48 protein-coding genes and 1 tRNA gene (2 of these 49 running past the window's edge) are annotated in these 57,671 nt (G+C 38.6%); 23 read left to right on the forward strand and 26 right to left on the reverse strand.

Annotation, left to right across the window (positions count from 1 at the left end; all coding sequences use genetic code 11):
* A protein-coding gene (locus HDE70_RS06840; protein ID WP_183868893.1) for a hypothetical protein crosses the window boundary here: on the forward strand, positions 1-401 show its 3' portion. 229 nt of this gene lie to the left of the window's left edge; the window shows 401 of its 630 coding nt (coding positions 230-630); its start codon lies off the left edge, out of view; its stop codon occupies positions 399-401.
* Between the two features lie 69 nt (positions 402-470).
* On the opposite strand, the gene HDE70_RS06845 is transcribed toward HDE70_RS06840, so the two are convergent.
* The 4 genes from HDE70_RS06845 to HDE70_RS06860 all read right to left on the reverse strand — a co-directional run bounded on the left by HDE70_RS06845 (position 471) and on the right by HDE70_RS06860 (position 8,112).
* Positions 471-1,976: a RagB/SusD family nutrient uptake outer membrane protein gene (locus tag HDE70_RS06845; RefSeq protein ID WP_183868891.1), complete on the reverse strand. Its 1,506-nt coding sequence runs from the start codon at positions 1,974-1,976 to the stop codon at positions 471-473.
* A 19-nt stretch (positions 1,977-1,995) separates the two neighbouring features.
* Positions 1,996-5,082, reverse strand: coding sequence for a SusC/RagA family TonB-linked outer membrane protein (locus HDE70_RS06850; protein ID WP_183888957.1), 3,087 nt, complete (start codon positions 5,080-5,082; stop codon positions 1,996-1,998).
* A gap of 416 nt (positions 5,083-5,498) precedes the next feature.
* Complete coding sequence (locus HDE70_RS06855; protein ID WP_260160050.1) at positions 5,499-6,137, reverse strand: response regulator transcription factor; 639 nt, start codon at positions 6,135-6,137, stop codon at positions 5,499-5,501.
* A complete protein-coding gene (locus HDE70_RS06860; protein WP_183888959.1) occupies positions 6,124-8,112 on the reverse strand; it encodes a sensor histidine kinase in 1,989 nt (662 codons plus the stop codon). Before HDE70_RS06860 ends, HDE70_RS06855 begins: the two co-directional genes overlap by 14 nt.
* 237 nt (positions 8,113-8,349) lie before the next feature.
* On the opposite strand from HDE70_RS06860, the gene HDE70_RS06865 reads away from it, so the two are divergent.
* Together HDE70_RS06865 and HDE70_RS06870 are read left to right on the forward strand one after the other, a co-directional pair.
* The gene (locus tag HDE70_RS06865) at positions 8,350-8,808 is read left to right on the forward strand and encodes a hypothetical protein (RefSeq protein ID WP_183888961.1); all 459 of its coding nucleotides are present in this window, start codon (positions 8,350-8,352) and stop codon (positions 8,806-8,808) included.
* A 24-nt stretch (positions 8,809-8,832) separates the two neighbouring features.
* Positions 8,833-9,378: a hypothetical protein gene (locus HDE70_RS06870; protein WP_260160052.1), complete on the forward strand. Its 546-nt coding sequence runs from the start codon at positions 8,833-8,835 to the stop codon at positions 9,376-9,378.
* A gap of 119 nt (positions 9,379-9,497) precedes the next feature.
* On the opposite strand, the gene HDE70_RS06875 is transcribed toward HDE70_RS06870, so the two are convergent.
* The 4 genes from HDE70_RS06875 to HDE70_RS06890 are packed head-to-tail and all read right to left on the reverse strand — an operon-like array spanning position 9,498 to position 13,699.
* On the reverse strand, positions 9,498-10,931 hold the full coding sequence (locus tag HDE70_RS06875; RefSeq protein WP_183888963.1) for a TolC family protein: 1,434 nt from the start codon (positions 10,929-10,931) through the stop codon (positions 9,498-9,500).
* Between the two features lie 8 nt (positions 10,932-10,939).
* Positions 10,940-12,295 (reverse strand): HlyD family secretion protein, encoded by a 1,356-nt coding sequence (locus HDE70_RS06880; protein ID WP_183888966.1) that lies wholly within the window; start codon positions 12,293-12,295, stop codon positions 10,940-10,942.
* A complete protein-coding gene (locus HDE70_RS06885) occupies positions 12,288-13,295 on the reverse strand; it encodes an ABC transporter ATP-binding protein (protein WP_183888968.1) in 1,008 nt (335 codons plus the stop codon). The genes HDE70_RS06880 and HDE70_RS06885 overlap by 8 nt, the downstream gene beginning before the upstream one ends.
* Positions 13,296-13,348: 53 nt before the next feature.
* A complete protein-coding gene (locus HDE70_RS06890; RefSeq protein WP_183888970.1) occupies positions 13,349-13,699 on the reverse strand; it encodes a hypothetical protein in 351 nt (116 codons plus the stop codon).
* 194 nt (positions 13,700-13,893) lie between these two features.
* Between HDE70_RS06890 and HDE70_RS06895 the strand changes: the two genes are divergently transcribed.
* Positions 13,894-15,285, forward strand: a complete 1,392-nt coding sequence (locus HDE70_RS06895; protein WP_183888972.1) for a DASH family cryptochrome — start codon at positions 13,894-13,896, stop codon at positions 15,283-15,285.
* Between the two features lie 93 nt (positions 15,286-15,378).
* Here HDE70_RS06895 and HDE70_RS06900 read toward each other — a convergent pair whose 3' ends face one another.
* A complete protein-coding gene (locus tag HDE70_RS06900) occupies positions 15,379-15,972 on the reverse strand; it encodes a hypothetical protein (protein WP_183868874.1) in 594 nt (197 codons plus the stop codon).
* 173 nt (positions 15,973-16,145) lie between these two features.
* On the opposite strand from HDE70_RS06900, the gene HDE70_RS06905 reads away from it, so the two are divergent.
* Positions 16,146-17,027 carry an AraC family transcriptional regulator gene (locus tag HDE70_RS06905; protein ID WP_183868872.1) on the forward strand — a complete coding sequence of 294 codons (882 nt, stop codon included), beginning with the start codon at positions 16,146-16,148 and terminating at the stop codon, positions 17,025-17,027.
* Between the two features lie 115 nt (positions 17,028-17,142).
* Here HDE70_RS06905 and HDE70_RS06910 read toward each other — a convergent pair whose 3' ends face one another.
* From HDE70_RS06910 to HDE70_RS06925, 4 genes are all read right to left on the reverse strand, one after another.
* Entirely contained in the window at positions 17,143-18,870 is a 1,728-nt protein-coding gene (locus HDE70_RS06910) for a RagB/SusD family nutrient uptake outer membrane protein (RefSeq protein ID WP_183888975.1), read from the reverse strand.
* Positions 18,871-18,879: 9 nt separating this feature from the next.
* Entirely contained in the window at positions 18,880-21,882 is a 3,003-nt protein-coding gene (locus tag HDE70_RS06915; RefSeq protein WP_183888977.1) for a SusC/RagA family TonB-linked outer membrane protein, read from the reverse strand.
* Between the two features lie 170 nt (positions 21,883-22,052).
* Positions 22,053-23,651, reverse strand: a complete 1,599-nt coding sequence (locus HDE70_RS06920; protein WP_183888979.1) for a DUF6377 domain-containing protein — start codon at positions 23,649-23,651, stop codon at positions 22,053-22,055.
* A gap of 232 nt (positions 23,652-23,883) precedes the next feature.
* Positions 23,884-24,372, reverse strand: a complete 489-nt coding sequence (locus HDE70_RS06925; RefSeq protein ID WP_183868864.1) for a hypothetical protein — start codon at positions 24,370-24,372, stop codon at positions 23,884-23,886.
* Between the two features lie 449 nt (positions 24,373-24,821).
* On the opposite strand from HDE70_RS06925, the gene HDE70_RS06930 reads away from it, so the two are divergent.
* The 6 genes from HDE70_RS06930 to HDE70_RS06955 all read left to right on the forward strand — a co-directional run bounded on the left by HDE70_RS06930 (position 24,822) and on the right by HDE70_RS06955 (position 33,608).
* Entirely contained in the window at positions 24,822-25,556 is a 735-nt protein-coding gene (locus HDE70_RS06930; RefSeq protein WP_183868863.1) for an ImuA family protein, read from the forward strand.
* Between the two features lie 2 nt (positions 25,557-25,558).
* The gene (locus HDE70_RS06935) at positions 25,559-27,067 is read left to right on the forward strand and encodes a Y-family DNA polymerase (RefSeq protein ID WP_183888981.1); all 1,509 of its coding nucleotides are present in this window, start codon (positions 25,559-25,561) and stop codon (positions 27,065-27,067) included.
* Positions 27,068-27,079: 12 nt separating this feature from the next.
* A complete protein-coding gene (locus HDE70_RS06940; RefSeq protein WP_183888983.1) occupies positions 27,080-30,310 on the forward strand; it encodes an error-prone DNA polymerase in 3,231 nt (1,076 codons plus the stop codon).
* Between the two features lie 57 nt (positions 30,311-30,367).
* Complete coding sequence (locus tag HDE70_RS06945) at positions 30,368-31,156, forward strand: carbon-nitrogen hydrolase family protein (protein WP_183888985.1); 789 nt, start codon at positions 30,368-30,370, stop codon at positions 31,154-31,156.
* A gap of 246 nt (positions 31,157-31,402) precedes the next feature.
* Complete coding sequence (locus tag HDE70_RS06950) at positions 31,403-32,482, forward strand: GAF domain-containing protein (protein ID WP_183868855.1); 1,080 nt, start codon at positions 31,403-31,405, stop codon at positions 32,480-32,482.
* 28 nt (positions 32,483-32,510) lie between these two features.
* Positions 32,511-33,608 (forward strand): GAF domain-containing protein, encoded by a 1,098-nt coding sequence (locus tag HDE70_RS06955; protein ID WP_183888986.1) that lies wholly within the window; start codon positions 32,511-32,513, stop codon positions 33,606-33,608.
* A 1-nt stretch (position 33,609) separates the two neighbouring features.
* Here the strand turns inward: HDE70_RS06955 and HDE70_RS06960 are convergent, their stop codons facing one another.
* The 4 genes from HDE70_RS06960 to HDE70_RS06975 all read right to left on the reverse strand — a co-directional run bounded on the left by HDE70_RS06960 (position 33,610) and on the right by HDE70_RS06975 (position 36,720).
* A complete protein-coding gene (locus HDE70_RS06960; protein ID WP_183888988.1) occupies positions 33,610-34,293 on the reverse strand; it encodes a hypothetical protein in 684 nt (227 codons plus the stop codon).
* A 51-nt stretch (positions 34,294-34,344) separates the two neighbouring features.
* Positions 34,345-35,154, reverse strand: a complete 810-nt coding sequence (locus HDE70_RS06965) for a helix-turn-helix domain-containing protein (RefSeq protein ID WP_183888990.1) — start codon at positions 35,152-35,154, stop codon at positions 34,345-34,347.
* 363 nt (positions 35,155-35,517) lie between these two features.
* Positions 35,518-36,384: an NAD(P)-dependent oxidoreductase gene (locus HDE70_RS06970; protein WP_183888992.1), complete on the reverse strand. Its 867-nt coding sequence runs from the start codon at positions 36,382-36,384 to the stop codon at positions 35,518-35,520.
* A gap of 189 nt (positions 36,385-36,573) precedes the next feature.
* Positions 36,574-36,720, reverse strand: coding sequence for a hypothetical protein (locus HDE70_RS06975; RefSeq protein ID WP_183888994.1), 147 nt, complete (start codon positions 36,718-36,720; stop codon positions 36,574-36,576).
* A 379-nt stretch (positions 36,721-37,099) separates the two neighbouring features.
* On the opposite strand from HDE70_RS06975, the gene HDE70_RS06980 reads away from it, so the two are divergent.
* The 3 genes from HDE70_RS06980 to HDE70_RS06990 all read left to right on the forward strand — a co-directional run bounded on the left by HDE70_RS06980 (position 37,100) and on the right by HDE70_RS06990 (position 38,702).
* Positions 37,100-37,393: a hypothetical protein gene (locus HDE70_RS06980; RefSeq protein ID WP_183888996.1), complete on the forward strand. Its 294-nt coding sequence runs from the start codon at positions 37,100-37,102 to the stop codon at positions 37,391-37,393.
* Positions 37,394-37,725: 332 nt separating this feature from the next.
* A complete protein-coding gene (locus tag HDE70_RS06985; RefSeq protein ID WP_183888998.1) occupies positions 37,726-37,896 on the forward strand; it encodes a hypothetical protein in 171 nt (56 codons plus the stop codon).
* Positions 37,897-38,279: 383 nt separating this feature from the next.
* Positions 38,280-38,702: a hypothetical protein gene (locus HDE70_RS06990; protein WP_183889000.1), complete on the forward strand. Its 423-nt coding sequence runs from the start codon at positions 38,280-38,282 to the stop codon at positions 38,700-38,702.
* Positions 38,703-38,785: 83 nt separating this feature from the next.
* On the opposite strand, the gene HDE70_RS06995 is transcribed toward HDE70_RS06990, so the two are convergent.
* Complete coding sequence (locus HDE70_RS06995; protein ID WP_183889002.1) at positions 38,786-39,529, reverse strand: SDR family oxidoreductase; 744 nt, start codon at positions 39,527-39,529, stop codon at positions 38,786-38,788.
* 104 nt (positions 39,530-39,633) lie between these two features.
* On the opposite strand from HDE70_RS06995, the gene HDE70_RS07000 reads away from it, so the two are divergent.
* On the forward strand, positions 39,634-39,984 hold the full coding sequence (locus HDE70_RS07000) for a winged helix-turn-helix transcriptional regulator (protein ID WP_183869825.1): 351 nt from the start codon (positions 39,634-39,636) through the stop codon (positions 39,982-39,984).
* 49 nt (positions 39,985-40,033) lie between these two features.
* On the opposite strand, the gene HDE70_RS07005 is transcribed toward HDE70_RS07000, so the two are convergent.
* Together HDE70_RS07005 and HDE70_RS07010 are read right to left on the reverse strand one after the other, a co-directional pair.
* Positions 40,034-42,259: an ATP-binding protein gene (locus HDE70_RS07005; protein WP_183889004.1), complete on the reverse strand. Its 2,226-nt coding sequence runs from the start codon at positions 42,257-42,259 to the stop codon at positions 40,034-40,036.
* A 995-nt stretch (positions 42,260-43,254) separates the two neighbouring features.
* Positions 43,255-44,433, reverse strand: a complete 1,179-nt coding sequence (locus HDE70_RS07010; RefSeq protein WP_183889006.1) for a glycoside hydrolase family 76 protein — start codon at positions 44,431-44,433, stop codon at positions 43,255-43,257.
* Positions 44,434-44,814: 381 nt separating this feature from the next.
* Here HDE70_RS07010 and HDE70_RS07015 point away from each other — a divergent pair, with 381 nt between their 5' ends.
* The 4 genes from HDE70_RS07015 to HDE70_RS07030 all read left to right on the forward strand — a co-directional run bounded on the left by HDE70_RS07015 (position 44,815) and on the right by HDE70_RS07030 (position 47,662).
* The gene (locus HDE70_RS07015; protein ID WP_183889009.1) at positions 44,815-45,387 is read left to right on the forward strand and encodes a hypothetical protein; all 573 of its coding nucleotides are present in this window, start codon (positions 44,815-44,817) and stop codon (positions 45,385-45,387) included.
* A 107-nt stretch (positions 45,388-45,494) separates the two neighbouring features.
* Positions 45,495-45,899, forward strand: coding sequence for a hypothetical protein (locus HDE70_RS07020; RefSeq protein ID WP_183889011.1), 405 nt, complete (start codon positions 45,495-45,497; stop codon positions 45,897-45,899).
* Positions 45,900-45,992: 93 nt separating this feature from the next.
* The gene (locus HDE70_RS07025) at positions 45,993-46,391 is read left to right on the forward strand and encodes a hypothetical protein (RefSeq protein ID WP_183889013.1); all 399 of its coding nucleotides are present in this window, start codon (positions 45,993-45,995) and stop codon (positions 46,389-46,391) included.
* Positions 46,391-47,662: a hypothetical protein gene (locus HDE70_RS07030; protein ID WP_183889015.1), complete on the forward strand. Its 1,272-nt coding sequence runs from the start codon at positions 46,391-46,393 to the stop codon at positions 47,660-47,662. The genes HDE70_RS07025 and HDE70_RS07030 overlap by 1 nt, the downstream gene beginning before the upstream one ends.
* A 416-nt stretch (positions 47,663-48,078) precedes the next feature.
* On the opposite strand, the gene HDE70_RS07035 is transcribed toward HDE70_RS07030, so the two are convergent.
* From HDE70_RS07035 to HDE70_RS07060, 6 genes are all read right to left on the reverse strand, one after another.
* Complete coding sequence (locus HDE70_RS07035; RefSeq protein WP_183889017.1) at positions 48,079-49,695, reverse strand: AAA family ATPase; 1,617 nt, start codon at positions 49,693-49,695, stop codon at positions 48,079-48,081.
* A 461-nt stretch (positions 49,696-50,156) separates the two neighbouring features.
* A tRNA-Ser gene (locus HDE70_RS07040) sits at positions 50,157-50,246 on the reverse strand.
* A gap of 109 nt (positions 50,247-50,355) precedes the next feature.
* Positions 50,356-51,321, reverse strand: a complete 966-nt coding sequence (locus tag HDE70_RS07045) for a YihY/virulence factor BrkB family protein (protein WP_183889019.1) — start codon at positions 51,319-51,321, stop codon at positions 50,356-50,358.
* On the reverse strand, positions 51,322-51,729 hold the full coding sequence (locus HDE70_RS07050; RefSeq protein ID WP_183889021.1) for an acyl-CoA thioesterase: 408 nt from the start codon (positions 51,727-51,729) through the stop codon (positions 51,322-51,324). It abuts the gene before it with no gap.
* A 5-nt stretch (positions 51,730-51,734) separates the two neighbouring features.
* Positions 51,735-52,790 carry an endolytic transglycosylase MltG gene (gene mltG, locus HDE70_RS07055; protein ID WP_183889023.1) on the reverse strand — a complete coding sequence of 352 codons (1,056 nt, stop codon included), beginning with the start codon at positions 52,788-52,790 and terminating at the stop codon, positions 51,735-51,737.
* Between the two features lie 26 nt (positions 52,791-52,816).
* Complete coding sequence (locus HDE70_RS07060; RefSeq protein ID WP_111633141.1) at positions 52,817-53,584, reverse strand: PASTA domain-containing protein; 768 nt, start codon at positions 53,582-53,584, stop codon at positions 52,817-52,819.
* Positions 53,585-53,781: 197 nt separating this feature from the next.
* Between HDE70_RS07060 and HDE70_RS07065 the strand changes: the two genes are divergently transcribed.
* The 4 genes from HDE70_RS07065 to HDE70_RS07080 all read left to right on the forward strand — a co-directional run.
* A complete protein-coding gene (locus HDE70_RS07065) occupies positions 53,782-54,768 on the forward strand; it encodes a D-alanine--D-alanine ligase (RefSeq protein WP_183889025.1) in 987 nt (328 codons plus the stop codon).
* Positions 54,769-54,778: 10 nt separating this feature from the next.
* Entirely contained in the window at positions 54,779-55,393 is a 615-nt protein-coding gene (locus HDE70_RS07070) for a Crp/Fnr family transcriptional regulator (RefSeq protein ID WP_183889027.1), read from the forward strand.
* Positions 55,394-55,437: 44 nt separating this feature from the next.
* On the forward strand, positions 55,438-55,863 hold the full coding sequence (locus HDE70_RS07075) for a DUF983 domain-containing protein (RefSeq protein ID WP_183889029.1): 426 nt from the start codon (positions 55,438-55,440) through the stop codon (positions 55,861-55,863).
* Between the two features lie 226 nt (positions 55,864-56,089).
* A protein-coding gene (locus tag HDE70_RS07080; protein ID WP_183889031.1) for a peptidase domain-containing ABC transporter crosses the window boundary here: on the forward strand, positions 56,090-57,671 show its 5' portion. Its footprint extends 605 nt past the window's final position; only the first 1,582 of its 2,187 coding nucleotides appear in the window; the start codon lies at positions 56,090-56,092; its stop codon lies off the right edge, out of view.

The following is a 57,671-nucleotide window of genomic DNA, read 5'->3' on the forward strand; positions in this document are numbered from 1 at the left end:
CTTTAGCTGTATCTTCCACCAAAATAATTGAACCACAATATCCCAACGGAAAAAAAGGAAAACATAGTGAATACCAAATTCCAAATTTTTTTATTGAAAAGGGGATTTTAAGAATGTGGAGTGAAATTAAAGGAGGAAATATTACTTGCGATTTCAAATATCACAAAGGAAATTTTGAATTAATTCACGTAGATAAGTTTATTCAAAATACAGACAAAGGGTATATTGATGAATATACAATATTTACGCAAACTACATTTAACTTAATTACCGGGCTTAGAACCGAAGTTGATGACGTGTCAGGTTCAGGGAAAATATTAGATAGAAGGAAAAAGATAATTTTAATCAGACCCTTACCGAGAATACAGGATTTCAAATTTTCCGATAAAAAAAGATATTAAAATCCGCAGGCCAAAGTTATAGCTTATGCTCCCAAAAGTCAGCTCAACTTTTGGGAGCAGTGTATCTGACTATTTGTTGATATTGAGATTGGTATTTAACTCAGACTGAGGTATGTTGAACAAATAATATGGACTGTTTGGAATAAAGGCTGTTCCATCCGGGAACTTTAAAGTGGTGTGCTGTTTTGCAGCCACTAGCTTACTTGTGCCATCAGGAGTAATTACAGTGACTTTAATAGGCTGGCCATTCGCATCGTTATATGGAAGCCTCTGAACAGCCGACTGGGTCCTTAAAATATCTGATAAGGCAAATCCTTCTCCCCATAACTCTTTTCTCCTTTCGATCAGAATAGCATCTATTACCTCCTGCTGACTTTTACCAGTGAGGTTATACGGATTGGAATTTCTTGCCTTGCGCAGTTCGTTCAGATATTGCACCGCGCTGGTTAGATCCGCATTTCTTGCATAGCCCTCTGCCTGGATCAGGGTCATTTCAGAGGAGCGCATTAAAACAATATCACCTGTCTGGTCTGCCCGGAATTTAAATTTAGCATAACGCAGATAACCTTCCCGGCTTGGCAGCCCATCCCAGGAAAATAATTTTGTTCTGATGTCATTTTCGTCAAACAAGGTTTTAAAGTTAGGATCTGCCATGAAACTATAATAATAGGAAGAAGGAGAACTTACATCCAGAAAGTTAAAGGTATAACTGGCGGTATTCTGATCTGGTTTTTGTCCGTGTCCCCAGATCCATTCACTGTTGGTCAGCTCATTAAATCCGCTATAGTAATCAGACGTGCTCATATAGGCATATTTTTTTCTCGCCAGTCCCGCTTTTTCAGCTGCAAGAGCCCATTTACCGATGTTTAGATATGTTCTGGCCTGTAAACCATGTACCACATCAAGATTGATCTTGTATTTGGTTGCATCAGGTCTGTTATAGGCACCAAGAAGAGTTTCTGCCTGTGTAAGGTCTGATGTGATCAACTGGTAAATATCCTGTAAAGTGGATTTTGGTTTTCCTTCAGTATCGGCTGCGGTTGGAGTAGTATAAATAGGTACCGCTTTAGCCTGAGGATCTTTCAGATAGGAAAACTGATAGTATGTTGCCAGGTTTAAATAGCTGTTTGCTCTTAAAGCAAGAGCCTGACCTTTGATCTGGGCTTTCTTTTCTGCTGATCCGCTTGCCGCATCAATTTTGGTAATGATATTATTGCAGTTGTCAATCACTTTGTACAAAATTGTCCATATCGCATTTAATCTGGTTTGGTTATTGGCCCCTGTAAAAGGGTAGGCATCTCTGTAACCATATTTATTGGTAATGATAGCTACATCATCGCCCATCGCATCACTTGTTCTCAATATGGTCGTATAACCTGGATTTGCATAAGAAAAATATGTATCATTCATATAGGACCAGGTGCCATTAAGAACAGTCTCAATATTGTCTGCACTGGTATAAATTAAACTTTCAGGAACAGCATCTGTCGGAGCCGTAGTAAGCTCTTTTTTACAGCTGGCCAGAGCTAGTAAAAGTACAAAGACTAATAGAGGGGTAATTATATTGAGTTTCATGTTGTAAAATTAAGATCTGTTAAAAAGTTAAATTTATACCTGCCGAGAACGTACGGATGGCTGGATATCTGTAATAAGTAGCTCCCTGAACAGTTTGTTCAGGATCCATTCCTTTATGACCATAAAAGGTGAGCAGGTTTTCACCTGTCAGGAAAAATTTCAAATTGCTAATCCCTGCTTTTTCTGATACAGATTTAGGTAAACGATAGCCGAGGCTTACATTTTTTAAACGGGCATAGGTAGCACTATACAGGAAACGGGTAGAAGCCTGTGTCCATCCAAGGTTGTCTGTAGTTAAACGGGGAACATCTGTATTGGGATTTTCAGGCGTCCAGTGATTCAGCATTTCTGCCGACCATGATGCTCCCGGATTACTCCCGTTCTGCATTAATGAAATGTAGTCATTGTCCAGTATTTTGCCTCCGATACTATAAGAAAGCAGAGCCGAAAGTTCAAACTGTTTGTAGCTGAAGGTGTTTGTAATCCCGCCAGTAAGGGTGGGCAGGGAGCTATCCTGTACGTATTGTGTAGCTTTGCTATAATCATTCGTTGTTACTTTCTGTCCACTACTATTGGTTGTATACCAGAGCGGGTTACCATTAGCCGGGTCTACACCAGCCCACTCCCTTAAATAAAAGTCATAAATAGAGCCGCCAACACGCAGTAATTTATTTCCTGAAATAAGGTTATCCTGTGGCAAATCAGTGATTTTGTTTTTATAGTGAGTCGCATTTAAGCTGACTGACCACCTGAAATCAGGCGTGATTACCGGAATCGCATTGATCTGTAATTCGACCCCTGTATTTTTTAACGCACCAATATTCGCATCTATATAGGTAAATCCCGTTGAAGTTGCTTTTGGTCTTCTGAAAAGCAGATCTTTTGATCTTCTGTTAAAAAATTCAAAAGTACCGCTGATCCGGTCTTTAAAAATCCCAAAATCCACACCTGCATTAAAATTAAGATTGGTTTCCCATTTTAAATTTGGTGTTGCAAGGCGACTGGTAACCAACCCATTCTCGCCTAAGTTGTTATTCACATTATAAAGTGCTTCGTAAGCATAATAAACACCAATATTGTCATTTCCCTGCGCACCATAACTGGTTCTGAAAGTTAAATTACTCAGCCACGGTGTGTCCTTAAGAAAGTCTTCCTTTGATGCTCTCCATGAACCGCCAAGCGACCAGAATGTACCCCACCGGCTTTGAGGGGAGAATCTTGAAGATCCGTCAGATCTTACTGAAGCAGATACCAGGTATTTACTTTTGTAATCATATTCGGCCCTGCCAAAAAAACTCAGTAAGGTATAGTCTAAAGCATATCCGCCAAAACTATTCAGCTGTGAAGCTGCATCAGGCTCATATAATCCGGGAAGGACAAAACCCTGCCTGCTTCCGGACATAATCCGGGAGTTATATTTATAGATTTCCTGACCGCCCAGAACACTAAAGTGATGATCCTGATTAAAGGTCTTTTCATAAGTCAGGATATTATTCCAGGTGTAAGAATAAGTACGCCTGATCTGCCTGTCAATCGAACCCTTGATTTCTGCACTTTCACCCAATAAGGGATTGGTATAATCATTTTCATTCGTATTGGTATAATCACCGCTGTAAGTAGTTTTGAACTTTAATTCAGGCACGATCGTAGCTTCAAGGAAAGTCCTTGCAGATACGTTATCCTTAAATATTTCATTTTTGTCCAATCCAACAGTAGCAGCCAGATTACTTCTCGGAATTGCTGCATTGGGGCGGTAAGGACCAAAGTCAAATACCTTATTTCCTCCGCCGTCAAATTTATATGAACCATCGCCATTGCGTTCATAAACAGGATAGAAGCTTGGTATAACCCTGGAAAAATTAATTACATTGGCCGTATTGCTATCCTCAGATACAGGGTAATCCTGTTTTGAGTTTGATGCAGAAATATTCAGCCCGGCCTTTAGCCATTTTTTTGCCTGTGTTGTCAGGTTAACTCTCGCATTATAGCGTTTAAAGCCGGATCCTAAAGCAATTCCGCGATCGTTCAGGTAACCACCTGAAATATAATACTGGCTTTTTTCGCTGCCGCCGCTAAAACTCAGGTCGCCCTGTGTCCTTAGCGCAGTCTGTTCAACTGCTTTTTGCCAGTTGTCATTCCATAAAGGTACTGCTCCCGGTACTATTTTACCGTTCTGTCCTACAGGTTGAGGATATTTTGAACCATAAGGATTAATACCAAGATCTGTAAGTATATTTTCACTTGCAGTTGTACGCGCCTGCGCATCAGATAAACCATTGGTAAGCTGTTTGTTTTTCAGGGCAAGCCAATAACTTTCAAAATACTGGTCTGTACTCATTTGTTTATAGTCTTTTACCGCCCTGTTTGATATCCCTTCAGTAAAATTTGCGCTGATTTGTGTATCCGGAGAACTTTTTCCACTTTTGGTCGTAATAATAATCACTCCATTCGCGCCTCTGGATCCGTAAAGCGCACTGGAAGCCGCATCTTTCAGTATACTCACAGAAGAAATATCATTTATATTAATAGAGCTGATATCTCCTGAAAAAGGATTGCCATCCACTACATATAAAGGATCACTGGACGCATTGATAGAGCCAATACCCCTGATCCGGATCGTTGCCGTAGTTCCAGGCTGACCACTTTGGGATGTAGCCTGTACACCAGGTGCTATTCCCTGCAATGCACTACTGATATTGGAGACCTGCCTGTTTTCGAGCTGCTCACTTTTGATCTGTGAAACAGACCCAACGTAACTGGAGCGTTTGGCTGTACCATAGGCTATAACGACCACCTCATTTAATGAATTAGGGCTATTAGATAAAGTAACATTAAGAATATTCCCTATTGCAGGAAGTTCTTTTGTTTCATAACCTAAAAAGTTAAATATCAGCGTTTCCTGATCAGACGGAATATTCAGGCGATAACCTCCGGATTGATCAGTGGTTGTTCCGGAGTTTTTTCCTTTAATACGGATACTTACCCCCGAAAGAGGCAGACCGGTTTCGTTTTCAATTACTTTTCCAGCTATACTCCTTGTTTGCTGGGCATAACTGAACTGATGACTGAATAAAAATAGGAATAAGATGGACAGGCTTATTTTCATAAGAATATAGTTGTTGATTTTATGGGCCAGCGGCCCGGTTTGTGTTGTTAAATTAAAGGCATAGGAATTCCATCAGCACCAGAACAGATGCCGTTTAAAGGATTATATTAAAATTAAAGGAGGTTTAGCAGGTACATCAACTACTTGTACAACAAGCAATTTTTTTGAGTGCAATTGCAGAAAATGAGATAGGGGATGACGTCAAAAAATGTAGAGAATTCTTCATATAAATTAGTGTTAAATAGAGTATATATAAATCTTGTGAGCTATGATTGAGCAAATATATTAAAATACTACTATTTTAGTAGACTAATGTTTATTATCTTTAAAATTTGTTAAAAAGAACCTGATTTTTTTCAAAAGAAATATTTATTGTGTAATAATTGACTCAGGACTAATTGCTTTCTCAGTTTGCATCATATCAACATTCGCTCCTGGACAGCTTTTAATAGTTCTATGGCATTTTTTACACCAAATTTTTGCATCATATTATGGCGATGTGTTTCTACAGTTGCTGGACTTAAAAATAGAGTTTCTGCAATGTTGGATGTTGTTTTACCATCAGCTATCAATTGTAAAATTTGTTTTTCGCGTTTGGTAATTTTAGGCTGTTTCTTTAACTCGCCTACAGTTGGTTTTAAAATAATTTGTTGTACCGCTTTAGTAAAAGCCAACCCGCCGTTTAATGCGTCGGTAATGCACTGTTTAATTTCGTCAACAGGTGAGGTTTTAAGTATATACCCAGATGCACCATTTTGCAACATACTTAGTATTAGCGAACGTTCAGCATGGTTGCTTAAAACGATTACACATATTTTGGAATTAATTGATTTTATTTTTAAACAAAGCTCCATCCCATTGGTATCGGGCAGCGAAATATCCAGCAATACGACATCCACCTCGTTAACCTCTAAATAAGGCAGACTAGGTAAACCGTGGTCAAAAGTTTGGAGAACGGTAAGATCGGGATGATTTTTTAGCAAAGCTTTAACGCCTTCAGTTACAATCGGGTGGTCATCAACAATAATAATTTTAATCATATCAGTCTGCTTCAAGCTCTATATTTATAGTTGTTCCCTCATTTATTTCAGAAGAGATCTCTAAAATGCCACCCAAATACTGTACCCTGTTTTTGATGTTGGCCAGGCCCATTCCACTTTTTAAGTTATTGGCATCAACGTCAAACCCTTTACCATTGTCTTCTGCGGTAATATAAAAACGATTTTGACGTTGACTGCACTGCAAAACAATTTCTGTAGCATTTGCATGTTTAAGTATGTTAGTTAAGATTTCCTGCACAATTCGGTATATAATGGCTTGCTTTGGAAAAGGTATATCCGGGTTAATGTTGAGTGCTTCAAAATCTATTTCAAGATCAGGTCTCATCATACTATCACAAAATTCTTTTAAGGCAGTTTCCAAGCCAAAATTAATCAAGGTTTGGGGCATCATATTCCTTGCAATATTTCTCAATTCGGTGGCTGAGCTATCCAATTGACTGATAATTTTTTGTAGCTCAAAGCTATGGTTTTCCATCTCGTTGCCGCTCGCAAAACTTGATAAGTTTATTTTAACCCCAGCCAGCATTCCACCAAGTCCGTCGTGCAGATCAGTAGCCATTCGGTTTCGCTCTTTTTCTTCTGCATCTAACATGGCTTTGCTTAACGCTAGCTGCTGTTGTCGTTCTATTTCTAACAACTTCTGGCTGGCTAGATGGCGCTGGTTTTTAAGTAACAGCCAAATGGTTATAAATAAAATCAACAAAAATAAACCTATTATGCCTAAAAACCACGCCAATTGTTTATTGTTTTTCGCCGTTAACTCCGCATTTTTCTTTTGTATTTTTAACCTGGCTATTTGTTGTTGATTATCAGCTTCCCTGTACTTTTTTTCCATCTCAATAATATCGTTTTGGAATTTTGCCTCGTATAAACTATCGCTGAGATGAATGTACTTCTCAGACCATTTCAAAGCCTGACTAGTAAGACCTCCGTTAGTATACACCTTAGCCAGATCTTTGTAGTACATTTTCTTATCGGTGCTTAATATATACGGACTCTTAATTAAATCTTCCAATTGAGCACCAGCTTTTTTGAAGTCTTTTTTCAAGCTAAGGGTCTCATACCTGCCATACATTAGACGGTTTACCGAATGAACAGATCGCGGATCATTTAAACCCAGGGCAATTCCGTGTTCAAAATGTTCTAAACCTTTATCATATTGTTTAACCCTGTTGTAATAAATGCCTTGTACATAATCGAACTTATAAAATAGGTTAGATGCCGGATGCGGTTTTATGATTTCATATGCTCTATCTAAATTAATTTTTGCATTTGTTAATTGCTTTCGGTAAATGTCATTTTCGGCCGCGGCTACATAGGTTTCAACTAATATTTCCAGCCTGACAGGATTGTCAGTTGAAGCATGTTCAATATTTTTGATTGCTATATTTAAGTATTGAGCAGCCAGATCCCGTTGATTGGCATTCATAAAACCTATTCCTACAGATTTATTTACATTGCCAATTAAAAATAAGTTACCCGACTTTTTAGCATAAGGAAGTGCCTTGCCAATAAAATTTTTTGTGGCCTCATTTTCTTTGCCCTGTATTTGCTGAGAGGTACTGTAAGCATGCCAAATCAGACCTCGAATCATAAAAGCATCTTTACTAGTAAGCGCAGACATTTTTTTTTCAGCCTCCATTAATTTATTTTGTATTAATGGCATATTACCTGTTGTCAAAAGGCTCAAGCTTTCAAAGTACGGTACTGCGGCTTCTAAAAATAAGTTTTTCCCAGCCAGTTGTTTACCCGCAGCCAAATACCGTTTTATTTTTACCGTGTCGGCAATTAGCCTGCAATAGCTGGATAGCTGTAAATAACCAAATGCTTTAGCACTATCGTTTTTTAATTGGGCAACTTTCTTCTCATAGCGGACAATGTAAGCTGCGTCATCATCAAGGGAAAGTGTTGTTTGTGCACTGGCTATAAAGCACCAACAAAATACTAAAGTTAGTAACCATCTTTTCATAAACGTTTTTAATAATAAAGCAGGCAGGTTAGCTGGCAAATAGTTTATACACAGCAAACTTAAAATTTGATTAAAAGATGAGTCGCCCGGGTTACATAAAGGTAAAAACTACCCGCATAAAATTGGGGCTTTGTGTTAAAATACAGGAATACCATTAGAAAAAAATCCATTTATTCATTTATTGTATGAAGCATTAAGAATTAGTCTCTTTGGATTTACAAATTAAAAAATATCACGATGAGAAAATTTGGAATTATATGTTTAGCTATTATGTTATTTGGTATAGCATCTGCAAATGCACAAGGCATTTTAGATAAAATAGACCGTACGATTAATAAGGCTGATAGAGCGGGCAACACTGCAGATAGAGCAGGCAAGACAGGAGGTAAGTTCAGCAAGTTGTTTGGTAAAAAGAAAGGTGCGGAAGACGCTGGTGCTGAAACTAAAACTATTGTAAATATTAGCGGCGTTGATTTCGCTACCCTAAAAAGCATTAATGAGAAGATAGAGGGTACTAAGAGGGTAGCTAATTCAAAAATGAAATTCAGCACATCAGGCTCTACAATTAGTTTTCAGCACAGTGGTACAACTGCTGATTTGCTGAAAGCATTACAAAAAAACAACCCTGAGGTATTTAGCGAAAAAAATATTGAAGCCTTGGAAGATGGGCAAATATCAGTCCAGGTAAAGAAGTAGGTTGAAGGCCGAAAACGAACAATTATGAAAAAAATAAAATTAAACAGACGATTATCCATAACATTTTCACTACTGGTATTTATTTGCTTATCATCTTGTAGTAAACAAAATGCAGACAGAAGTGATGGCTCAGAAAAATACTTAACCTGCAAATTAAACGGCAAGGACTATAGTTTTAACACATCCGTTAATGCCAATGATAAACCCGCTGAAGACGAAGTTCATTTTGTCGTGATTGGCGGTTGGGAAAAGGAAGATAGGATAACTGGATTTGGTATTGACATGGTAATTCCCGAAGGAGTGAAAGAAAAAACCTATTCAGTAGCAGGTACATCTGCCCCGGAACTTAAGGGACAGTTTTATATACAAAATTATAAAGATGGAAAGCATATGGGCACTACAGTATATGAAGGCGGTAGAAGCCCGGGTACTCAATTTACGCTTACCATCACAAGCTTAACTGATTGGGGGGTAAAAGGCACTTTTTCAGGGAAGTTAGAACTGAGAGATGGCAATGAATTTATCACCGTAACTGAAGGAAAGTTTTCTGCTCCTTATAATGGAAATTAGCACAGCTCATGATAGCCACATCTATTATCCAGCCTATTGCATAGTTGTTTATACGCTTAATTACTAATGTACTTAAGCGTATAAACAATTGCTATATCATCAGCCTATATGGATTCCAGCTATAAATGAAACAACATCCTGCTACCCGCTTTATAATAAAGCTCTGCCAATGTTTTCTGATAACCTGAAATCATTTCTTCCCGTTTGATTTTCATGTCAATCAATTTAGATTCACGGCTATTGATCAGAAACAAGGTACTTTCACCCAGATCAAACTTAGAAGATTCACCATTCAACAATACTTCCTGGTTTGAAATGCTTCTCACCTGGACCGCAAGCTGTTCACCGTAGGCATTTAAATGATTGTAACTGGTCAGTACCGAATTCCTGATTTCACGATTGGATTGCTGCATATCATATGCTAATTCTTGCTGCTTGATCTTCACCTCTTTTAATTTGCCCCGCTCTGCACGAAGGAAAAGAGGGAGTGCAAATTCGAATCCGAGCTTATAATTACCCATCTTGAAATCGTAATTATCAGGAACGTAGCTGTTAAAACTTCTGCGTGCAGATAATAACGATCCGCTTACATTAAGTTTAGGTTTCAGCATTTCTTTTCTGTAAGAGCGCTCCACTGCGAGCTGTTCTCCTTTGATACGCAACTTGATCAGTTCAGGATGGCTCCCCGCTGCAAATTCCAGCAAAGTATCTAATACTTGCCTTTGAGGTTTATCCTGCAATTGTATGGACTGAAGCGGGCGGGCCTTCTCCGGCAATTCCAGTGGCTGCGCTTCATCACTCCATAAATGGTTAGATAAAGTAAGCCTCGCATTTAGCAGGTCTATTTTCATCTTTTCATACTGAATCATTCGGTCCTGCACAGTAATAGCTGCTTCAACCGAATCAATGCTAGCCTTATCGCCCAAACTTGTTTGCCTGCTGATTGCCTTAAATCTTGTCTGTGCAAGCTCCAGTCCTTCATTGATCAGTTGAAACTGATTATAAAAGAAATACCAGTTCCAGTAGTCCTTAACAATACTATACCAAATGGCATTGATCTGCTTTACACGTTCGGCTTCTGCATAGCTGACCATAATTTTTGCCTGCCTTAATGTATTTCTTCTGCTGTCTATCAACAAACCCTGCCCCAAAGGAATACTGAGGCCAATACCCGCCAAACCAGCTGTAGAAGTAGATGTTTCCGGGTTTACATAATCACCAACATTACGGTCGTATCCTATTTTAAGGTCCGCACCAGCAAGCCAAAGCGGTACTTTCAGTTCGCTCACCCAGCGATTATAATAGTTCTTATTGCCAAACATCTTCCTGTCGAAACCAGCCCTGATTCCAGGATCGAAATAGCCAAGCGATTGCATTACATTTGCGCGTGCAGATTCACTAAGCAGCGCTGCCTGTTTAACTATAGGGTGATTACGAAATACCATTACCTCCAGATCCTGTAACATAAATACATTGGCAGTATCAGTTTGCGATTGTGCAAAGGAGCTTAGCAAACCGGATAATGATATAATTAAGATGAATAACAACTTCATAAATGTCTCTATTTAACCTGATTACTTTTTGGTTCTCTCTCCAGACTTGGAGGAAAACCATTTAATTGTCGCCATATCTCGTACCAAACTGGTACAGAATTTAAAATGACCCTGCCAAATACCCCTGATCCCTGTCTAAGCTGAACCGGCCATGGCTCATCAGCCTGAGGAACCGGGACCATCTGCTTAACCAGTACACGGTAAGTACCATTTGCACTAATCATTCTATCTATTGAAAATACCCTGCCGGCAAATGTGCCCACAGCTACCGACGGCCAGCCAGAAAACTGTACCGAAGGCCATCCTACAAATTGTAAACGAACTTCACTACCTTCTTGCATTAGCGGCACATCCATTGCATTCACGTAAATTTCTGCCGCTACCAAAGGATTTTCAGGTTGCAATGTAGCTACCGATTCCCCTTCTTTAATCATCTCACCAATCCCGGCTTTCATGGTTTTAATCACGTAACCATCCTGAGGCGCACGGACGACATACAAACCTCTGCGAAAATCAATACTTGCAATCTCGTTGCGTAATTTTGCGATATCGCCCTGGGCGCTGGCCTCTCCCGATAGTGCAGTTCCCATATCAGATTGCGCCTTAGCCAGAGATTCCTGGTATTTAGCTCTGATGTTATCCAATTCGATCTGTGCATTAAGCATTGACTGTTTCGAACTGTTCAGCTTATTCTCCTGTGCAATAAGCTTCGCATTATCGTTCTGTACATTCAGACGACGGGTCTCGATATCAGTCAGAGAAAACAGGCCATCTTTAAACCCTTGTTCGTAACGCGCTAAACGGGATTGACTGACGCGATAGAACTGACGCAGTGCCTGTAGGTCGGCACTATCGCTTTGAACATAGTTCATGCTCTGTTTCACTTTATTTTCTGCGGCTACCAGCTGAAAGTTTAATCCGCGGCCAAGAGCGCCGATCTGATCTTCAGTAGCGCGCATTTTTTGTCTTGCAGCAGCTTCGCTTCCTTGCTTTGCTTTTAGCTGCTCCTTCAATCTAAGCGGAAGCTCAGTATCAAAGTAAGATTGACTAATCTCTGATATCAGCAATATGGTATCACCTTGCCGCACCTTTTGCCCTTCACTAACATGCCAGCGTTCTATTCGGCCTCCAATTTGATTTTGAATGGTCTGAGGCCTATCCTGGGGTCTTAAAGCGGTAACAGTACCCTTACCCGGAATAGTTTGCCGCCATGGCAGAAATAAAATACCAAGCGAAAGTAAAAATGCAACCAGCATGATCCTTTCCAAGACCAGTACCTTACGCATGCGCAGTAAAGACTGACTGGTCTTATCTCCAAGGTTTTCCCAATTGGCCTGGTGGTTTACCTGACGATGATTACCCATGGTTTACCTCCTGTCCGTCTTCCAGTTCCATATCGGTTACTACAGCCAGCTTTTCTGCACTGGTTACCATATCGAATATAGTACTCATACTGGTCATTAGTTTTTCTACCGCATAGCTGATCTGAACAACAATCACTTCGGCCGCCACAAACTGACCGAAGGTCATTTGCCTGTCGATGACAAAATAAGAGCCCATCAAAAGCAGGGCGCCCATCAGTACCGCCCGTATGACTATAGAACTGGTAAAAAATTTACGTAAAATCCTGAAGTGACCGGTACGCGCTTTCAGGTAGCTGGAAGTGATATCATCTGTCTTTTCCATTGCCTCCCTCATTCTGCTTTTGTTGCCACGATAATGATCCAGGTTTGCCGCTATATCTTCCAGGTAAGCTACCACCTCGTATTTATACCCGGATTCCTCTATACTGGTTCGCACGGCGTCTTTATAGTAAAGTGCAACGACAATAGCCAGTACCAGTGTAATAAAGATTCCGAAGGCCATATACACCGGGTGGTAAAATGAGAGTAAAATAGCACTGAAAAAAATCAGCACTGCTGAGGATATCATTTCTACGACTAATTTGGCAAGTCCCTTTTGGATCGTCAGAATATCAAAGAAACGGTTTACCAGTTCCGGTGGATATTCTCCGGATAATTCAGACTTTTTGATTCGTGGCAAACGGTAAGCAAACTCCAGAGCGGTTCTTGCGAATATCTTTTGCTCAACAAGTTCAACAAGGGTTAGCTGACCAATGAGCAGCAGACCACCGATTAATATTCCAATCAGCACTACCCCGATTAAAATATAGGTAGAACTATACATTGAACCATTGCTCAGCAAATTGAAGATTGCTGTTGTACCTAAGGGTAGGGTCAGTCCGAGCAACCCGATCAATACCGCGTAAAAAAATATGTAATTAATGGTAGATCGCTCAAAATGGAGTATTCCAACCAGGCGTTGCCAGGGCCTAAGCGCCGGCACATCATGTTTTTTGTTCATGATAGGCTTTAAAATTTAAGTGTCAGGGAAAATAGAAAGTAGTTACCCGTATTTTATACGCGTAGAAAGCATGCCGCATTTTCAGGCGGTTCAGTAAGTATTGCGATATGGGGCTCTGAGAGTTTGGCCAATAGATAGACCTTATTGTGGGCTTCCGTAGCTATGTAAATTTTTGACCAAAGCTGATCCGTTTCCGGCGATTCCAAATACCACATTTTTTTTGCGGATCTATCAGATTTCTCCTTCTTTGTATTCTTTTCTTCACCAGTTAGGGACTCATCTTCCATTGCCAGATAAAAAGCTGACCATTTACCAATGGAAACTGTTGCTTTAAGGCCAAAACCCAAAAACAACACCATACTGAATAAGAAAATCACAATTTTATGTCTAAAAACGGTTACCATCTGGCCGCAAATATATTATTGCAGAGATTACGCTAAACGAATTTCTTGATTTCGCGAAGCATTTGACGAAATCGTGACCACAACATTAGAACCCGATTAGAAAAGTGCGTTAAATACATTTATCACGCTATATCTTGAGATGGTTTATGTGGAATACCGAGAGAACATTATCCTGATTATAGTGTTAAGTATAGATGGCAAAACGGGGCTTAGTCTGGTTTAAAAACGATTTGAGGTTACACGATAATGAGGTGTTATTGAAGGCTCAAAAGGAATGTAGCGAATTGGTTTTCTGCTATTGCATTGAGGAAAAAGACTATCAACAGTCAGTTAATGGTTCTCGTAGAGCCGATATTATCCGGTTCAAATTTATGCAGCAATCCGTTATTAACCTGAGGGGAAATCTGCAGCATTTGGGCGGGCATTTAATTATCGGCGAAAAGTCGGCAATGATCACAATACCGCAGCTTGTTAAAGAATTTGAGGTTACTGATATTTATGCAGAACAGGAGTACGCACCCTTTGAACTGGATTTAGTTTCGGAAATTATGGATAGATTACCGGAAATTGAATTTCATTTCCTGTGGGGTAAGACACTATACCACAAAGATGATATTCCCTTTGAAATTTCTAAGATCCCCCTTACAAGCAAGGCTTATAGAATACCGGTTGCTAAAAAATCAAGCCCAAGAGAAACTATAAGCACACCAACCAGTTTAAATAGTGTAAAGAATATAAAAAATATAGAATTCCCTTCTTGCTCAGCTTATGGATTTAGTAAAAGCGAGTATGAGCAATCACACCCTTTTCTCGTAGGCGGGGAAGACGCAGCACTGGAACGATTGGAATATTACACCTTTAAATCTGAACTTCTCACAGGATACAGGTGGAGCAGGAATAAATCAGATGGATTGGATTATAGTTCAAAATTTTCCCCCTATCTGGCCCTGGGCTGTATTTCTCCCCGGCAAATATATAGCAGGGTAAAAGAATATGAAGAAAAGGTCAGGAAAAATCAAAGTACCTGGTGGCTGATTTTTGAATTGGTTTGGAGGGATTACTTTACATTTAAGGGAATGCGGATTGGGCCTTCAATTTTTTCAACTCAGGGTTTTAAAAATAAAAAGATTGTCTGGGAAAATGATCCCGGGAAATTTGAACGGTGGTGCCAGGGCAATACTGGTATTCCATTTATCGACGCACATATGCTCCAGCTAAATCAAACAGGGTATATGAGTAATCGCGGAAGGGTAAACTGTGCGAGCTACCTGGTGCATGATCTAAAAATAAACTGGACCTGGGGTGCCGCTTATTTCGAATCAAAACTAATCGATTACGATGTAAGCTCAAATTGGATGAACTGGCATATGCAGGCCTTTGAAATCTGGTATACCAATCCGGTACATCAATCCAATAAATATAAGGCGCAGGATTTTATCAGGCTGTGGATCCCGGAACTATCCAAACTGAACAACATCGAGGTATTAATTCCCTGGGAATTTGAGACCATTAATTACATTAAGCCAATTGAGGTATACCCAAAGTGGAATAGGGCAATCAATTTGATAAAAAAAATACCAATTTAACGGCAAAGTGGAACTAATAGTAATAAATAAACCATTTAATTTAAATGGTTTATTTATTACAAGCAGATAAGTCCAGGAAAAAAAATATTCGATTTATCTAACATCTATAGTGCTGTTAAACGCCTGATCTTTAGATGTTATAACAAAAGTTAATTTACTAGAAAGGGCTTTGCCAATATTAAACTTTCTAACCAATTTTGCCGAATCGTTATAAGTATTCGTGTAAAGCTGATTGTTGAATTCATCGAAAATCGTAATTTCAACCGGAGCCTTATTGGTATAATCTAAATTAAGGGTTACCACTCCATCTTTCTTTGTCAACACTGGTTTAAAGGTTTCTTTATTTGGGGCTGTAGAAAGCGAGGCTTTATTATTTTCAATGTTAATTTGATATTCAACCGATTTTAAATCCGTTTCTAATTTCATTATATAATTCCCATCAGGAAAATCAGTTAAGTCGTAAGTTTTGCTGGACCCGCTTAATTCATGACCTTTTTTCTCATATAGGATTTCATCATTCAGGCCATAAAAGGTTACTTTCATGTCTTGCGTCTGATTTATAGAAAGACGAATGGTTTTTCTTTCTACGCTGTTAACTTTTAATGAAAGGTCATCATTACTTGCATATGTATTTACACTAGTAAAAAGGATGGTAGCTATCAGGCCAATTTTGAGTAGATTTTTCATATCATTAATTTTAGAAGAGTTAGTAATTATTTGATGATGCTAAGTTATTGACAATGAGTTAGTATAATTGACTGCATATTTTCCGATAGTTATGCTATATTAACATTAACATGTATTTTTTCTTGTTAAAACTCATAATAAAGTATATTTTTGATTTGTTCAACTGAAAAAATATGAAAGCAATAAAACCTGGATACGAGGTAGTTGAGTCTTCTTTTGGAAGCTCTTTTTATTATTCTAAGTATTTAATGAATTCTAATAACAAAGCTCATGTATGGCATTACCACCAGGAAATCGAAATGGTTTTTGTAAATGGCGGAGCTGGAAAAAGACAAATTGGAAGCCATATATCTTACTATACCGATGGAGACTTAATATTAATTGGAAGCAATCTCCCGCATTGTGGCTTTACTGATTACAATACCGGGAACAAGAATGAAACAGTCATTCAGATGAAACCAGATTTTCTTGGAACAGGATTTCTGGGTTTACAAGAAACAAAATGTATACAAGAACTTTTTGATAAGGCCAGGGGAGGAATAGCTTTTGGAAATGAAACCAAAAAAGCAGTTGGCAAACAGATAGAGAAAATGGAAGGTTTATTACCTTTTGAAAGGCTATTAGCACTATTGGCCGTTTTAAAAGAACTTCAAAACGCTACCGATTATAGAATTTTAAATGCTTCCGGGTTTTCACTCGAAACACAGGTTCAGGATAACGATAGAATTAATATGGTCCTCAATTATGTTAAAGATAATTTCAAGACACCAATAAGTTTAGAAAATGTAGCTGCGATGGCAAGCATGACCGTGCCTTCTTTCTGTAGATATTTTAAGAAAATGACTAAAAAAACGTTTACTGCTTTTGTTAATGAGTACCGTGTTGTACATGCTTCAAAACTTTTAGCTGAAAAACCAACTAGTATCGCAAATATTTGTTATGAAAGTGGATTTAATAATTTCAGTCATTTCAACAAGTTATTTAAAGAATTTACTGGTAAAAATGCTTCACAATATAGAAAAGAACTAAATTCAGTAATTTATGAAACTGTTTAGTTTTCTTCGGTATTGATTTTTACATATACCACCATTTTACAATTTTTTTTACATAATAGGTTATCACGAAATGTAATAACCTATTTCACAATGCATCTTGCTGGAATTAGTGATTCTAATACCCAGGATTTTGTTTGAGCTGAGGGTTAACATTGAGAATATCTCTGCCAATAGGGAATATTTCTGTATGCTTATCTGCATCTGGTTTTTTATCCCACCAGGTCCCTGTGCTAAAAACTCCCCATCTGATCAGATCCGTTCTCCTGCGGTTCTCTCCGAAAAATTCCCTTCCCCATTCATCAAGCATCTCCTGATCAGTAAGCTGGCTGCCATCTGAGCGGTACAAACTAGGAGAACCTGCCGGAAAATTACGTTTCCTCACTTGATTCAGCAATCCTGCTGCGCCAGCTTTGTCACCTTTTCGGTATAAACATTCTGCCAGGGTATAATAAACCTCTGAAAGTCTTACCTCCGCATAGGCAGAAGTAATCCGATTAGGGTCCGGAGTTGGATAAAGGGGGTACTTCACAAAAAAGACTCCGGAATTATGGTCAGCATGATTCATATTAGACTGTTTATCTGTTATTTTCGTTCCAGGTTTTGCATCAAGAAACATACCCACCTGATCGCGGATAAACAGCGCGTACGGGCCTTTATTTCCACGTACCGTATCTTCTTTGGATACGCCATTGACATTACGTGTAAAAGGTAAATAACCATATAAAAACATACCTTCCCTTGTACTATTGCCTAGATTGCGGTACTTTTTCAGGCGCACGTCGTCTGGATAACGCTGGAATTTAACAAACGGCTTACCCAGTTCAAAACTATATTCTACGCTATCTACATCCCGTCCCGGTTGCATGGCATAACGGGGATTGGCCTGGCCAAAGTCGGTAAAACCACAGTACAATGGAGCTGCATCATAGGTCAGCGAATTAAAATACATACCGCCATCATACTGCCAATGGGTTCGTGCCAGTGTGCCCGGGAAACCATAAATCACTTCAGATGGCATCAATGCATTTGTATAGTCGAAAGGCGCATCCCATCTGTTATCAAGTGCATAACTACCATATTTACCGCTAATGATATCCCGGCATACCGCTTCGCATTCCGCAAACTTATCAGTACCAGTATAGACTTTTGCATTCAGATATAACCTTGCCAATAATGACGCCGCACCGGCTTTAGTCCATCGTCCGATGCCCTGATTGCTCAACTGAGCGCGTATAGGCAAGCCAGGTAAAGCCTCAGTTAGTTCTTTTTCAATATAGGCAAAGGTTTCCTGAGGTGTAGATTGAGGATTACCCTGTGTAGAATTCTTTACATCAGTAATAATTTCTATGTTCCGGTAAAAATCAAATGCTCTCAGGTAAAACCAAGCTCTAAGGGTGCGCAGTTCAGCTTTAAAATCTGTCAGCTCTTCGGTTTTCACGCCCAGCTTAACGGGATCAGTTATGCTCTCCATATCCTGTAGTGAATTGGTAGCTAGTACAATACCCTGGTAAAAATTGGTCCAGACCCCGCTTGTGAAGCCATCTACCGAGGTCCATGTATGATAATGCATACGCTGATATTCACCACCATTTTGCCAGTCACCCTGACGGTTATAAGTACCTATTTCATCTGTGCTATTCTCTGTGGCAGCATACAAATCATTACCCTGTATACTCCAGTATCCATGCTCAAAAGGGCGAAGGAAGTCACGTATAACATCGTCACGCCTGGTAAGAAACCCGGCGGCGTCAACTTTATCGTATACTTTTTCATCAAGCTTTGTGCAGCAATTAAATAGGATTGACAACAAGAAAGCACTGCTATATAATTTATATGTTTTCATAATCGAAGTTTAAAATGTGGCCTGTAGTCCAAAGATCACCTGTAAAGTAGAAGGATAATAACTCAATGTTCCGTTTCCATCGCCGTCAGTTCTCAGACCTGGCCTTAAGCCATTAACCTGTATCTGATCGGGATCTCCGCCTGTGTAGGCTGTAAAAGTATGTAGGTTCCTTGCCGCAGTATATACCCGTACAGATTTAAGATACCTGGATTTTAGAGGCTGTGTATAGCCAAGCGAAACGTTGTCTATCTTTAGGAACGCACCCGACTCCAGGAAATAATCTGAGGCAATAGAAGTGGTCGCGCTATTGGTTAGTTTTGAATATTTGCTATCCACATTATAAGCTGATTTAAGCACATTTGCATCCGACTGAGCCGAAGGTGTACCTAAATAAAAGGCAGGAGTATTGAAGATCTTATAGCCAAAAGATCCGCGTAAAAAGATATTCAGATCAAATCGCTTATACTGAAAGCTATTGTTAAATGATCCTGTTAACTTTGGCAAACCGTTGCCAACAAATTGCTTGTCATCACTTGATGCCTGATTCGCGGGTACAACTGAACCATCTTTTCTGTAAACCAGCAAGGCACCCGTTTCGTCCACACCAGCCGATCGTAGCATGTAAAACTCTCCAATCCTGTGACCCTCCTGTATACGCTGTATTGTTCCCGGCGAGCCTGGTGCAGGCAGTGAGCCTACATCCTGGAAGACGGCACCTTTGTATAACGCATTAGAAAACGAAAGGAACTTGTTATCATTAAAAGCTACGGCAACACTTGCAGTATAGCTGAAAGCATCACTCTTAATTATACTTCCATTAAGGGTGATCTCAACACCGCTATTTCGCATCGTACCTACATTAGTAAAGGTTTGTGACTGTGAATTCGGTGGCAGGGGTACATTATAATACCCAAGCAGGTCTTTATTAGTTCGTCTATAGTAATCAATTGAACCATTAAGCCTGCTGTTAAATAATGTAAAATCAATTCCAGCATTAAAATTCACCGACTTCTCCCAACTCAAGTCGGGGTTGATATTGGAAGATGGTCCATAAACCTGATAAGGTATGCCATTAAAAGGGAAATAGCCCGCGCCGCTGTACAACAACTGAGACAAATAATTTCCAAAATCCTGATTACCTGTCACACCATAATCAGCCCTTACTTTCAATTCATTTATCCAGGGCAGGCTTCCCTTCATGAAATCTTCTTCAGAAACGCGCCAGGCCCCTGAAACTGCCGGGAAATTACCCCATTTATGATTGTTTCCAAATTTAGTAGATCCCTCATGTCTTAAACTAACAGTTAAGATATAACGATTATCATAATCATAATTCAGCCTGCCAAAGAAAGCAATCAATTTAGAACTGTTTTGTGTAGAGCCGACTGCGGATTGTCCCTGCCCGGCAGCCCCGCCATTATAAAGTCCTGAACCCAGATTGTTCCAGAGGTAACTGTCAAATGGGAAATCATAATTTTGTGCAGAAAATTGCTTGTAATTATAAGCTGAAAAAGAGTAGCCGCCAAGTAATTTGAAATGATGCTTATTCAGGTTAAGATTATAGTTGCCTGTCCACTCCACATTCTTCTGGTCATTTTCTTCCTGACTCTGTTTAGCAAAGTTGGTTTGAGTAGTTTTATTAGCATGAACAATAGTTGAAAGGGTAGAGGGGCTGAAATTCATGCCTCTTGCCGAGCGGCTGATTTGTGAAATCGTTATCATTGAACTCAAACCCTTCAAAAGCTTTGCTTTTAATGAGGCATTGATATCCATTTCCTTAATATCGCCGTCTGACTTAATCAGCTTTCCATTCTCGACAGGATTATTGGAAAAGAAGCCGGTATTGATATAATTATACTTTCCTTGCTCATCATAAATGGGGTAGGTAGGGTTAAGTGTCAGCGCATTATTGAAGTTTCCCTCATCGGCATTACTTGTATTCATGTAACGCGGTGCAATATTCAATGTTCCGGTAAACATATCGTTGTCTGTGGTATGGCTGATACTCACCCTTGCACCATATTCTCTTTTATGAGCCCTGAGGTCAATACCATCCGCATTTCGATAGTCTGCCGAAGCAAAATAATTTGTTTTTTCAGAACCCCCCGACATTTGAATGGTATGTTTCTGGCTAAAGGCCGGTGAATTAGTTACAGCTTTCATCCAGTCAGTTCGTGCGCCATAATCCTGACCCAGCTTGTTTTGAACGCGGTTGGTGACAAATTCTTCAGGCGACAGGTTATGCAGCCGGTTGGTCACATAATCAAAACTTGCATAGCCGTCATAGAACATATGCGACTGCGAAGTTCCTTTTTTAGTCGTAACAATAATCACCCCGTTACTGCCACGCGTTCCATAGATAGCAGAGGCAGCACCACCTTTCAGTACATCTATACTTTCGATATCGTTCTGGTTGATATTATCAATATTCCCACCCGGAACACCATTCACAACATACAATGGACCCAAACCAGCATTGCGTGAAGAAGCTCCGCGAAGCTGGAGAGATGGGCTTGAATTTGGGTCACCGCTGGCAGTATTAGTAATAATTAATCCTGCAACTTTGCCCTGCAATGACATCAACGGGTTATTGGCAGAGACCGGTAACAGGTCTTTCCCGGATACGTGAGTAATTGCACTAGATACCTCTCGCTTGTCGAGCGTACCATAACCAACACTAACTACGACTACTTCACTAAGCTCATTGCTTGCCTGAGTAAGGGATACGTTCATTTCATTTCCTTCAGGCAAGTCTATCGTACGGGAAGTATAGCCAATAAAGGTAAAAGAAAGACGTGTTGCAGATGGAGGTACTTTGAGCGTAAATCTTCCCGCAGCATCAGTGAGCGTGCCCGCTGCGGTTCCTTTTACGGTAACGCTCACACCGGCTAAAGGTAGCTGATCTGTAGTACTCACCCTGCCGGTAATTGTTCGGTTCTGGGCGAATACAGTGGTCGATAGTAACATAAAAAGCACGATTGCGCTCAGATAGGGTACAAGTCTTTTTTTCATACAGAAATATTTGGTTGAAGCGTAGGTTCGCTGAAACGATGCAAGTAAGGCGGTTGAAGAGTTAATTACAAGCAGAACGGATGGTGGTCATCAAAAATCTAAGTTTTAAAACTTGTAATCGGCTAACAGTCATTAGTTTGAGAAATTATTTGAGTTGTAAAATCTAACTTTTATTCTTCATTTGAGGCGAGTTCAATGCTCATAATCTGCTGTTCAAAGTCATCGGCAGTCACCAATGCTTTTGATTTTGCGCGGAAACGATAAGTATAAACTGTATTAACAGTATATTGAAGAATAGAAGCGATCATTTCATTCTTGTTAATACCTAATCTCATCAGCGCAAATATTCGTAACTGTGCATTTAATGCACCTGTGGATTTCGGTCTGATCCGATCCTCTTCCCCAAACATTGAGTTTACCGAATTAACAAAATCAGGAAATAATTTGAGGAAAATTCTATCAAACGTAGCGAAAAATTCGTGCCGCTCTGACGGAATATCTACCTGGTCCAGAAGCCGGAGCAATTCATCAACACTACCCGATTTCGCTTTGCGCTGCGCATTAATTTTAAGTTTGTCCAGTTTCGCAATGTACCTTGACAACTCGCTGAAAAAATAGCCGATATACTCTTCTTTAATCCTCCCTGCTTCCCATAACTGCTGATTTTTTCCTGCAAGTACACGATTTGTTTCCCTGATTATCTGCTCTGCTGCCCTTACTTTTTTGAGTTGTATAAAAACGATAAAGCAAAGGAGCGTTACAATTATTGCAAATCCGGCAATGCAGCTAAAGTAAATCAGAAAAAGATGTCGTTCCTCTGCTGCCAGCCTGTCCCGTACTGCTGCTACCGTTGAAAGCATATGGGTCACTTGATAACGTTGCATACGTCCGCCAAATTTGTTCGCTTGCTGCAAAGCCTGTTGCAGAAAAAAGTAAGCTTCATCAATTTGCCCCTGTTCATACAAGGCCGTACCGAGATTAAGTAATGCCAACGCTCTATAGGTAGAAGTTTGAAGATCATTTATAGCTGCTGTAGCTAACAACCTGATTTTTTCCTGCCCCCTTCGATATTTACTCAACCCGGTTACAACCATGGCTTCTTCGTGCGAGCTAAGTTTGCGTTTAAAGAGGTTAAGAAAATAGTAAGAGGGGTTGCGCCCGTGTTTTGGTTGTTGCTGTGCTTCTAAAATAGCATGTTCAAAAGTTCCAGGCTCGCATAAGGATATAGCGGAATCCAGGTAGAGGTACTTTTTGCGCAGGTCATCAGGCGCATAAATCTTGTCGTCATTGTATTTTGCGAGATCAGAGTAGGCCCATGAATATAAAATGTAATAGGATTTCTTAACTGTGCTATCCAACAGGCGTGGATTTGTTTCCCGCAGGCAATCAAACGTTTCCTTGAACATTCCCGCAGTGATTAATGTCGTCCCCAATCGCAAACGATTCTCCGCCAGCTTTTTCTTATCGTGCATAGCAATGCTTAGCTGCATCAGCTTTCTTGCATAGAGGTAAGTAGAATCAAACTGGTAATCCCGAAATATCTCGTACAATGCTACTGCCGCTTTATATTCCTGCACACGATCCAGCTTCTTCGATAATTGATATGCCTTTCGGAGTTTTGATATTTTATATTCAGCTTTCTTGTCATAGCGCTCCTTTCCTGCAATTTCTGTTTTTAATACGGTCAATAAACTATCTGCCGGAGTTACAGAAAATACTTTAAAAGGAAAAATAAGGAGGATAAGGATCAATGAAATACACTGGCTCATAAAAAATGGTTAGATCGCAAATCTAAACGATAATTTTATACTGCCCTTAAGTTCAACTCGTAATAGGTAGCGCTGATCAGTTTAAAGGATTCAGAGCTTCTTTCAATTCGCATCTTTAGGTTAGGAATTACACCTCTGTAAAGTCTTTATGTAAAGTGGCCCCCAAAGTTTTTGTCCAACTTTGGGGGCCACTTCAAAATAATAGCTCTTTTTTTATAAATTAAAAATCAGCTTAGAATGTAAATCTTAAAGCCAGGCCAAACCTTCCGGCCTCACTACCAAGAAATGGATTGTCACCAACATATATACTTGGTCTCCAGTCAAACGCCAATGCCAAAGGCGCACCTCTGAATTTATAGTCTAAACCAACAACAGGAACTAAATAAAATGCAGTGTAGTTCTCATTAGAAAAGAATCTTTTTCTATCATAAATCTGCACTTTTGGTCCTCCACCAATGTACCAATCAAGTCCGCGTGCACCTTTAATAGGGGCATTGTATTGCAGAAAAGCCTGAAGTACAGTTGTGTTTCCACCAAATAAAACTTCTGCCTGCAAAGCTGTATTCCTGTTAAAATGTGTCCTCAATGACGGGCCTACCAAAGTTGTACCATCACCAAAGTCCAATCCCAGACCTAAGCCCGTCTTGTAATTTTGTGCTTTAACACTCATTGTGGCTACTGTTAATGCCAGACATCCTAAAATTGTAAATAATTTTTTCATAATCCTGATTGTATTATATTTTTAAATTCTTTGACTGCCTAACAACTTTGGTGCCGTGATGCTTTTCATTTATTGAGTCCTGGATGAAGTTTTATAGATTGAAAACCTGGTTTATAAACCAGCTGATGAAAGTTGTAAAATATGGACTTGCATTCTATTTATAACCAAATGGTTAGCTGTGCAAGACTACGGAACATACTTTTTCTGAAGACATAAAATTGCACAGAATAATTTTAAATTATCCAGGTAACATTATTTCCGGGCGAATCAATCTTTTTAAACCAGGTCTGGATATGAATGAAAATCAAGACAAGTTTAAGACCTGATTCAAATCACCTGTCAAAATCAAATCTTTTCAAAAATAATTTGGAATGCTAAATATTTTAGCATTAATTTTGTACATCTATTTGTGTTACTAATATAATGAGTAAATGGTAAGTGAGAGTAATATGAATACGAAACAAGAATTGATTAATAAGCTGCAAAAGGATATTCTTTTGTGGCAGGGCTTTAAACCGCAGGTACCTGGTGCAGCAGAGGCCATTGGTTTAGGAGAGATTGAATTAGCCTTTCCAAATGGGGTTTTCCCTAAAAAGGCGATTCATGAATTCATTAGTGTGCTACCGGAACAATCGGCTGCCAGTGATGGCTTTATTGGTGCAGTACTATCCATTTTGATGAAAGACGGAGCGGCTTGCGTTTGGATCAGTACCGCCCGAAAGTTATTTCCAGTTTCACTGCGGTTGTTCAATGTAGATCCCGAACGGATTATTTTTATTGATGTAACCAGAGAAAAAGATGCGCTATGGGTTGCAGAAGAAGCTATAAAATGCGACGGACTTGCAGCTGTAGTTGTGGAATTGAGTGAGCTGAGCCTAATTGAATCCAGAAGGTTGCAGTTAGCTGTGGAAGAAACTGGCGTAACAGGTTTTATTTTGCGTAAAGATGCCACAAAGCAAGCCAGTAATGTTGCAACAGCACGTTGGAAAATCACGCCAGTACCTAGTGAAACTGAAGAAGAGATGCCGGGGGTTGGCTTCCCCAGGTGGAAAGTAGAGCTGACTAAAGTTAGAAACGGTAATCCAGGAAATTGGATTTTAGAATGGGCCGGTGACCGGTTTGTTGAAGTGCAGGATCAACAAAAAACGTTATGGTATGATAAAGAAGAAAGACAAATTGGTTAAAAATGCAAAAACGTTACGTCTATATATGGTTCCGCCACTTGCTGGCCGACTGGCAGCTTATACGCCGCCCGGAACTTAAAGACGTACCTTTTGTTTTTGCATCTCCAGCTCATGGCCGAAACATGATTACCGCGGTCAGCCCTTTAGCATTAACACATGGAGTTGAAGTTGGTATGCGTGCAGCAGACGCTAAAGCGATTTGTCCAGATCTGGAATTATTGGATGATAAATCCGGAAGAGCTGCCAAGCTGTTAAAAGGAATTGGAGAATGGTGCGTACGGTATTCGCCAATAGTAATGATAGACGACTTTTCAGTTGAAGGATTAATCATGGATGTTAGTGGCTGCACACATCTTTGGGGTGGAGAGCGTGAATATCTGAAGGAAATTATAGCACGGTTAAAAAGCAAAGGCTATCATGCTCGGCTTGCCATGGCAGACACTATTGGTGCTGCCTGGGCAATAGCGCGTTTCGGCGCAATTACCCCACTTATCGCTTCAGGCGAGCACAAAGACGCTTTACTTCCTTTGCCGCCAGAAGCGCTGCGTTTACCAGAAATTATTTTGGCCAGGTTAAGTAAACTTGGGTTTTATCAGATCAAAACCTTTATTGGTATGCCTCGCTCGGTATTACGAAGGCGTTTCGGAGAAGGATTTCTGCAAAGAATGGGGCAGGCTTTGGGTACGGTCGATGAAGTCATTATACCCCTCCAGGTCCCTGTACCTTTTCAGGAACGTCTGCATTCCATGGAACCAATCAAAACGCGTAACGGAATTGAAATTGCAATTACGCGGTTGTTAGAGCGTTTATGCTTGAGCATGCAAAGTCAAGGAAAAGGTTTGCGGACTGGAATATTGACTTGTTACCGGATTGACGGTAAAGTTATCCAGATTGCTATAGGCACCAGTGGTGCTACTCATAATGTAGTTCATTTGTTTAAGCTTTTTCAACTTAAAGTTGAACAGATAAGGCCTGCTTTAGGTATTGAATTATTTGTGATGGAAGCTTCCAAAGTAGATGAAGTTACACCCGGGCAGGAAGTAATTTGGACAGGGAAAGCGGGGTTAAAAAACCAGAGTGTTATCCGTTTGCTAGACCGGGTGGCTAATAAAATTGGTGCTGGAGTGATTAGCCGCTATGTTCCTGCTACGCATTATTGGCCGGAGCGGTCTGCAAAAAGATCTTTATTGATTACTGAGTTGCCCGGCAGTGAGTGGCGCATAGATAAACCCCGTCCAACAGAGTTATTGAAACAGCCTCATCCGGTAGAGGTAATGGCAATCATACCCGATCATCCGCCAAAATTTTTCATTTATAAAGGGATGAAACATCTGGTTGTTAAGGCAGATGGACCAGAACGTATTGAACGGGAATGGTGGTTAGATGAGGGGGAGCACCGTGATTATTATCAGGTGGAAGATGAACATGGTCAGCGATATTGGCTGTTTCGTTCCGGTCATTATGGTGATCACCAGGAATATAAATGGTTTTTACATGGCTTTTTTGCCTAAAGATAAAGAAAGATGGAATACAGCGAATTACAAGTCACCTCTAATTTTAGTTTCCTCAGAGGAGCATCACATCCTCATGAAATGGTAAACCAGGCGGCAGCGTTTGGGTATCGAAAAATTGCAATCACAGACCGCAACACACTGGCAGGTATTGTTCGTGCACATGTAGCAGCGAAGGATAAAGAAATCAAAATCATTCCTGCCTGCCGGCTTGATTTACTTGATGGGCCAAGTTTATTGGCTTATCCAACAGATAGGGAAGGATACGGCAGACTTTCCGCTTTATTGACCAAAGGCAATCTCCGGGCAGAAAAGGGGCAATGCCATTTGCATAAAGCAGATGTTTATGAACATGCCAAAGGTATTCTTTTTACGGTAGTTATGCCAAATCAACTGAACCGTCACTTTAATTTTGAAGATTCTTTTATTCAGCATATCAATGAATATAAAGAGGCACTTAACAAGCAGTTATATCTTTCCGCTACACGCAGCTATTTAGGTAACGATGATAAACTGATCTTTCGCGTTGAACAACTCTCAAAGCGATATAACATCCCTGCTGTAGCTACAAACAATGTGCACTACCATGAGCCTTCACGTAGAGAATTGCAAGATATTCTTACTTGTGTCAGAGAAAAATGTACTATTCATGATGCCGGGTTCCGCCTGAATCAAAATGCAGAACGCTTTATGAAGCCAGTGGCAGAAATGTATAGGTTGTTCCGCAAATATCCTGATACGGTCCGCAATACCATGTTCATAGCTGAAGCATGTACATTTTCTCTCGATGAGTTGAAATATATTTATCCTGAAGAGATTAACCAAAGTGGTCGCAGTCCAATGGAAGAATTGGAGTATCTAACCTGGAAAGGTGCTCATGAATTTTACGGCGCATTGATCCCTGAGAAAGTCGTGAATATGGTAAACCACGAAATGGAATTTGTTAAAAAGATGGACTACGCTAACTATTTTCTCTTTGTAGAGGATATTGTGAGGGAAGCACGTAGTCGGAACATACTCTGCCAGGGCCGTGGTTCGGCAGCGAATTCTGCCATCTGTTTTTGTTTAGGAATCACTTCTGTTAACCCAATGAAGTTTGATTTGCTGTTTGAGCGCTTTATTTCTCCTGCCAGAAATGAGCCGCCAGATATTGATGTTGATTTTGAACATGAACGCCGGGAAGAAATCATGCAGTATGTATATAAAAAATACGGGCGGGACCGTGCTGCGATTGTTGCCACAGTTACCCAACTTCACCAGAAAGGAGCGCTTCGTGACGTAGGCAAGGCCATGGGCTTATCTGTAGATACCATCAATAGACTATCAAATTCAGTATGGAAATTAACTGATGAATGGTTTGAGGGTAAACGGTTAACTGAGCAAGGCTTGAACCCAAACGATCCGCATCTTAAGAAAACGCTGGAATTGACTTCGCAAATGATGGGTTTTCCAAGGCAGCTTGGGCAGCATACCGGCGGCTTTGTGGTCACCAATGGAAAGTTAACAGATCTCTGTCCAATCTTAAATGCCCGAATGGATGACCGTACAAATATTGAATGGAATAAGGATGATATTGATGCGCTGGGGTTTTTGAAAGTAGATGTTCTCGCATTGGGGATGTTAACTTGTATACGTAAGGCCTTTGATGAATGTAAGCAGCATTATGGATTGAATTTAACTCTGGCGAATGTTCCACAAGATGACCCGGGAGTTTACGATATGATCTGTCTTGCAGATACGCTGGGAGTTTTTCAGATTGAAAGCCGGGCACAAATGTCTATGCTTCCACGATTAAAACCAAGAGGATTTTATGACCTGGTGATTGAGGTGGCCATTGTCAGGCCGGGGCCTATCCAGGGCGACATGGTACATCCGTATTTGCGCAGACGTAATGGGGAGGAAGACGTTGAATATCCAATGCCCGAATTGGAAGAGATTTTAGGACGCACATTAGGTGTTCCATTGTTCCAGGAGCAGGCCATGAAGATTGCTATCGTTGCTGCGGGGTTTACACCAGCAGAAGCTGATGGCCTGAGGCGAAGTATGGCCACTTTTAAATCTATAGGACTGGTTAATCAGTATGAAAAACAGCTTGTTGCTGGCATGACAAAAAAGGGATATACAGAAGATTTTGCTAAAAGGATTTTTAAACAGCTTGAAGGTTTTGGTAGCTATGGTTTCCCCGAAAGCCATGCAGCAAGTTTTGCGCTGTTGGTTTATGTTTCCTGCTGGCTGAAACATTATTATCCTGATGCTTTTGCAACTGCATTACTCAACAGCATGCCAATGGGTTTTTATCAACCCGCACAAATCGTAATTGATGCGCAAAAGCATGGCGTAGAAGTTCGCCCACCAGATATTAATCGCTCTACCTGGGACAACCTGCTGGAAGAAAAATCCGGTAAATATTATGCAATTCGGCTGGGCTTTCGTCAAATCAAAGGAGTAGGACAGGAAGAGATGGATATTTTAGTAGATCGTCGTAGCGGTGGTTACAAAACTGTCACTGCTTTGCGAGATGCCGGGATAGCAATAAATACTTTAGAAAGGCTGGCTGATGCTGACGCGTTCCGTTCTATGGGGCTTGACCGGAGAAAAGCACTCTGGGAAGTAGCCGCTTTACAAGATATGCCAGTTGAAATATTTAAAGGACAGCCCTCTGAAAGTGTTTTGGAAACGCAGGTCGAATTACCCCTGATGACACAAGGCGAGCATGTGGTTGAGGATTATGCTAGTGTTGGCCTGTCGCTAAAGGCACATCCGGTTAGCTTCGTCCGGCCGCAGCTGGAAATGTTGCGTAGTATTACTACGCATGCAGCTACTCACGATGCTCAAAATGGGCAACTTATAAAAGTTGCAGGATTAGTACTTGTCCGACAGCGTCCAGGAACCGCTAAAGGAGTTTGCTTTATTACGATAGAAGATGAGACTGGCTTCACGAATCTTGTTGTGTTTCAGAAGCTTTTTGATCAGTACAGAAAGGAAATTTTGAATTCCAAATTATTGATGGTTGAAGGAAAATTGCAACGGGAAGGTTTAGTAGTACATGTCATCGTTACTAAGTGTTTTGATTTAACGAAGTTGCTAGGCAAGCTGGTACAAAGAGAGAATGATGACTTGCCGTTATTGACTTTAGCCCGCGCAGACGAAAAGAGCGCTCCTTATCCATCGCAAAATAAGAAGATGCAAACTCGCGAAGACGGTTCAAAAGAGGTGTTTTATGGAGGAAGAAATTTTAAATAGAATTAAAATCAAGTTTAAAACATAAAAAAGGAGCTTTTTTTATAATACCTTTATTTTATGAAAATAGCTTTAGCTTCCCCTCCATTTCCGGAAAATATCAATGATGGTTTACAGACACTTGAGAAGATGGTGATAGAGGCTGCTGATCTGAAAGCTGAAATTATCTGTTTCCCAGAATCTTATCTTCCAGGATATCCAGGGATGGGTTATTCAAAAGCAGACCAGACTAGCGAAAACCTGGAGACAGCATTAAACGAAGTGTGCAGAATTGCGGCTGAGAACTCAATTGCAATTATTGTTCCTATGGATTGGTATATCGATAAACAACTTGTCAACCTGGCTTATGTTGTTTCCGAAAAGGGTGAAATATTAGGTTATCAAACTAAAAATCAACTAGATCCTTCTGAGGACACTATCTGGGTGCCAGGTACAGAGAGATCTATATTTGAGATTAAAGATGTCAAATTTGGTATAACTATATGCCATGAAGGATTTCGTTATCCTGAATCAGTAAGATGGGCGGCACAAAACGGTGCCCGGATCGTTTTTCATCCTCACTTTTCTGGAAGTAATACGAATGGAGTGAAGCTAACGGAATGGGGCAATAAAAGCAACCCTTACTATGAAAAAGCAATGGTGATGAGAGCTTTAGAAAACACGATTTATTTTGCCAGCGTTAATTATTCATCCCTTTATCCTGAATCAGCCAGTTCATTAATTGACCCTGCTGGAAATTGTGTACTCCATGAAGTTTATGAAAGATCTGGTATTATTGTTGGAGAAATTGACCCTGATCAGGCAACTGGCCTATTAGCCAAAAGATTTAAAAACTCCCTATACAGTTAATACCTGGGTTGAGTTTTTTAAGATCCTATTTTATTCCTATTGGTTGTAATTCCTAGTGTTCCTCTTCTTCTTTGTTTGCAGCAATATTGAACTTATTCGGTATGGTGTTTGCTAAGAACCGCTTGTAAGGCGTTTACGTAGGTGTAATGAAATTTAGTTCAAGTGTGGGCTTTTATTATAAATAGGAATTAAAATATGTCAGATAGACCATTAAAAATGGTAAATACAGTAAATCGTTTTTTGCTCATGAAGATTGATAGAGAGGACGAATTACAGCAAATCGTCGAACTTGCAGCCAATATATGTAATGTACCGATAGCGATGATTACACTTATGGATGATCAGACTCAATATATCAAATTCAAAGTCGGTACTGATCCTATTGGAATTTCTTTTCATGAAAACTTTTGCAGGCATACTGTTGTACAAAAAGAACTGTTAATTATTCCCGATACACAGTTGGATGAGCGGGTGAAGAATAATTCATATGTAGTTCACCAACCGCACATCCGCTTTTATGCAGGATCGCCACTAACTACTCACGACGGCTTTAATATAGGTACATTGTGTGTTTACGATAGACAGCCTAAAACACTGACAATCATTGAGCAAAAGATGTTAAGCCGGCTTGCACGGCAAGTCACCCGCTTGTTGGAATTTGATGCCAGTCTCCAGTTATTGAAAGAACAATATGAATCTTCACGTGTAGAAGAAATTAAGCTCCGTTCTTTCTTTGAAAGTTCTGGTTGCTGCCATTTGCTGCTGGATACTCATCTGCGTGTGCTTTCCTTTAACAACACCATGGTCAATTTACTCAGGAACAACTATCAGCTAACAATTGCAGAAGGGATGGAGGTGAATGATTATATTGAACCTGGATTTGTTGAGGAGTTCATCAGGAATTGTAAACGCGCATTATTGGGAGAAAATGTCAATATTGAAACCATCATCAACTCGCCAAAAGGAAGTAACCCATGGCATCTTATTTTCGAGCCTGCTTTTGATTCTATGGGAGCCATTATAGGTGTTACTTATAGTGCAACAGACATTACACAAATGGTAAGGGATGAAAAAACGGTTATAGAACAAGGAGAATCTCTTCGTCAGATTGATCGTATTCTCTCCGCTAACTTACATCATCCTCTAGAAGTTATCAAAGGTACAATGGCTACTATGAAACAGCAAGGTTATCCAGATGATGTGATAGAGTTTAACCTGCTGGAAAAGGCTTGTGATGAACTTTTGGACAAAGGGAGCCTAATCATTTTATCAGAGGAACGAAATGGTGGGAATGTACCTTCATCATTAAACGCTTCCATCTATTAAGTTATCATTAGTTAAACTATATTTTTCGATGCCATATAATGAGTTAAAAAGACTGGAGGCGGTAAATCGATTTCTAAAAGTTCAGGTTGATAAACAGGAAGAATTTAAAGAAATCACCCAGTTGGCTGCAGATATTTGCGGCGTACCAAACGCGCTGATCACGCTAATAGGTCAGGATACAGAATATATCCTATTTAATGACAGGTTTATACCCAGCTCTGGCAGGGATGAATCCTTTTGTCATTTTGTAGTAGAAAGCGCAGCCATAATGGTTGTTCCAGATGCGCAATTAGATCCTGATCTTAAGAGTTACGCTGCGGTAAGAAGGGAGGCTGGTATCCGCTTTTATGCAGGCGCGCCGCTCACTACTAATGACGGACAAACACTGGGAAGTTTATGTGTTTTTGATCAAAAACCAGGGCAACTTACAGAAATCCAAAAAAAGATGTTGCAAAACCTAGCCAAACAGGTCATCCAGTTGCTAGATTTTGAAAGCAATCTCCATTTTCTAAAAGAACAATATTTGAATGCCAAAAAACTTGAATTGAAAATGAATTCATTTTTTGAAAGCACCACGAGCAACCACTTGTTGCTGGATAAAGATTTGAACATAATTTGCTGTAATAAAGCAGTTAAAGAATTGATCAAGAAGGCTTATGGAGTTGAAATGCATCCGGGCATGAATATCAAGCAGTTCATTGATGCTGATTATGTGGCAGACTTTATTAATAATTGTAGTATTACGTTATCAGGAGAAAGTATCAGACTGGAACTTTTACACAATTATGGAGTGTCCTCCAGTTGGTTTATAGAAAGTTATGATCCGGCTAGAAATAACGATGGTGAAATTATCGGTATATCTTATAATTCCATCGATATTTCCAAAAGAATAGCCTCTCAGCAGACCGCTTTAGCTCAGCAACGTAAACTCAACCATATTGCATTTATACAGTCTCACGAATTTCGCAGACCGGTAGCCACAATCAAAGGCATGCTTAATCTGATGGAAATGGATGGATACGATGAGAATTATCCATTGTTAAAAGTGATCAGAAATAGCGTAAACGAGATAGACGATAACATAGTTGAGATTGTAAATTTTACAGTTAAAAACGCTGAATACTAAACTATGCTATTGTCGGATTCTGATGAGTCATTTTATCCTTCCTCGTTTTAGCAATAGCATGGGCAATAAAGCCGATCGCAATTAAACTTCCCAGTACTGAAGGGAGAAACTGGCTATAGGGTTGATATTGTGGAAACACTGTTCCTGTAAAAGCGGAGAGAAGCCCACTAAATGCACTAACCATTTTTAGGATATGCTCATATAGCCAGAGTTTACCATAAACTTTTTTTGAGACCAGGTATCTGCCGAAGTCATAACCAACTGCCATCAGGAGATAGCTGACCGTGCTGTAAATAATGACAGGTGACCAGATCATACCGATTGCATTGAAGTACCAGATAAAGAAAGTAACCGAGGCCAGGGCCAGTAGTGCGATAAAGATATCCAGGGCCTTAGGTATGTTTGATCTGCAACGGGCTGCACGGAAGCCTGAGAGACCCATATAGCCGCTTAATACAGTAATGACCAAAAGGAAGCTGTTAAGTTTGAATACAAATACGCCGAGCAGGCCAGTAAAAATAACAATGCCCAGAAGTAGGAGGAATATCTTTCCGGAGATTCTGTGAACGCTACCTTGTTTCTTTTTGAATAGGATAAATATCCCGGTCAACAGGGCTAGCGAGCCTGCTGCGACATGAATGATGATGTTGCTTTGATGAAGGAGTTCCATTTGTTTTTTCTTCAAAGAAACCGTTCTGCCGGGCCAGTTCCGCCCCAGCTTATAAGCTGGGACTTATCAATTCTTGTTGTTCTGTTTCTGGTATTCAAGTGGTCCGATCCCGGTTTGTGTTTTGAAGATCCTGTTGAATGCTGATTTAGAACGGAAACCGCATTCGTAGGCTATTCCAAGGATGGAGAGATGAGAGAGATCAGGATCTAAAAGCTTTGTTTTTACTTCCTCCACCCGGTAGGTATTGACAAAAACAAAAAAGTTGTTTGCTGATTTTTGGTTGATAGCCTGTGAAAGCTGGTTTGGGTTTACGCCAATCTGTTGCGCCAGTATGGAAAGACTAAGGTCGTCCCTGAGATAAGGTTTTTCCTTTTCCATATGCCCAAGTAACCTTTGGTATAACTGTGCAGCAGAAATTTCATCAAGGCCGGTTTTTTTATAGGGGATGGGCTCTGCTGGTTTTTCGTCGGGCATTTCTTTTTTTGTTATGCTTTCCTGGGACATACCCATATAGCCAATGATAAATACATAAATAGAGAGAGCAGTACCAACATAGGTAAACAGGTTTTCAGTGTTGACAATCTGCTGTTGCCTGCCAAACCGGATTAACAGAAATAATAGAATAAATAGTACAAGTATCGAAATGACCAGCCATTTAAGCCAGTTTAAACTGATCCTTTCGGTGTAGGAATAATGATCTGGAAGATTTTTCCGGTAAGCCCGGAGGACTGCTAAGCCCATGAATGCATATATTCCCGGTATAACTGCCATTGGCAGGGTGAAAATATAAACGACGGTTACGGGGACATCGGATGAAAAGTGGGGATAGCCGTATCTGATCGATATTCCATTGGGATAAATAAAATTTGCTGCCATAGTGAGGGTAAGACAGACCGCCCAGGGAGCTATATAAACTATTTTTTTTTTGAAATCCGGCACTTTGCCAAAAGAAATGCTGCTGATGTATTGAAAGAGGGCCGGAGCGGTCAATAATGGGATTGAAAACGCTATGATCCCTGAAAAGCCAGTGGTAACAGTGCTTGCTGAAAGGTTGTCGAAATAAAAGAATAGCTGGACGCTTACCAGGATCAACCAGCTGATAAGCCATTTGTTAGCTAATTGATTAGTTGTTTTTTTGCGCAATAACAGGGCTAGAAAGAGACCCTGAACAGCGCCGGTAAATATGATATATCTTAGGATCATCAGGTCAGCATGAAAGTGAGCAGTATAAAATGACTATTACTTCCTTAATTTTTTAAAATTCTGAAAAGTTTCAATGACTTGTTCAGGTTTCTCATTTTCAAAGATCTGTGATTTGTAAACCCTGTCAAATGTTTCGGCAATTCCAGAGGCAACGATATGAGGAAGGTTTTCATTTTTAAGCATTTCAGTCAGACCTTCCATCTCATCGATCCTCCTGAAAAGATGCTGCGGGTAAGTTGGTGTGGTTTTTATAAGATCCTTATAAGTTCCAGGAAGGAATTCCTGAAGGCTGTCATTCAATTCGTCAAGAATACCAAAGTGTGCAGCCGCTGTCATGGTTTCAAAAAACAAGGCATTCATTCCTTTATTAATCATGGAGAACAGCAATTTATAGGCTGATGAAGCTTCAGTTTTTTCGCCTGCATCTTTGATGATGAAAATGTTTCTGAACAGATTTATAAAATCATTTCTGTGACTGCCGCTTACAATGAAAACGGCCTTATCCGGTATATCTTTTGAAGCCCCCATTACTGCTCCATTCACAAATGGAATATCCATTGGCAGCAATAATTTTTCAATGTACAAAGCCAAAGAAGCCGTGTTAGAGTTCAAGTCTGCATACAGTGGACGATTGGAGGAATTCTGTAGACATAACACGATATTTTCTGCAAGTTCCACGCTGCCTTTCGGACTTGTAAGGGAAAATATAATATCTGCATGTTCGATGGTATTCTGCAAGGAGCCAGTATCTTCAATTCCTGCATCCTGAATATTTATAAGTGTCTTTTCAGACCTTCCATCTCCAGCGGTAATTACTCTGAAATTATTTTTTATTAAAGCTTTTGCAATCTGAGTTCCCATATCTCCTGGGGAAAGAAGTGCAATTACTGGCTGAGACTGCATATATGATGATTTATTTACCTGAATATCTTACTGGCTTAAATTTAGTCCTTTTTTAATTTTTTAAACTATTTGATTGCCAGAAAAAGCAATTTAGCGATTGTAACTGACCAATCGCAACCGCTCTAAAAAAGTCTTTGTACCATCATTTACAAAAGTCCGGTTTTGCGGGGAGAGGTTACCTCATTATTTTTAACTCAATTCAAGTTTAAAGTTAATGAGCTTAGCTTCAGTATGCAGGCAGTTTTGAACAAAAGGATTGTCAATTTGTTCAAAAAAATCACCTTCATCAATATATTGCTCCCAGGCATGGTTAAAGTGTTGACTGTAAGATTTCATAACCTTTTTAAATATAAATAGTATATGTATTCATAGATGTCTGAATAGATGTACATCGTTAACAAAGTTAACCCCCGAATATAAGAATTTAAGTCGAATTGATCTTTTGGGGAAGCTTTAATGTCATATTTGAATTAATTATAATTATTAAGTTAATATTATAGTTATATGATTTATATATTAAATTCACTTATAGTCAATATGTTGACTATGATAGCTTGGAAAATATAGGTGTTTTAAGGTAGTAGTGGCATAGTGCTGTATGCCACAACCCCTATAGTACTGCTTCCGAACCTAATGATAATAAGGGGGTTGTATTAATGTTAATCACGTATCTTTAATAGAAAGTTTAGTTAGGTTATGTAAAAAAAATATATTTATGGTAGTATTTAGAAATGGCTCTGGCAGCGGTTTTTCACGGAGAAACGACAATGTTATTACCTATATGTTAAATGGACAATGGGTAAGCAGAATAATAGGATTACGTACATACAAGCCCATAAAGCCTGTTTTAGCAGTCTGGCAGGTTACAAAATTAGCGACTGATTTTCTTAAACCAGTCAGGGATTTTATAAAGACTGGGTTCGAACTAGAAACCAAAGTAACATTTTTAAATTATCATAATGTTGCGGCAGAGTATAATCGGTTAAATGCAATAACCGGAGCTAAATAACAGATCTATATCGGCCGGGTACTGCCTGAGTATTGCCTGAGTACTCGTTAGGGTAAGAGCGATGCTAAAGTAACGTGAGTCCATGGCAAGTCCAAGTCAAAACAACTAGTTGAAACAACATGGACTTGGCATGCTTACAGCCTGTTCTCAACCTGGTGTAACCCCGACCACCACTCAGGCACAACCAGACCATAACTAGTTGAAGATTAATGAAATTATAATTTTACCTTTGACTAACGCACGGACAACTGCGGACAATTGCAGACAGCTGCGGACAATTGCGGACATTGTCTACTCCTGATGATGCGCTTTAACGTTAATGATTTACATTTATGGAAAAGCAACTATTTATGGTAATTTTCAATGGTAAATTTTCAAAGGGAATCCTGGGCGATTTCATTTTTAAAGCAGCAGTTTGGCGTACAGGTTGTTTCAAAAGTTCTGTACTGGACATAATGAAACAATCAATGGAAACCGAAAAAGGCATCAGAGAACTTTCGTAAAAGTAGCAAGGCAGGAAAAATCAGGATCTTTCCTGCCTCTAAGAATTCCGCTGAAGCGTTGGCCGATCTCTTATCAAAGTAATCAGGGCGTTTAATAATGATAAATTGAACTATAAAATCAGGAAGTAATTAAGCAATCTTATGGAGCCATTATTGAATTGAGGTATAGGCTGCAATTGGTCAGGACAGGGGTAAGGGAAATAGGATTGAGGGAGAAAACCGGAAATAATGATGGGGAAAGGGTGGAAGAGTATCTGAAGGTAGTTTAATTCATAATTTTGCGTTATTGAAATAAATATTGATTAATAAATTAAATATTATCACTAACAGATACCGAAGGATAATGGGTAAGTTTGTATGCACTAAAAATTCAACTCAATATTATGGAACAGGCAATTAACAAACTTCAGGATTCGGTTGCAATATTGGCAGATAAAATGACATTATCAGTAGATACGGTTGCAGTATTAGCAGATACGGTTGCAGTATTAACAGATAAAATGGCATTATCAGTAGATACGGTTGCAGTGTTAGCAGAAAACATGGCAATTGGATTTCGAAAGAGTGATGATAATTTTTTGCTACTCAATCGAGATATGAAACTACTTAGTCAAAAAGTAGATGACAACTTTAACTCGCTTAATAAAAGGATAGATTTATTACAAGGGAATTCTGTTTCTACCATGGAATCATTGGAAAAAGGAATTAATGATGTAAAGTCAGAGCTTCAGAAAATATCTGTAGTCACGCGCTATGAAAACGAGTACTTCTATCTTGTTAATCCTAAAAACGGATTACCAAACTAAATTTTCTAAGAAAAAAGTTTAAAAGGCAGACAAAAACATCTTTGTCCGCCTTTTATTTAGGTTTTGAATACTGTTATTATAGCCTATTTTAATGCATAGGTATGGTAACCGCCATCCACAGTGATCTCTGTTCCTGTGATAAAACTTGCGGCATCAGAAGCCAGGAATAACACTGTTTTTGCAATCTCATCAGGATCACCAATCCGTTGCAGAGCTGTAGCGCTGGCTAAAGATTCTTTTGCTTCTGGGGGTAAGGCATTATCTAAACCAGGGGTTAGAATAGGTCCCGGGCTAACGATGTTTACACGGATTTTTCTTCCCGCCAGTTCATTTGCTGCAATCTGGGCAATTTTATTCAATGCTCCTTTGGTTGCAGAATATACGCTGGCTCCTAAATTTGCAGCTGAGGCAACCGATGAAGAAGTGAAAACTACCGCTGCTCCATCTGCCAGATGGGGAAGTAATTTTTGCAATGTGAAGAAATGCCCTTTAACATTGGTATTGAACTGTGCATCAAAATTTGCCTCAGTTACTTGTTCTATTGGCTCAAATGTCGCGATTCCCGCATTCAGGAAAAGGACATCTAATTTGTTCCCGCTTTCTGCAATTGCTTTTTCCAGGATCGAAATTTCTTCGGGTTTTGAAGTGTCCGATACTACAGTAAACAATTTCGGGTTGTTTATTTCTTCGGTTGCTTTTTGCAGATTGGCAGCATTTCTACCAGTAATCCAAACATTAGCGCCTGAGTTGATAAATGCTTTTGCTGTGGCCAGCCCTATTCCGGTAGTTCCACCTGTGATAACAACATTTTTATTTTTAAAGTCCATGATTAAATTTTTAAATATTTATAGTACAAAGTTAGAATAGGTGTGTTTATTTAGGTTACTTTGTAACGAAAAGTAACAGTAACATTAGGGTAACCAAGTAACTTATGACAGAAAATGAATGCCAATTAGGGCACAAAAAAGAGATCATGGCCGTCCACGATGCGATGGACGTATTGAGTGGAAAATGGAAAATCTCCATCATTTCCTCCATTTGCTATTATAACAAAAGAAGATTTTCTGACATTTTGAACGATGTACAGGGGATATCAAACAAAATGTTGAGTAAAGAATTAAAGGAACTGGAGATTAATAAACTGGTGAAGCGAACCGTATTAGATACCCAGCCTATATCTGTTCAATATCAATTATCAGAATATGGTATGACGTTAAAGACCATTATTAACAACCTGTCAGCATGGGGAATAGAACACCGTAAGGTAATTACTGGTAAGTAGAATTGAGTATAATTACAGCTGAGCTGGAAGTATGTATTGCAACGAAGTATTAGATTTGATCATGGTCAAATACTAAGCGAAAGGTTGAGCCAACTCCTAATTCACTTTCAGCAATGATTGTACCTTTGTGTTTTTCCATGATCCGTTTCACAATTGCCAAACCAACACCTGATCCCTCTATATCTTTAACATTGTCCATTCTGTTAAATAGCTCAAATATGCTCAGTAAATCATTTTGAGCTATTCCAATACCGTTGTCCTTGATGCTATAATGAACTTTATTTCCAACCAGCTCTCCAGAAATATGCACTTCCGGGGCACTGGAATGTTGTGAGTATTTCACAGCATTGCTAATAAGGTTAGAAAACACCTGTAATACCATAATAGGATCACCTTTTACATCTGGAATCTCACCCATCACAACTTTTAATTTTTTGTTACCGTAGATTAAATCAAGATCGTTAACAATATCAGTGATTAAGTTTTCTGTTTTAATAGGGTGAAAGCGCATCGCTGTACGTCCAATACGTGAATAATCAAGTACAGCATTTATCATTAAATTCATCTGGTCTGCCCGATCAGCTATTCTTTGTAGCATTTGCTGACCACGCTCCAAAATATTTTGATCCCTGATAAGCAGTTGGGCATAACTTTTAATTGATGCAATAGGGTTCTTCAAATCATGTGAAATAGTGTAACTAAAGCTTTCTAACTCCTGGTAGGCCAATTTAAGTCTTTCATTCAGAATACGTGCAGTTCCAGCTTTGTGGTTTAGCCCATAGTTCACTTCCTCTTTCAATTTGATAACAGACTTGATGTCTTCTATAGACCAGGATTCGGCAATACCAGTTATAGTTTCATTCCAGATTGCAAATGAGTTACGGGGAGAAATGTTAAGCAATTCATTGGCATTGGGAGGTACTGATTTATTTGGGTTACCCGCCCATTTCAAGTTCTGAACTTGTTCGGCTCTGAACCAGATTAAATAGTCTCCTAATTCTTTAGAGAGTGTTGAAATTAATATCCCGCTTGCGCTATCTTTATATTCGGATGCTTTGGGGTAAACTTTAGAGAGGTTATCGGTCTGATATAAGGTGTCTTTAACCTGGTCATTTACCCACAACATTAAATCCAGTAATTGTTTATCATCGGGGGTATTTCCTAATTTATAGATCTTTTTATTGTGTACGAGCACAGCACCACTACACTTAAGTATATCCAATATCGTTGTCTCTTCTGAAGCCAGTGCCTTTTCTATACTTTCGGTTTCCATCAGCTGTTTAATAATCTTTTCCAGGCTGTGATTGAATTCATTTTCTTTTCTCAACGTTTCTTCATTCTGTCTGAATTCGAGTGCGGACGAGGTGATCTGACCGATCAGTTTGGCATATTCTCTGGATTTAAAATCAATGAAACGGGGAGTATAATTATGACAAGCAATTAAGCCCCATAACTCATCTTTAAGTTTCAGGGAAATACTGAAGCTGGATGCTACCCCCATGTTTTTCAAGTACTGAATATGGATAGGGGACACTGCTCTTAATTGACTGTATGTCAGATCCAGATCTTCTGAATTATTTTTTGCCTTATTAATTCTGGCTGGCTCTGATTCGACATCAGCTATCAATCTGGTTAAGTTTAATTTATATAATTCGCGAGCTTGCCGGGGTATATCAGAAGCTGGATAGTGTAAACCGAGCCAGGGAGATAAAACCTGGTTCTTGGCTTCTGCTACAACTTCACCATGACCATCTTGTGCAAAACGATAGATCATTACCCTGTCAAAATCTATAACCTGTTTTACTTGCACAGCCGTATTTTCTAATAATTCTTCCATCTTACTGTAGGTAAGAATTTCAGCAATGGTATTCCCCATTAAACCTTGTACATCCAATTGGAAACTGGATGCCGATAATTCGAATTCCAGAATATATTTTTCGCCACTTAAAGAAATGATCAAATAATACTGGATTCCTGAAATCGTTATTGGAACTGGATTAATCCTTTGAAACCCTTTATTGGATTTCCCGATAGAAATCAGGTTTCTGATGAAATCTGGTTGATGATCGTGGTTTAATAGATCCTCTATATAACTAATTGATTTGCCTATTAATAAATCAGCTGCCTGAGAAATAAACTTATTGATATTATCACTGTGAAATTGAATGATCATGGTGTCATCAATGACAATCATAAAACCGTGAGATTGTATTTGTCCTGGTATATGAATAGGCTCAATATCACAATTAGTTAAATCAACTTGAAAACCAGACATATATTTTAATTATAAGGTGTAAATATGGACTATTTATAGCGGCTTTGTATTATTTATAAATTATGATTTGAAGTGGGGAAATGTGTTAGAGATAGTCTGTTTTTAAAAGCTTAAATCGTCTGACCATATATTTCCCGGGCAGCCTCTGTTAAAAGCCGGTTACTATGCAATATGTCATGGTGAAGGATTCAACAATTATGTTAGATACACATATGATCCAACACTTCTTAGTATAGATATTTTGATCTTGTAGCAGATGAAATCTAATATGTTGGTAAGGCTGTTCAGGCAATAGAGAAGAGAACTTTACAACATTCTGTTGAAAAGGGACTAAATCAATTATAGATGGTAAGTTAGAGTATGAGATGATAGTAAGGTATAAAAGTGGAATGTTTTTGATAAATAATAGGAATGAGATTCACATTTCCTGAGAATCTAAAGTGAGTATAATAGGTTGCTCGATTCTACCCGAATATCCGACACTGTGAGAAATCATTTCTAAGCGAGGGTTGCTGATAACATTGCTGATATTAGGAAAATAAGACCGCCAAAAGGGAATGATTTTCAAACAACTAAGGGCCTTTACGCAATGCTGAATTGGATAAATTTCACAAATCATAGAACCAGGTTAACTATTGAGATGATTCTTGATGATTACTATAATCACTTCCCATTTTCTCAAAGCAAAGTGATTATAGAGGAACGGCTTTTGTTGCAACATGGTTGGCTGTGATTCGAAAGAAAGCCCCAGGACCTCCGATCCTGGAACTTTATCTAAGTTAACGCTTTCATGTATCAAAGCGTTTGAAAGCTTAATTATTATGTTGTCCCTTATTATTTTTTCAGATGTACCCTGTAGACAAATTACTCTTCGCTCTGAGAAAGTGAAGAAACGCCTATTTTCCTAACAACCATTTTCTGTCCAAAGAAAATCTTGGAAAACATCCGGAAGCTCCAATTTAAGACCAGAAGTAAATTTTAAAGGCTGATTTTTATTAGTGATAGTTGTAAATACCGTTCATCATTGCCACGCCGCAAGTGGTTTCAAAAGCATTGCGTACGCTCTCCGGCGTTCGGGTTCCCCATATGTTCCACATCAAACCCTGGGAATTTCGAATAGACCACGCTTGAGCTGCATTAGCGTCAAGCCAGGGCCCGTAGTTACTTGCCGTACCGGTGTTTTTTACAAAGATTGTGGCCCAGCGTGCGAAAATACTTTTCATTCCCTGCGTGTCGGCAATACCATTTTCATCTTTCAAAATTCCTCCGGAATTGTCGCACATGCTGCTACGGGCATAATCCATTGCCTTTAAACCCATCGCCAGGTAGTTACTTGCCGGATAATAGGAACGTAAAAGATCACATGCACCAATAAAAGTACCCTGAGTGTAAGAAAGTGCTCCTTCTGTAATAGTTCCTGAAGTGTTGATGGCTCCTTTAACCTCGCCAGTAGATGAATCGTAAAGCTTGATGACCATCCAATCCATAATTTGCTTTGCTTTAGTCATATACGTAACATCACCGGTTGCCTGATATAAAAGCATCGCGCAAATTACGGCTGGAGCATTAACGCAGGTGTTTTTAGTCTGATTGTTAGTTGTCCACCAGAGTCCGCCACCCAAAGTCTGGGTATCCCAGGCACGGTTCCACATCATGTTAAAGTTGTTTTTTGCCATGTCTAGCATTCCGCCATCGTTGGTAATCTTGAATGCCCTTATGCACATTAATGCTCCCCAAACAATATCATCATTATAAATATTGTTAGTCCAAAGCAATCCGTACCCGTCTCTTACCCCATTATATAAATAAGAAATTTTATTTTTGAGATCTACACTTGGATTGATGTTGTAAGCGTCAATTAGGGTTTCTATAGCTTCTTGCTGCGTCCAGAAATCCATTCTGCCTGTATGGTTATCGTCTTTCCAATAATACGCTTTAAACGAGGGGCCATAGGTACCGTACTGATTGTAAAAATGATTGTTATATACCTGCATGGCCAGTAAAGCTTCGGCTTTTGTAGGGAGCGTGGCAGCAGCTTGGCTGGATAAATTAGATTTGTTATTAAGCGCGTTGAGTGCAGCCGGCTCCATGACGACTTTATCTTTTTTACAGCTTGTAAATACGGCACCTGCTCCTATGGCGATCATAGCCAGAAGTTTAATGTTCCTGTTCATTGTTTAGTTTTTAAAAGGTTTATAGATGGTTATTTTGTTTGTTCAGATGTACCAGTCTGCGTCTCTAATGTGTACTTGCAAGATTTTTCTTGTCGTTCTTAAACTTTATAATTGAAGATAACTAATATTTTAACTAAGGCAGGTTATTATTAAGTTTCAATGCTATTTTTCAAGATTGGAGTTGTTACATTTGGGCAAACAGTAAGATGTATAAGATTCTTAGTTTACTGTCCGCTAAAATGTAGCAGTTCCAAGGCCCACATTTTCTTTTTTGACATCAGAGGAAGAAACTATTTAAACACCGAGACTACATATTTAGAATCTCGTTACACTCTAAAAACTAAATACTAACCTTAGCTCAGAAATAATTATATTTACTATATGATTAATACATGGGAAATATTAAAATACGGAGAGAGGTTAATTTCTTCCATGGAAAATCCGCCATCTGCAAATGATTTGGCATACAATAGCAGAGCCACAACTGCATTTGACATGCTTTTTGTTCAAAATTCAAGCGGCAATTATGTACTAATTATTTATATGAGAATTAGAATAATATTTAGCGACAATGCTGAACCTTGGAAGTTTATTGATAAAGATTTGTTCGAGAAAGATTTTAAAGAGAAAATAAATAGAAAATGGGGTTTATATGGAAATGAGACTCTTTACAGATTGAATAGTAAAAAGATAATTTCCTTAGACTTCAGATTCACGTTCAGTAGGCAGGAGACATATTTTCAATACAATCATTGGACTTTAACTGTTAAAAAATTTAATAAGGGTATATGGAATCAAAGTTCTATAACTCCTAGTTTAAGAACTGGTAAGCTTGATTCTAATGATTTTGATTTTGTTAGAAAACAGCATAATAAACAACAAAGAGGAGCTGTTCACGAGTTTGGGCATATGTTAGGATTAGATGATGAATATAAACCAGGAGTCATTTGTTAATGACTTCGATTCTATAATGAATGTAGGAGAGATCATTAGATTAAGACATCGGTCTGTGTTTGTACAATGGATGCAAAAAGTATTAAGAGAAAAAAATATCAATTAAGATGAAGACAGTAATCACTTATATCATTGTTTTGTTTTTCACGGCTTCTTGTGTTCAAAAAGAGGAGAGCTCTATTTCAAATAAAAAAAATATGAATAGAATTTTTAATGATCAATGGAATCAAATTAAAAAGGCCAGGAATAAAGAAGAGGAAAAGGAGCTGATTTATAAATTTATGGAATTCCTCAAGACGAAGGATTATGCAATTAGTAATCCTACTTATATTTCAAGTAATGGGGATGTTAAACCCTTTTCCGAAATGTTCAACGATAAAAAAGCAGATCAATTGAAAAGCATTAATGTTGAAATAATAAATGATAATGCAGAAGGAAAGGATAAACATATTAAACTTATTAATTGGAAGCCGATTGATAACGAATCTGCTTTGATGTTTTTGCGTGAGTAGGAATATAGGTTATATTGGCTAAGTTACATATACTAAAAAATTATAATTTAAAATAACTTCTATTTATTGTATTATTGTTTTCAAATTGAGAAAATGTCGCTAAAACACGAAATAGATATTAAGCGTTTAAGTTGTGACTTAAATAAATATGTAGAAAGGCATAATAGAACTGCTTATTGCTGGGTATTTGAAGAGATCAGTAATAAAGCAAACTTCGTACCTAGGGCTATTGCAGTTGGACGTGATGAATGTGGATCATGGGCATTATCTTTTTATGAGACAGAGGAGCAGGCAAAACAAAGAATGAAAGACTTATTAGGTAATAAGTCTCAACTATATAAAAAACTGGGCACCCATATTGCAAATGGCCAATTAGAAAAAAAGGATGGAATATCTGATGATTCTAATTTACTTGGGCATTTTAATCACTTTGAATATGATGGTGTTGACTTAAAGGAAAAATTTATTATTATAGGTTATAGCTACAAATAATGGATAATCAAATAGGTATATCGATAGCTGCATTGCCTTATTCTTTTAAGAGTTTTGAGGGAGTATTATTATTTCATGAATATCCGACAACTGTAGTGTTCCAAGATATTGAAGGTGATCCAATTATAAGAGAATGGGTAGATTATTCTGAACAAACCAAGACAGACCGCTTTTTTTATTATCGAACGGATTTAACTTTGCTTAAAAAGTATATTTCTGGTAATTTGCCTCATAAGGATTTAATAAATCAAAGTAAAGATGGTTTCGTGATCTTCGAGGATGTAAAAGAGAATCAAAAATATTATAGCATTGCGTCGGTAAAAGCAATTCCAATTGACTATCTTCCTAATGCCGATTACTATTTTGATATTGATGAAGGAGTGCATCTTCAGAAAATAATAACACATTTTAATCTTGATAGTATATTACTGTCAGATATTGAACTATTTGAGGCCAAGGAAATCTCTATCGCCCAAAGCTCCGAAACATTGTATGTCCATTTTAAAAAAGGAAAAGGAATCGGTTTCGGTACTGCCAATACTGAAGTGTTAGCTAGAACATTACTAAAGTTCGATAAGTTTTATAAAGAAACCGCTTTGGATTTTAAATTAGGTACTCAGCGTGGGGATATTCAACTTAGTGCTAAAAAAAATGAGGAATATTTATCATGTACCACCACGGAGGTATATGGGAATATTGCAGCATCTTATGCAGTCTTAATTAGACCAGTTCATGCAACTCAATTTAATATGTTTGAAAAGTCGGACAGTGAGATTATATCTAGCCATATTTTTTCATTGATTAATAACAGTACCGATGTTGAAGATCTAAAAAAAGAATATAATCGTCATAGTGATTTTGTAATAAAATCTTATAAAGCATTTGTTGAGGAAATTTATACTTCTGAATTAAAAATAAGCTTAAGTTGGTTTAGCCCAGAAAGTGAAAGTGAGTTTAACGATGAGATCGATTATATAAAAGCTAATCGCATAAAAACAAATTTAGAAAATTTGTCTATTGAAGAAGAGGAGCAGTTCTCTATCAAAGGGAAATTTAGATCACTTAACTGTGATACTGCTCATTTTAGTTTTATCGGTACTAGTGGTGAAAAATTTACTGGTTTCATTGATGATCTAATTAAGGAGGGATCTGAGAGGATTAATTTTATTAGTATTTATGAGATCACTATATTAAGAAAGATCACCAAAGAAGCAGGTAAGCAAGAATCAAAAATTAAAGATATCTTATTGGCTTTTATAATTGAACAATAACTTTAGACTAGTGAATAGGCTTAAAATCATCATAGCTTTTATTTATCATCGATAATGTATATTTATTGTATAATTATAATGTTTACTGCGTGAACAATAAGTTTTTTGGCATGTTTGTTTAATAGAATGAAGATAAATTAATGGGGTTCATGGTTTTTCAAAGTATCAGATGTTTAATAAATAATACTAAAAATCATCATGGAGCACGTAGAATTAAAGCCTAGATCAAAGTGTATTTTTTGTGGGGCTAAGTTTTTACCTCAAATCCCATTTACACAGTTTTCTGGATACTGCCATCACTCTCTAATTCTAAGATTTTTTTAAAAAATTACTTTTTGTTTGTACTATTGAAGGTGATTTGCAGTGATTTTACTACCTCTATTATAATTTTGACTACACTATTGGAATAAAAACATTTAATTATTATATTTCTTAAAGATACAATCTTCCAATTCCTTGTATACATCCATTTCTGATCTAAGGTAGGATGATAGGGTTATTTTAAATTTATCTGCATTTATTGAGGTATTAATCCCACAAAAATTTCGAATATGATTGACCAAACTTTTAACATCTTGGTTTTTAATATCAGTAATTTGTTTATCATAATCAGTTTCATTGAAAACTTTGTTGTTTTCAGAGCAATAGCACGTTAATACTTCCTTATCAAAAAGATAGTTTTCAATTTCCCATCGTTTCATCATCCGGTGATTATCTGGGTTGTTTTGCAAATAAATATCTCGGTCTTCTAAGCTAGTTTTTTTACCCGAAGAAGAATCACGATCTTTGAAAACAAGAATTTCGATATCTGAAAATACTTTAGTCAAAATTGCGATAGCAATTTCACTTCGTTGATCTAATTCAGTATTTCCACCACTAGATATAAACAGAGTATCATGATATTTATCGTTAAAGATATTGTTGAAAACCTGAGCGTCCATTCCTTTTTCAGTTCCACTTAATCCTGGTTTGCCAATTCCTTCACAATAAACAAGTTGTTTTGGACTAACTAGTCCGGTGAGATCGTCTATTGCAGTTTCAAATATACGCGACCAGTTCGCCCTTGTGTTTTTCATTGGATATAATACCTGTGGTTCAGACGCCCACTTTATATCTTTTCCGAATTGTACAATTTGGCATTCATTCTTTAAATCATCTTGTAAAGCCCTTATAAATCCTATGCTATGGGTCGTTATCCAAATCTGGCAGTTTTGCCCAATGAGCTTATTGATTTCAATAAGTAGCTTCCGCTGTATAGAAGTGTTAATATGAAGTTCCGGTTCGTCTATGAGAAAAATGGAGTCATGGTAATCATCTTTTCTTAGATATAGGTCGAGTAAGATATCAACCACTTCCTTTTCTCCTGACGAGAGTACGTTAAATTCAAATGGTTTATCCTGATCCTTCTTTCTGAAATATATTGTTCCTTGGCCGGATTCGATATTTCCAATATTGTCAATCTGCAAATCCAAGCAAGTTGTCAAAGAGGCATTGAGGTCACCGATGATTTTCGCCTTAGCTTGAGAAGGTTTAACATCATTTTCCATCATATACTGGTTAAATGCAATATTTAGACGGCGATAATTCTGCTCCATTTTATCATCCAAATCGGATGCATACTGCGCCCCGTAGCTATTATTTTTAATGGCATCAACGGCTATCGCTTCTTTAACGTTTAGATTACTGTTATATCGATACGGGCTCCTAATTACAAACATAGTACCAACGGTTCCTGTTTGTGCTTTGGCAGTTCTAATATCTTGGTAATTTCCATCCGTGAATGTAATTTCAATATTCTTATAATCAAAATCATCAGAACCATGAAGAGAATGGTATTGTGGCCCTTTAGACCTATGAATCCCAATAGTATGATATGCATTTTGATGAAATAGCATACCGTCAAGAACACTACTCTTTCCACAGCCATTAGGTCCTATAAGAGCGATAATTCGTTTAGGGTTATCGCCTAGGTCGATAGTTAGATCATGAAATCTTTTGTATCCGTTTTTTAAATTTAGTTGTTTAATTCTCATGATATTTAAGCGAAATCAGTATTTGTATAACTGTCACGTTGATCACTATATTAATAACTATGAGCGAAAGACGATCCATATTAAATTGTTGGCGACTTTAAATTACTATATTTTTTGGTGTATTGATAAAAAGAATCATATTTATTTTGTTTAAGTATTTAATCAAAATAATAGAATAGTTCTTTCATAGAATGTTTCAAATCGACTATCTGCGAATTTTATTATGAGGTAATTTATTAAAAAGGAAAACTTTTCCTTACAAGCAGTTTCTTTTTTCGTAAGATCAGACTTCCAATGTGGATTAGCTCGCTGCTCTCGCTGATCCCTTTTGGGGGAGGCTTCAACCAAAAATTCTGTCGCTGCGCTCCTGGCAATTTTTTGTTTTTAATCTGGCCTCTGAGCTGAAGGGCTCAGGCCGATTTAAAACAAAAAATGCCACCCTATCGGGTAGCATTTTTGTTTGGCGGAGAGTGGGGGATTCGAACCCGCGGACCCTTTGACAAGTCAACAGTTTTCAAGACTGCCGCAATCGACCACTCTGCCAACTCTCCGCGACAAAAGTACAAATACGGCTTGATTTTGCAAACAATGATGTTGATTTTTTAACAATTAATTGATAACTGGTTAATGCTGAGGTAGAAAAGTTTATATAACCTTCTTTTAACCGCCTTTTTTGAACAAATTAAAGGGTTGTTTGATGATTCTGACGCTGCGTTTTGTCAGGTCCATACTGGCATTTAGCTCAAATCCGATCAAAAGTATCAGAGAATTTAGGTATAACCAGATCATAATAACAATCAATGTCCCAATAGATCCGTATACTTTATTATAAGATCCGAAGTGGTTAATATAAAATGAGAATCCCCAAATGGTTAAAAAGGCAAGGATAGTAGCAAGCCAGGAACCTGGACTGAAGAATCTCCATTTCTTAGTATTAGCGGGGCCGTACCGGTAAAGGATGGATATGGTCACGAAATACAGAATCCCAAGCAGTGCCCATCTGGATATGTCAATGATATATACAATAAAATGTCCTTTGATGTGTAACCCTTTATTAATATAATTCAGTGCAATTTCTCCAACGGTCATAGCTCCGATAGTAATAATCAGTGACACGGCAAGAACAAAGGTCAATATTAAAGCTATAAGCCGCTGTTTAAGCCATGTTCTGGTTTCAACGACTAATGACGACTTATTAAAGGCGTTCATCAGGCTGTGCATCCCATTGGTGGCAAAAAACACGGACAGTATAATACCGAAGGATAGTAATTTCCCGTTTTGTATCTTAATGATCTCTGATAAGGTAGCTTCAAAGGCTTTATAGGCCTGCGCAGGAAGGATAAGTTGTAATAAAACCATTAACTGATCCTGAAAGCCTATTCTCTTAGGGATAAAAGGGATCAGTGTAAACAGGAAGATAATTCCAGGGAAAATCGCCAGCATAAAGGTATAAGCCAGCGATGATGCTTTGTTCACTAAAGAGTCTTTGCCTAGTTCCCTAAAAAAAAATGAAGCCACTGTATAGAGTGGGATAGGGCTAAATCCTGGCAGTACATAAACTTTTGTCCAGTCTATAAACAAAGAATATAGCCTAATCCTTAAAAGTTGTCTGTGTACCCAATTCATTTATTCATAGTATTGTGCAATCCTCTCCAGAAAATAATCTGGTGGGGGGCACGGTTTCTTCTTGACCATATCGAAGAATACTAAGGTAGTAGCCCCGATATTGATCAATTCTTCTTTTTCATTAAATAATTCGTAATCAAATAACATGCGGACACCCGGAAGTTCCTTCATACAAGTTTTGATCGTAATCTCCTGGTCGTACAGTGCTGGTTTGATAAATTTACATTTAAGTTCCAGCAGTGGCAGCATAATACCTGTTTCTTCCATCTTGCCATAGGTCATTCCCAGGCTGCGCAGCATTTCTACTCTTCCAACTTCATAGTATTGGGCATAGTTTCCATTGTAAACATATCCCATCTGATCGGTCTCGCTATATCTTACCCTGATCTTTGTGCTGTGCGTATACATGAGGCCTATTTGAAAATATTACGTTTGTCTAAGGCTGCTCTGTATGCTTTGGCGTTAACTTCATGTTGTGCTTTGGTTTCTGCGAAAGCGTGGTATCCTGAGAAATCAGCTTTAGCACACATATAAATATAGTTGTTATGTTCGTGGTTTAAAACAGCATCGATCGCATTGATACTTGGCATCATAATCGGGCCTGGAGGTAAACCTGCATATTTATAAGTGTTGTACTTTGATTCTACGCGCAACAATGGGCCTGTTACTCTTTTTACGGTAAAGTCACCGTTGGCAAAAATTACGGTAGGGTCAGCTTGTAATAAAATCCCTTTGTTTAAGCGGTTAAGATATAAACCAGCAATAGATGGCATTTCTTTGTCATATAAAGCTTCTCCGTCAACGATGGATGCCAGGATGGTCACTTGTTGAGGGGTCAGATTTAAAGCAGCAGCTTTTTGCTTGCGTTCTGCTGTCCAGAATTTGGTATATTCCTTTTGCATTCTGTCAAAGAATTCTAAAGGAGTAGTATTCCAGTACATCTCATATGTATTCGGGATAAACATGGTATAGCTGTTATCAACTGTAAATCCATATTTTTCTACCAGCACTGCTGAATCTAATACTTTGATGAATGTTGCAGAGTCTGCTTCCAGGCTTTTAGCAAGGTAAGCTGCAAATTCTTCTTTTTTCCTGATGTTATGGAATTTCAACTTTACAGGATCCTGATTACCGGCTTTGATCAGGTTGATCAGGCTGCGGTTATTCATGCCTTTAGCTAATTTATAGCGTCCTGGTTTTAAACGCTCTGCCAGATCCATTTTAACTGCGGCCTGGCTGAAACTTCCAGCATCAAGCAACAGGTCTTTATCTTTGATTTCTTTATATAAGTCATCTATTTTAGAACCGGTTTTGATGTACAAGTATTGTTCTTTACCCGAAATGTTAGGGGCGAAGTATACTTTATACATTTTCAGGCCATAAAATGCACCCACAGCTAGCAGGATTAAAATGGCGGCCCATATAAATTTAGTGCTCTTTTTAATTTCTTTGGTCGTTTCAGTAGTCATAGAATTTGGAATTCTGATTTATGCGCTTATTTCTTGTTAGATAGGGTAATGTTTACCGGGGTTCCAATTTTAACTTTTCCAAGTGTATCTGAAAGTGCCGGGTCTTGTGCGGTAATAACGGCATTTGCAGTGTCCGTAATATTGCCTTCGTAAGTTATTGTTCCAAGTTTAAGGTTTGATCCTCTCAGAGAGAAGGCTGCTTCATCTTTAGTGAAACCTAAAAGCGCAGGGATTTCTACGTCTTCATTTCCTCTGCCGTCTCCTAATAACAGATCTATTTTAGATCCTTTAGGGATAACATCGCCCGGTTTGATACTTGAGCCGCCGAAGGAAACTTCTAATACGACATCTTTGCTCACGTCTGCTTTATAAACGGTGTCACCAACTTTTAAGCCAAAGCTTGCAATAATTGCTTGTGCTTCGATGAAAGATTTAAATTGAACGTCCGGAAATTTAACATTCGGAGCTTGCGCGGTATTAATAGTCAGATAAATTGTTCTGTTGTCTTTTACAAAAGTATTTGCTTCAGGGTCCTGGTCAATTACAGTTCCTGGAGGCAAGTCCATAATATATACTGAGTCTACCTCGTAACGCAGACCTAAAGCTTCTAATTTTGATACTGCCTGGTTAAAAGCCATGCCTTTTACAGCTGGTACATTTAATCCCTGGCCATGTTTGGTATAATAACGCAGACTGAAGAAAGCAATGAACAAGAGTATTGCCACAGTGGCGATGGCAGCGATAAGGTTGTTTCTGAATGATTTAGTTTGTAAGTAGGAGATGAATTTTGCCATTTATTTATTTTGTGTGCCTGTTATTTGGCTCAAATTTAGACTAAAAATATATTTTATCGGAATTTAAATGAGATCTGAATAAACTATTTTAATATTTTTGACCCATATCTTATCGTTTAATTTGATTAATCAGGAATATCCGTAATGAAATCTGAAAGCATAAAGGCTTCATAACGGCTATTAAAAAAATATATTTTATGAAGAAAGTAATAGCATTAATAACTGGAGGTACAACAGGAGAAAGGGTAATTTCTGTAAAAAGCGCCGCAACAATATCCCATAATCTTGATCCGGATAAGTTTGATGTTTACAAAATTATGCTGACGCAGCAGGGCTGGTTTTATGAACCAGTTGATTCGGTAAGAATAGAGGTAGACCGCAATGATTTTTCAGTGCTTTACAATGGAAGAAAAATCACTTTTGACGGGGTGTTTATTGCGATTCATGGTGCTCCGGGTGAGGATGGTAAGTTGCAGGGATACTTTGATATGCTGAATTTACCTTATACTACTTGTGACGCGCTGACTTCGGCAGTGACGATGAATAAAGGGTATACGAAATCAATTGTACAGGACATCCCGAATTTATTTGTGGCTAAGTCTGTACAGATCTTTAAAAATACACCTTATAACTTAGCTGATGTTAAAAGTTCACTTACCTTACCTTATTTTGTGAAACCAAACAATGGTGGCAGCAGTATCGGAATGAGTAAAGTGAAAAATCAGTATGACCTGCAAACGGCTATTGACAAGGCTTTTAAAGAAGACGATCAGATACTGATTGAAGAGTTTATTGAAGGACGTGAGTTTACGGTCGGTGTGGTAAAGTTAGATGGTAAAATCACTGTCCTTCCTTCTACTGAAGTAGAAACCGCTAAAGAGTTTTTTGATTTTGAGGCGAAGTATACGCCGGGTGTTGCTGTGGAAACTACACCGGCACCGATACGTCCGGAAACGAAAAAAAGAGTAGAGGAAATTGCAACAGCGATTTATGCGAAATTGAATTGCAGGGGAGTAGTGAGAATTGACTTTATTTTAGTGGGTGATGAGGGAGATTTCTACTTTATCGAGATCAATACCATTCCGGGGCAAACGGTAACGAGCTTTATTCCTCAGCAGGTAGCTGCATTTGGCATGAAACTAAATGATTTCTATACGAAACTGATTAAAGAGACTATTGGTTAAGCGGTTATAGATGTATATTCAGTATTTAACAGCGCATAATTTCAAGACAACTTTTTATAAAAAAGGAGAAGTGATTTATGAACCGGGTCAGCATCCGAAATATGCTTACTTTATTAAAAGTGGGGAGGTTCGGATGGCGACCGTTAACCAGGATGGAAGAGAGTTTATTCAAGGTGTTTTTAAACAAAAGCAGCTTTTTGGAGAACCTGCGCTTTTACTTGACCGCCCATATCTGGCTTATACGATCGCATCCCGTGATACCGAAGTTATTCAGCTGGATAAGCAGGCTTTCCTGAAAATGATTGAGGAAAACAGCGATTTTAGCATGGATTTGATCATGACCATGAGTAAAAGGTTATTTTACAAATCTATGATGCTGGAAGAACTGGCTAATGAGCAGGCGGAACATCGCCTGTTTACGCTGATCAATTACCTGTGTCAGGATCTTGAAAATGGCGCTGCATTGAACATAACAAGGCAAACATTGGCCGATATGAGTGGTTTGAGAGTGGAAACGGTGATCAGAACGATAAAAAAACTGGCTGCCAACGGGGTGATCAAACTAATTCGCGGGAAGATTGTTAAAACAGGATATGATGCAGATCATAAAATGGATGTTTTATAATGATTAGATTTGTCTAATTAATTATTACGAATAAAATTAACGTTATGGTCCCTATTACAAAGTTAGAAGCCGTCATCCAATGTAAATGCCCTCGTTGCAGACAGGGTGATATTTTTACTGGTAAAATGTATTCTTTTTCTTTCAAAGGACAGATCACTAATGAGTTTTGCCCGCATTGTAATCTTCGTTTCGAAAGAGAGCCTGGATATTTTTATGTGTCAATGTTTATTAGTTATGCAATGAATGTAGCAGAAATGATTAGTGCAAGTGTAGCTACTTATGTTTTGGGTTTAGCACTTGTTTATGATAACCTATGGTATTATGTAGGTATTTTGCTATTGACAGTATTTGTCTGTTCTCCGTTTAATTACCGCTATTCAAGGGTAATGCTTTTACATTGGTTAACCCCTGGGTTGGGTTATGTTCCTGGCAGTGGCGATGAACCAAAAAATGTCATTAAACCTGCTTAATTTTGTTATAACAGCATATAATTTTCCCTGTTATAAAAACATATAAACAGTTCCTGTTGCCTAAGCAGGGACTGTTATTTGTAAATACTCTTTTATTCCTTCCAATACTCCATATTTCTTCAGTTCTTTTTCCAATTATTGAAACTATCTTGTAAAGATATTTGCTTCATCTGGTAAGAATTTCGCATATTTAAAAAATGTGTTATAGTGTTTAGGTAATAAAATATTGAAAAAATTCACTTTCTATAAACAGTTTGATCAGATGGATTGCGGGCCTACCTGCCTCCGGATGATTGCTAAATATTTCGGTAAAAATATTAGTTTGCAACGTCTGCGTGCGGTTTCAGGGATTAATCGTGAAGGTGTTTCGCTGTTAGGTATCAGTAATGCTGCCGAGAAGATAGGTTTTCGCTCTACTGGTGCCCGGTTAACTTTAGAGGTACTGAAACAAATAGATCTTCCTGCTATTCTGCATTGGGATCAGGAGCATTTTGTAGTGCTTTATCAAATTAAAAAAGGACGGTTCATGATTGCTGATCCGGCAAAGGGGCTGATCCGGTATGATGAAAAGGAATTTTTACCCCATTGGCTGAGTTCGTTTAATAAGGATGCCGTTGAAGGGGTTGCTTTAATCTTATCGCCAACTCCGGATTTTTATACGGTGGAAGAGGATAAGAAAGATGGAATGGATATCCGTTACCTGCTTAAATATTTTTACCGGTATAAACAGCTGATTGGACAACTTTTTGCCGGCTTGCTGGTAGGAAGTGTGCTACAGATTATCCTTCCGTTTTTAACACAGTCGGTTGTAGATGTGGGGATCAATACCCGGAATCTTAATTTCATCTATATCATTCTGATTGCTCAGATTATGCTTTTTATCGGACGGATGAGCGTAGACTTTATACGTGCATGGATTTTACTGCATATCAGTACCCGGATCAATATTTCTATCTTAACTGATTTTCTGATCAAGCTGATGAAACTTCCGATGTCTTTCTTTGATACTAAGATGACCGGTGATATTTTGCAGCGTATGGATGACCAGAAGCGTATTGAAACTTTTCTGACCGGCCCTACATTGAGTATTATCTTTTCGATGTTCAACCTGATCGTATTTTCGGTTGTACTGGCTTATTATAACTTAACCGTTTTTGCTGTTTTTGCAATCAGTACAGCTTTATATACGGGCTGGGTTACGATCTTTTTAAAGAAAAGACGCGAACTTGATTTTAAACGTTTCGATATTTCTTCTAAGAATCAAAGTACAGTGGTACAGCTGATCAATGGGATGCAGGAAATTAAGCTGAACAACTGTGAGCAGGATAAGCGATGGGAGTGGGAGCGGATACAGTCGAGGTTGTTCCGTTTTAATGTGAAAAGTCTTGCGCTTGGTCAGTATCAGCAGGTAGGTGCATTCTTTATCAACGAAGGAAAAAATATTCTGATTACTTTTCTGGTTGCCAAACTGGTAATAGAGGGACAGCTGACGCTTGGGGCGATGATGGCCATTCAATATATAATCGGACAGCTTAACAGCCCTATTGAACAGATGATTGGCTTCTTGCAGCAGTTGCAGGATGCTAAAATTTCCCTGGAAAGGTTAAATGAGATCCGGGAATTGGAGGATGAAGAACCTGCTGACCAAACCTTTGTGATGGATTTGCCGGAAGATCATAGTATAACGCTGAAGAATGTAGATTTTACTTATCCGGGCGCTGGTAATGAGCCGGTATTGTCTTCGATTAACCTGAATATACCGATGGGTAAAACTACAGCTATAGTAGGGATGAGTGGTAGTGGAAAAA

It is taken from the genome of Pedobacter cryoconitis, assembly GCF_014200595.1.
Classification (GTDB): Bacteria; Bacteroidota; Bacteroidia; order Sphingobacteriales; family Sphingobacteriaceae; genus Pedobacter; species Pedobacter cryoconitis_C.

Bases quoted from the DNA above. Each gene is read 5' to 3' on its own strand.
- HDE70_RS06845 (WP_183868891.1), bottom strand. From the start codon at position 1,976: ATGAAACTCAATATAATTACCCCTCTATTAGTCTTTGTACTTTTACTA.
- HDE70_RS06850 (WP_183888957.1), bottom strand. From the start codon at position 5,082: ATGAAAATAAGCCTGTCCATCTTATTCCTATTTTTATTCAGTCATCAG.
- HDE70_RS06860 (WP_183888959.1), bottom strand. From the start codon at position 8,112: ATGAAAAGATGGTTACTAACTTTAGTATTTTGTTGGTGCTTTATAGCC.
- HDE70_RS06865 (WP_183888961.1), top strand. From the start codon at position 8,350: ATGAGAAAATTTGGAATTATATGTTTAGCTATTATGTTATTTGGTATA.
- HDE70_RS06870 (WP_260160052.1), top strand. From the start codon at position 8,833: ATGAAAAAAATAAAATTAAACAGACGATTATCCATAACATTTTCACTA.
- HDE70_RS06875 (WP_183888963.1), bottom strand. From the start codon at position 10,931: ATGAAGTTGTTATTCATCTTAATTATATCATTATCCGGTTTGCTAAGC.
- HDE70_RS06880 (WP_183888966.1), bottom strand. From the start codon at position 12,295: ATGGGTAATCATCGTCAGGTAAACCACCAGGCCAATTGGGAAAACCTT.
- HDE70_RS06885 (WP_183888968.1), bottom strand. From the start codon at position 13,295: ATGAACAAAAAACATGATGTGCCGGCGCTTAGGCCCTGGCAACGCCTG.
- HDE70_RS06890 (WP_183888970.1), bottom strand. From the start codon at position 13,699: ATGGTAACCGTTTTTAGACATAAAATTGTGATTTTCTTATTCAGTATG.
- HDE70_RS06895 (WP_183888972.1), top strand. From the start codon at position 13,894: ATGGCAAAACGGGGCTTAGTCTGGTTTAAAAACGATTTGAGGTTACAC.
- HDE70_RS06900 (WP_183868874.1), bottom strand. From the start codon at position 15,972: ATGAAAAATCTACTCAAAATTGGCCTGATAGCTACCATCCTTTTTACT.
- HDE70_RS06905 (WP_183868872.1), top strand. From the start codon at position 16,146: ATGAAAGCAATAAAACCTGGATACGAGGTAGTTGAGTCTTCTTTTGGA.
- HDE70_RS06910 (WP_183888975.1), bottom strand. From the start codon at position 18,870: ATGAAAACATATAAATTATATAGCAGTGCTTTCTTGTTGTCAATCCTA.
- HDE70_RS06915 (WP_183888977.1), bottom strand. From the start codon at position 21,882: ATGAAAAAAAGACTTGTACCCTATCTGAGCGCAATCGTGCTTTTTATG.
- HDE70_RS06920 (WP_183888979.1), bottom strand. From the start codon at position 23,651: ATGAGCCAGTGTATTTCATTGATCCTTATCCTCCTTATTTTTCCTTTT.
- HDE70_RS06925 (WP_183868864.1), bottom strand. From the start codon at position 24,372: ATGAAAAAATTATTTACAATTTTAGGATGTCTGGCATTAACAGTAGCC.
- HDE70_RS06930 (WP_183868863.1), top strand. From the start codon at position 24,822: ATGAATACGAAACAAGAATTGATTAATAAGCTGCAAAAGGATATTCTT.
- HDE70_RS06935 (WP_183888981.1), top strand. From the start codon at position 25,559: ATGCAAAAACGTTACGTCTATATATGGTTCCGCCACTTGCTGGCCGAC.
- HDE70_RS06940 (WP_183888983.1), top strand. From the start codon at position 27,080: ATGGAATACAGCGAATTACAAGTCACCTCTAATTTTAGTTTCCTCAGA.
- HDE70_RS06945 (WP_183888985.1), top strand. From the start codon at position 30,368: ATGAAAATAGCTTTAGCTTCCCCTCCATTTCCGGAAAATATCAATGAT.
- HDE70_RS06950 (WP_183868855.1), top strand. From the start codon at position 31,403: ATGAAGATTGATAGAGAGGACGAATTACAGCAAATCGTCGAACTTGCA.
- HDE70_RS06955 (WP_183888986.1), top strand. From the start codon at position 32,511: ATGCCATATAATGAGTTAAAAAGACTGGAGGCGGTAAATCGATTTCTA.
- HDE70_RS06965 (WP_183888990.1), bottom strand. From the start codon at position 35,154: ATGGCAGCAAATTTTATTTATCCCAATGGAATATCGATCAGATACGGC.
- HDE70_RS06970 (WP_183888992.1), bottom strand. From the start codon at position 36,384: ATGCAGTCTCAGCCAGTAATTGCACTTCTTTCCCCAGGAGATATGGGA.
- HDE70_RS06975 (WP_183888994.1), bottom strand. From the start codon at position 36,720: ATGAAATCTTACAGTCAACACTTTAACCATGCCTGGGAGCAATATATT.
- HDE70_RS06980 (WP_183888996.1), top strand. From the start codon at position 37,100: ATGGTAGTATTTAGAAATGGCTCTGGCAGCGGTTTTTCACGGAGAAAC.
- HDE70_RS06985 (WP_183888998.1), top strand. From the start codon at position 37,726: ATGGAAAAGCAACTATTTATGGTAATTTTCAATGGTAAATTTTCAAAG.
- HDE70_RS06990 (WP_183889000.1), top strand. From the start codon at position 38,280: ATGGAACAGGCAATTAACAAACTTCAGGATTCGGTTGCAATATTGGCA.
- HDE70_RS06995 (WP_183889002.1), bottom strand. From the start codon at position 39,529: ATGGACTTTAAAAATAAAAATGTTGTTATCACAGGTGGAACTACCGGA.
- HDE70_RS07000 (WP_183869825.1), top strand. From the start codon at position 39,634: ATGACAGAAAATGAATGCCAATTAGGGCACAAAAAAGAGATCATGGCC.
- HDE70_RS07005 (WP_183889004.1), bottom strand. From the start codon at position 42,259: ATGTCTGGTTTTCAAGTTGATTTAACTAATTGTGATATTGAGCCTATT.
- HDE70_RS07010 (WP_183889006.1), bottom strand. From the start codon at position 44,433: ATGAACAGGAACATTAAACTTCTGGCTATGATCGCCATAGGAGCAGGT.
- HDE70_RS07015 (WP_183889009.1), top strand. From the start codon at position 44,815: ATGATTAATACATGGGAAATATTAAAATACGGAGAGAGGTTAATTTCT.
- HDE70_RS07020 (WP_183889011.1), top strand. From the start codon at position 45,495: ATGAAGACAGTAATCACTTATATCATTGTTTTGTTTTTCACGGCTTCT.
- HDE70_RS07025 (WP_183889013.1), top strand. From the start codon at position 45,993: ATGTCGCTAAAACACGAAATAGATATTAAGCGTTTAAGTTGTGACTTA.
- HDE70_RS07030 (WP_183889015.1), top strand. From the start codon at position 46,391: ATGGATAATCAAATAGGTATATCGATAGCTGCATTGCCTTATTCTTTT.
- HDE70_RS07035 (WP_183889017.1), bottom strand. From the start codon at position 49,695: ATGAGAATTAAACAACTAAATTTAAAAAACGGATACAAAAGATTTCAT.
- HDE70_RS07045 (WP_183889019.1), bottom strand. From the start codon at position 51,321: ATGAATTGGGTACACAGACAACTTTTAAGGATTAGGCTATATTCTTTG.
- HDE70_RS07050 (WP_183889021.1), bottom strand. From the start codon at position 51,729: ATGTATACGCACAGCACAAAGATCAGGGTAAGATATAGCGAGACCGAT.
- mltG (WP_183889023.1), bottom strand. From the start codon at position 52,790: ATGACTACTGAAACGACCAAAGAAATTAAAAAGAGCACTAAATTTATA.
- HDE70_RS07060 (WP_111633141.1), bottom strand. From the start codon at position 53,584: ATGGCAAAATTCATCTCCTACTTACAAACTAAATCATTCAGAAACAAC.
- HDE70_RS07065 (WP_183889025.1), top strand. From the start codon at position 53,782: ATGAAGAAAGTAATAGCATTAATAACTGGAGGTACAACAGGAGAAAGG.
- HDE70_RS07070 (WP_183889027.1), top strand. From the start codon at position 54,779: ATGTATATTCAGTATTTAACAGCGCATAATTTCAAGACAACTTTTTAT.
- HDE70_RS07075 (WP_183889029.1), top strand. From the start codon at position 55,438: ATGGTCCCTATTACAAAGTTAGAAGCCGTCATCCAATGTAAATGCCCT.